The organism is Allocoprobacillus halotolerans (assembly GCF_024399475.1).
GTDB lineage: Bacteria > Bacillota_I > Bacilli_A > Erysipelotrichales > Coprobacillaceae > Allocoprobacillus > Allocoprobacillus halotolerans.
On record NZ_CP101620.1, the window covers coordinates 1,263,360 to 1,321,030 of the forward strand.

Sequence of the window (57,671 nt, forward strand, 5' to 3'; positions counted from 1 at the left end):
TGGTGGTAAAGAAAGCGATATTTTATACTAAAGTATAATAATTTGAAAGTGGTTAAATCTTAGGAGTAACCACTTTTTATGTAAGGCTTGACAGAATATATAAATGAGTTTATTATATAACTGTTTAAAATAAAACAGTTAAGGAGGAAACTATGAAAGTGCAAACAAAGCAGGGAGAAAAGAAGTATTTTTCACTAGCAATGTATCCTTATATTATAAAAAAATATAATTCATTATTTGAAGATTTGTTAAAGGAATATCAAATGACACAAGTAGAAATTGATGTTCTTGCCTTTTTAGCTAACAATCCTGAGTATAATCATGCTCAAGATATTGTCAATGTTCGTGGAATTTCTAAAGGACATGTTTCATTAGCTATCGAAAAATTAGTGAAACGAGGATTCATCACAAGAAATCCTGATCCAGCTAATAGACGTTGTAATATTTTGTATGTGGAAGACTCAGCCAATAAACTTGTCAAACAAATTCAAGATATTCAACATCAGTTTGATGAAATGTCTTTTCAAGATATTTCACAAGATGAATTAATACAGTATCATCAGACTTTACAAAAAATTTATCAGAATTTAGGAGGGGGACAATATGAATGAGAGATTGGAAAATGAGAAAATATCAAAATTACTGTTATCGCTAGCGATTCCATCTATTCTTGCTCAATTAGCAACTTTAATTTATAACATGGTTGACCGTATCTATATTGGAAGATTAGCTGATGGATCATTAGCGATTGCGGAATTGGACTATGTGCTTCAGTGATTACAATTATTACCGCCTTTACAAATTTATTTGGGCGTGGTGGAGCACCCTTAGCGTCAATCAAAATGGGTGAAAAAAGAGAAGATATTGCTGAAAAAATATTAGGAAACTGCTTTTGTAGTTTGGTTATTTCTTCCGTTATCATTATGTTAATTTTGTTGTTTTTTGGGGATAAAATATTATTGCTTTTTGGAGCAAGTGAAAATACATTACCATATGCTATGGATTATATGCGTATTTATAGTTTGGGAACAGTGTTTGTACAATTAAGTGTTGGATTAAACTATTTTATTAATACCCAAGGTTATGCGAAATATGGTATGTTGACATTATTAATTGGTGGTATCTTAAACATTATTCTTGATCCAATTTTTATCTTTGTATTGCACATGGATGTTGCTGGAGCAGCCATTGCGACTGTGATTTCACAGTTTGTATCATGTGTCTGGGTCATGAAATTTTTATTAGGAAAAAAGACAACAATAAAGATAAAAAAAGAACATCTTAAATTAGATTTAGATATTATGAAAAAAGTGCTGGGTTTAGGTTTCTCTCCTTTTTTATGACTGCGACTGAAGGGATATTACAACTTTCATTTAATCGTCAATTGTTATTCTTTGGAGGAGATTTAGCTGTCAGTTCAATGACGATTATGTTGTCTATGAATCAAATTTTACAATTACCAATGGAAGGCATTGCGCAAGGTACACAACCGATTATTAGCTATAATTTTGGTGCAAAAAAATATGATCGTGTCAAAAAAGCAATTTCACTAGCAATGAAAGTATCATTGATTTATTCAATCATTGGGGTATTATCAATGGAGTTTTTTCCAGAAATGTTTGTAAATCTATTTGCTAATGATCCGCAACTCGTAACTCTGGCAAGTACGATGTTGAAAGTTTATATTTTTGGGTTCATTATTATGGGAGCTAATTCAACCTATCAACAAACATATACTTCTTTAGGTTTTGGAAAAAGAGCGTTCTTCTTTGCTTTTTATCGTAAGATTATCTTACTCATTCCTTTGATTTATATTCTTCCTCATTTCATTTCTGATGGTGTTTTTGCAGTTATGTTAGCTGAACCTTTGTCAGATTTAATCACAACAATCACCAATACGTTTGCATTCCGTTCATTTATGCATAAACATTTAAATTATCATGATGCCACATGATAATAGCTGTTAATATCTTTAGAAATACAAAAGAATATGATAAAATAAGAAAAAAGAATGTGAGGGATAATATGAAAAAAGCAGTCATATTTGATATGGATGGTTTGATGATTGATAGTGAAAGAGTGACTTATAATGAATATGTAAAAAAATTAGAACAATTAGGTCATTTTGATTTTACTGAAGAACTTTATAAGAATTGTTTAGGTAAAAACAAGCAAGGTATCTGCCAGGTTTTTATTGATCATTATGGAGATGATTTTCCAATGGATGAAGTATGGGATGATGTGCATGTTTGGATTGATGAAAGTTTAAGAGCTTATGTACCTAAGAAAAAAGGATTGGAAGAATTATTAAAATACTTAAAGGACAATCAATATAAAACAATTGTAGCTACTTCAAGTGGCAGAACACGTGTTGATGAAATTTTGAAAAATGCCAATTTAACAGAATATTTTGATGATTCTATTTGTGGAGATGAAGTGACGCATGGAAAACCTCATCCAGAAATCTTTTTAACAGCTTGTCAAAAATTAGGTGTGACACCACAAGAAGCGTTGGTTTTAGAAGACAGTGAAGCTGGTATTGTGGCAGCTTATGATGGTCATATTGATGTCATTTGTGTACCAGATATGAAATATCCTGAACCACAGTTTGTGGAAAAAGTAACTAAAATAGTGGATTCATTAGATCAAGTGATTGATTATTTAAAAGATGATATTATTGATGATTAAAGACATTATAAAAAGAAAATCTTTCAATGAGATTTTCTTTTTTATAATTTTATGAGTGCTTCAGCAACACTTTCAACATGGTACTTCGCAAGGTCTTGTAATACTTTAGGAGCATGAGTAAAAGTAATAGGAATATCTACATTCATTAACATGGATAAATCATTATATGAATCGCCAATACCAGCTAATAAGTCAATTGCATACTTATTTTTGATTATCTTTAATGCGTTATCTTTAGAACATCCTAAGGCAACAATATCAATAGAATCAACATTTTGGAATTCTTGAACATCATGGTAAATCTGATTAATTCTTTTTGTTTCTTGATAAGCTGTTTTTTCATCTGGAAATACAAGAGATATGCCATAGGCAGGTTGCATGATATCATCGTTAGAAGAAATGATTTCACAGTCATCATCCTGAAATTCTTTGCTTGTTTTATAAACTTTATGATTAGCTGATTGAATGATAATAAGAGCCTGATTAACATATTGATGAAATAATTGTGCAAGAGTATGTTTTGAAATAATTTTTTCATAAATGATTTGTAGATTATGATCTAATATAAGGGCACCACTTGAGATAATATAAAAATCAGGATGAATATCTTTTGATAAGTGAACAACGCCTTGATAGGGACGTCCACTACATAAGCCAAAAAGATGTCCCTGTTGTTGAAAATCTTTGATAGCTTGAATGTCTTCTAAAGCAATATGTGGTATTTGATTACGGAAAAAGAGTGTGTTATCAATATCACTTGCCAAAGCTTTTAACATATAAATCCCTTCTTTCTTTCTTATATATCATAATATTGGAATAATGTTTTGTCAAAAATAGTTTTGTCTATGAGAAAAAAATGGTATGATAAACACAAGGAGGATAATGATTATGAAACCTAAAATACATTTTACAGCACCTTATCATTGGATTAATGATCCTAATGGATTGATTTATTATCAAGGCAATTATCATATTTTTTATCAACATTTTCCTTATGAGAATTTTTGGGGAACAATGCATTGGGGACATGCGACAAGCAAAGATTTATTACATTTCAAACATCATCCCATTGCCTTATATCCTTCATGTTATGATGATCGTAATGGCTGTTTTTCCGGATCAGCTATTGAAAAAGATGGAAAAATGTATCTTTATTATACAGCTATTCGTTATGCGAAAGAGAATCCTGAATATGTTCATGTTCAATATAGTGATGATGATTTAATTGCTTCACAATATTTGATGGTCAGTGATGATGGTTTCCATTTTGACCATAAAAGTGGAAAACAGAAAATTATAGATGTGATGACTGATCCACAGTTAGGCGATATACGTCATACAAGAGATCCTAAAGTTTGGAAAATGAAAAATGGAAAATATGGATTAATTATTGGCAGCAAGATACCAAGTGATACAGATTATTGTGGTGAAGTTTTATTATATGAAAGTGAAGATGCCATTCATTTTACATATAAGAATCGCTATAAAGATGACAGTATTGGTAATATGTGGGAGTGTCCAGATTTAATTGAAATCAAAGGACAGTATTTTATGATTTTCTCACCTGAACATTTTCATCAACCAAAACCAGATAGTGTTGCAATTATTATGCCTGTTAGTTTTGATGAAGAAACAATGACAATCACCAAACAAGGAGATTATATGTATTTGGATTATGGTTTAGATTTATATGCACCCCAGACATTTTTTGATGAAAATCATCAACGTACAATGTTAGCATGGATGCGTATGCGAGAACCAATACCAAATGAATCATGGATAGGATTATATATATTACCAAGACAATTTGATTATCGTGATGGTCATGTTTATCAAATGGTTCATCCTCATATCAATCAATATTTTAATCAAAAGGCGAATGAAGTGACGCTATCACAGCCATTTTATATGCATGTTAAAATGCATAAAGATAGTCAAATTGATTTTGGTGGTATGAAACTTTATATTCAAGATGATTGCTTGTGTTGTGATCGTCAAGCAGTATCCATCCAACATGAAAAGGTTTGTAATATTAATAAGACACCAGTTTTAAACGGGCAATATGATTTAGAAATCTATTATGATTATCATATTTTTGAAATCTTTATCAATGGTGGATATTATGTTTTAAGTCAAGTTGTTTATGATTTAAAACCATCAATTCATTATCATCGTGTTGAAATGATAGAAATGAAATTACATTCAAGACAAGATGAATAGAAATATGGAAAACCTGTAAAAACAAGAGAAGTTTAAAAGCAGGTTTTTTTGTATAAACAAAAAATCAGCCATCGCTGATTTATTCTGTTTCCACTAAAATACAAGCAAGAATAGGTGTGATACCTTGATCTTTCATATATTGTAATAATTGATCGTCATAAGTTCCTGGTTGCATCCATGCATAACGTACACCAATACCAGACATTTCATCAACATAATCATATGCATATTTAGGACTCACAACAAAAACCACAACATCAATAGGATGATCAATGGCTTCTAATGTTGGATAAGTTACATAATCTTCTATATTTTGATAAATAGGAGAAACACCATAAGTCTGATAACCTTTGTCTAATAAACGTTTAAATATTTTATAACCATATTTTTCTTGATTAGGAGTTACTCCCACAACTGCAAAATGATAATACTTTTCTAATATTTCTTTAGGATTCATAAGTTTATTCACCTCAAACGTATTATAACATATGCTTTATTTTATGTGCAATAAAAGGCAAAAATACCTCAATGGATATTGACAAATAATTCAATTTGATAATATCACTATTTTGTGCTAAGATGGAACAGATTAAAGGAGTGTGAGGAAAAATGTATGATGTGATTGTGGTAGGAGGAGGACATGCCGGGATTGAAGCGTGTCTAGCAACTTCCAGAATTGGTAAAAAAACATTGTTAGTAACATCACATTTTGAAAATGTAGGATCTATGCCTTGTAATACATCTATTGGTGGTCCAGCCAAAGGAATTATTGTCAGAGAAATTGATGCATTGGGTGGACAGATGGGAAAAACAGCTGATGCGACTTATTTACAAATGAAGATGTTAAATACAGCAAAAGGGCCAGGTGTTCAATCATTACGTGCGCAAGCTGATAAAAAGGCTTATCCTCGTTATATGCAAAATGTCTTAAAAAATCAAGAAAACTTAGATATTATAGAGGCTATGGTTGAAGGTTTAACAATTGAAAATCAAACAGTTAAAGGTGTTGTTTTAGAAGATGGACAGGTCTATGAAGGCAAGACTGTCATTTTAACAACAGGAACTTATCTTAAAGCAGAGATCATGGTTGGAGATCAAAAGACTCCAAGTGGACCTGATCAAGAAAAAGAATCACTTTATCTATCAGATCAATTAAGAGATTTAGGTTTCCGTATTCAAAGATTAAAAACAGGAACACCACCAAGAGTAGAAATTCATAGTGTTGATTATTCCAAAACACAAGTTCAACCAGGAACAGATGAATCTCTTGCATTTAGTTATGAAACCACAACATTTATCCCTATTGAACAACAAACGCCTTGTTATTTAACATATACAAATGAAATCACACATCAAATTATTAAAGATAATTTATCAAAATGCAGTATGTATTCAGGAATTGTCAAAGGGATAGGACCTAGATATTGTCCGTCTATTGAAGATAAAATTGTCAAATTCTCAGATAAACCACAACACCAGATCTTCTTAGAACCTGAATCAAAAGAAATGAATACAATTTATGTACAAGGTTTTTCAACATCCATGCCTCATGATATACAAGAACAAATGATTCGTACGATTCCGGGATTAGAAAATTGTGAAATCTTAAAATATGCTTATGCAATAGAATATGACGCTATTGATCCATTACAATTATGGCCTTCATTAGAAACCAAAGTTATTGAAAATCTTTTACCGCAGGACAAATTAATGGAACAAGTGGTTATGAAGAAGCTATTACTCAAGGATTGATTGCTGGAATTAACGCAACAAAGAAACTTGACAACAAATATCCATTGATTTTAAAACGTAATGAGGCTTATATTGGTGTTATGATTGATGATTTAGTCACAAAAGGAACAGAAGAACCATATCGTATGTTGACATCACGTGCTGAATATCGCTTATTGTTAAGACATGATAATGCTGATGAAAGATTAAGACAATATGGATATGAAGCCAATCTTGTCAAAGAAGAAGTGTATCAGGCTTATTTAGAAAAGATGCAACGTATTCATCAAGAAATAGAAAGATTAGATACGATTCGTTTTACACCAAAACATGAAATTAATGATTTACTTGTAGAGTTAGGTTCAACACCTTTAAAAGAAGGTATTAGTGCCAAAGGACTTTTACAAAGACCTGAAATGGATTATCATAAGTTAAAACCTTATATTGAAGATGTTCATTTATCTTTAGAAGAAGAAAAAGAGTAACTATCTTGATTAAATATAAAGGATATATTGATAAAACATTAAGACAAGTTGAAAAACAAAAGAAAATGGAAGAAAAACAAATTCCACATGATATAAATTATGATAATGTTTTAAATCTTTCATTAGAAGCAAAACAAAAACTTTCTCAAATTAGACCTGTTACAATTGCACAGGCATCACGTATTTCTGGTATTAATCCAGCAGATATTTCAGTTTTACTAATTTATTTAAAACAACATTATTAAGAGGTATATATGAATCAGGAACAATTTATCAATATACTTGAAAGTAAAGGTATATCTTTATCATCAAAACAAAAAGAACAATTTGAAATCTATTATCAAACATTAGTTGAATGGAATGAAAAAATGAATTTAACAGCAATTACTCAAAAAGAAGATGTTTATTTAAAGCATTTTTATGATTCATTAACGATTTCATTTGATTATGATTTAAACAATCAATCATTATGTGATGTTGGAGCAGGAGCAGGTTTTCCATCTATTCCTTTAAAGATTGTTTATCCCGATTTAAAAATAACAATTGTTGATTCGCTTTCTAAACGTATTACATTTTTAAAACATTTATTTCAAGTTTTAGATTTAAAAGATGTAGAAGCTGTGTCTGCCAGAGCCGAAGAATATGCTTTAAAACATCGTGAGTCATTTGATATTGTTACAGCAAGAGCTGTTGCGAGATTAAATATCTTAGATGAACTATGTTTACCACTTGTTAAAGTGGGAGGAGATTTTATTACTTTAAAAGGACTAAAAGCTAAGGAAGAATTAAATGAAGCTAAACAAGGTATTGAAAAACTTGGTGGAAAAGTTGTGAAAGAAGAAAGTTTTACATTAACAGATGAAAACGATCATCGTTGTAATATTTATATACATAAAGTAAAAAATACACCATCAAAATATCCAAGAGATTTTAGTAGGATTAAAAAGAAGCCATTATAACACATCTTTAGGGTGTGTTATTTTTATTATAAAACAAATGATATTATCGTAATTTGTAAACTTTTCTTCTATTTTAGATGTAAAAGAATTATAATAAGAATAGAGGAAGAGTGTGAAGAATAGGGAGGAAATAATATGCGATGTGATGTATGTGATACAAAAATTCCACCAGGATCGAATATTTGTCCAAATTGTGGCTATCGTGTTAGAGAAAGTTCAACAGCTACTCATAAACAAACAATATCTACTGAATATCCTGAATCAGAGGTTTTTAAGGATAAACGTAAAAGAAAGTTTAAAGTGAATCAAGAAACTTTGTTTAAAACGACACGACAAACAACAAAGTATATATATGTGATAATTTTTATTATTGTTTTAAGTTTTGCGATGCCATTGATAGGAGCTTTTCTTTTTGATTCACAAACGAGTTCGAATAATGCGTTTTCCACAGAAGATGTAAGTGGTGAGTCATTACAAGAAGGGATGGACAGTGGCTATGATGATGGCACGATGCAAATAGCATTAGATTATAAAGATGAATTAATGTCGTTCTTTAATGATGAATTGTTGTTTGAAGATATAGATTCAAGAGAAAACTATTATATATTTGATGATGATTTAATAACTCATATTAATGTCTATGGCTATGAGAGTACATTAAGTTTAACGGTTTCTCTTCAATTTCAACAACAACAACCTCAACATCAGGTTGTGGTACTGTCATGGAATAATCAAGGAAGTATTCAAAACAATCCAATAAGTATTGATTCAAAGAAACTAGAAAAAATTAATGATAAGTTTGATGTTGATATTGTTGGAGTGATTGATGAGTACAAATCCAAATTAGAAGTTGATGAAGAAGATCAAACACGTTATGTGGTAAGTGAATATAATGATGATAGGGATATTTATTTTAGTGAAACTGTAGAAGAAGATGAAAGTTTTGTTTATTTATCTATAGGGAAAGACATTGAACATTGATTTGATGTCTTTTTTTATTGATTTTTATAGAAATAATAAAAATCAATAGAAAATAGATTGATAATAATACAAAATAGTATATAATAAGATTAAACAATAAATAATAAAAAGGAGGGAGAAGATGTTTGCAAAAGAAAGACAGGATGCGATTATTGAACAGTTAAATCAAAAGGGTAGTGTTAAAGTCAAGGATTTGAGCTTAAAATATCAGGTTACAGAAGATTGTATTCGTAAAGATTTGGCTTTATTAGAAAAAAGGGCTTGTTGAAAAAGACATATGGAGGAGCAATGAGTTTACGTACCAATCCTCATTTGTATAGCAGTGTTCAACGTAAAGATATGAATGATGAAGAAAGACAGATGCTTGCTAAAAAAGCCGTTTCTTTATTGAAAGATGAAGATACGATTTACTTGGATATTTCGAGAACAAATGTTGAAATTGCAAAAATATTAACGACTTCCAATCTTTCAGTACATGTAATCACAAATATGATTGAAATATTAGATGTTTTAAGAAATCATCCACATATATCAGTTGTTCTTATTGGTGGTGAATTGAATAAGGAACGAGATGGATTCTGGGGTGGATTGTCTATGAAAATTGTTCAAAGTTTTAAGTTTGATGTTGCATTTTTAGGGGTTGTAGGTGTGGATCTTCAGCAGGGTAAGATGTCTACTTATTATGTTGATGATGGTTTGATGAAACAGCAGATTATAACACAAAGTCAAAGAAGTTATCTTTTGTGTGAACAAAGAAAATTAAGAGAAGATGGTCAGTTTATTTATGGTGATTTATCTGAGGTAGATGGAATCGTTTTAGCAAGTTCGTTACATGAAGATGAACAAAATCTCTTGAATGAGTATGGTGTAGAAATTGTCTAGGAGGCCGATATGAAAAAATTAATGAGTCAAAGAGTACAGATTTTAAAAGATAAGATGTTGGAGGCACCGCGTTTTGCTTCTATTGAACAAGCACGTATTATTACGCGTGTTTATCAGGAAAATGAAGATTTATCAATTCCTCGTAAACGAGCATTATCTTTAAAGACAGCTATGGAAGAATTGGAAATTGGTTTTGAACCAGAAGAACTCATTGTAGGCAATCGTACCAAAGGTGTGCGTTATGGTGTGGTTTTTCCTGAAAGTGGATGTTCATGGGTGAATCAGGAATTTGAAACTTTACCAACCAGACCACAAGATCAATTTCATGTGAGAGAGGAAGATATTCAAGAATTTAGGGAAAAGATTTATCCTTATTGGCAAGGAAAATCAATGGAAGATGTGATTAAAAAACGTGGTGGTCAAGAGATTGAAGAGATTGCGAAAGTTGTGAAAATTAATCAAAAAGATCATGCACAAGGGCATATTTGTCCAGATACAGCTTTATGGCTTAAAAAAGGGCCACAAGGTTTTATTCAAGATGTTAAATTACATTTAGAAACTTGCGATGAATCACAAAAAGAGTTTTATGAATGCGTCATTACAGTCATGGAAGGTGCCTGTACATTTATGAAAAGGTATCATGATGAAATCATGGAACATCTTTTAGAAGTTGATCCAAAATATCAGTCATCATTACAAAACGTTGCAAAAATATGTTTAAATCTTACGCAAAGACCTCCTGAACACTATCAAGAAGCAGTTCAATCATTATGGTTTTTATTTGTTTTATTGCATATGGAATCTAATGCATCTTCCTTTTCACCAGGAAGAATGGATCAATATTTATATCCTTACTATCAACGAGATATAGAATCAGGTTATATCACACAAAGCGAAGCTTTAGATATTTTAGAGTGTTTATGGTTAAAGTTTAATCAAATTGTATATTTACGTAATCAACATAGTGCGAAATATTTTGCTGGTTTTCCAATTGGTTTTAATATTGCGATTGGTGGAGTCGATGAAAATGGTGAAGATACTTATAATAATTTATCTTTGCTTTGTTTACAATGTCAGTATGATATTGGTTTACCACAGCCCAATTTATCTGTTCGTTTAAATAAAAATAGTTCTCATGAATTGATGCATCAAGCTATTGAAGTTGTTTCAAAAGGAAGTGGTATGCCACAATTTTTCAATGATGAAGCCATTATTCACGCTTTAATTGATTTGGGAATTGATAAAAAAGATGCTTTGAATTATGCGATTGTAGGTTGTGTAGAATTGACAACACATGGCAATAATTTAGGTTGGTCTGATGCGGCAATGTTTAATTTTAATAAAGTGCTTGAACTCACATTGAATCATGGAAAATGTTTATTAACTGGAAAACAATTAGGCTTAGATTTAGGTGGTTTAGAATCTTATGTTTCATTTGAAGAATTAGAAACAGCTTTTCAACAACAAATAGATTATTTTATTGAACGTATGATGAAAGCTGAAGTTGTTGTTGAAAAAGCCCATCAAGATTGTTTACCAACAGCCTTTTTATCAGCAGTCATTGATGATTGTATGGAAAAAGGTTTGGATGTCACAAAAGGTGGGGCACGTTATAATTTATCAGGAATTCAAATGATTCAAATTGCCAATTTGGCTGATTCATTAGCTGCCTTAAAACAACTTGTTTATGAAGAAAAGTTAATTGATGCCAGTGAATTATTAAAAGCCATGCAAGCTGATTTTCAAGGTTATGAAATCATTCAGACAATGTTATTGAATAAAGTACCAAAGTATGGTAATGACATCGCATGGGTTGATCGTTTAGGCGCAAAATGGGCAGAATATTTTAGAGAACGTATGAAAGATTATACAAATTATCGAGGGGGACCTTATCATACAGGTATGTACACAGTTTCAGCTCATGTACCAATGGGCGAAAATGTAGGAGCTTCACCAGATGGACGCAATGCTTTCACGCCTTTGGCTGATGGAGGCATGTCACCAGTTTATGGTAGAGATTTATCTGGACCAACAGCTGTCTTAAAATCAGTTTCTCGTTTAAATAATCAGTTGACAACGAATGGTGGTTTATTAAATATGAAGTTTTTACCTGAATTTTTTGAAACAGAAGCAGGAATGCGTAAGTTTGAAACATTTTTAAGAGCCTTTGTTGATTTAAAGATACCACATATTCAATTCAATGTTGTAAGACGTGAAGATTTATTAGATGCGAAAGTTCATCCACAACAACATCGCTCACTCACAATTCGTGTGGCAGGATATACCGCTTATTTTGTTGAACTAGCCAATAAACTCCAAAATGAAATCATAGAGAGAACATCATATGACAACATCTAAAGGATTAATTTTTGATATTAAAAGATTTGCGGTTCATGATGGCGATGGAATTCGTACAACGATATTTTTAAAAGGGTGTCCACTCCATTGTTTATGGTGTCAAAACCCTGAAGGCATTTCTTTTCAAAGACAACCCATCTTCATGGAAAATTTATGTATTCATTGTCAAAGCTGTGATCAATTTTCTAAAGAAGGGCAAATGGAATATCGCCTACGTCCTTATTTTCATAAAGATTATCAAGGAGATTTTGATAATTTAGTACGCATTTGTCCTAGTGGGGCGATTCGTTATGATAGTGAATATTATGATATAGAAACATTAATGCAAAAAATTAGAGATGATCGTGTTTTCTATCGTGATAATGGTGGTGTGACTTTTTCAGGTGGAGAACCTTTTTCTCAAGCAGAGTTTCTTATTGAAATGTTGAAACGTTGTCATCAAGAAAAAATTCATACAGCTATTGAAACGACCTTATATACATCTTTAGAAAATATAAAAAAAGCTTTGCCTTATCTGAATCAAATTTATATTGATTTAAAAATTAATGATAACAAGAATCATCAACACTATGTCGGAGGATCACTCAAGATTATTCAAGATAATATCAGATATGTATTAGAAAGTGAACATAAAGATAAAGTGATTGTACGTACACCATTAATTCCTGAAATAACAGCTTTAGATGAAAATATTGCTTCAATTTCAAGATTCCTATCACATATTTATCCAGATGTAACTTATGAATTGTTGAACTATAATCCATTAGCTTCAGCAAAGTATGAATATGTTGATTTTGACTATGGTGTGGATAAGGATGTTCAAAAACTAACATCAAAACAAATGGAAGAATTTTATCAGATTGTTTATCAAAATGGAATTAAAAATTTAATAAAAGAAGGAGAACATAACTAATGGAATTTATTATAGATACAGTTAATTTAGATGAAATTAAAGAAGCAGTGGAATATATGCCAATTGTTGGAGTGACAAGCAATCCATCAATTGTTAAGAAAACAAGTCCTCAAAACTTCTTTGAACATATGCGTGAAATCAGAGAGATTATTGGCAAAGAAAGAAGTTTGCATGTTCAGGTTATTTCTAAAGACTGTGATACAATCGTAAAAGAAGCACATAGAATACTCGAAGAAATTGATGATCAAGTCTATATCAAAGTGCCAGTATCTTATGAAGGAATCAAAGCCATTAAAATCTTGAAAGCTGAAGGTGTCAATGTCACAGCCACAGCTGTCTATGATTTAATGCAGGGATATATGGCACTAGCTGCTAGAGCAGACTATATTGCCCCATATGTCAATCGTATTGGAAACTTGGGAGCCGATCCAATGGAACTCATCAATGAACTATCAAATCGTATTGTGATGGATGGATATGATACAAAGATAGTGGCAGCCTCATTCAAAGGAGTGCAACAGGTAAGAGATGCTTTCAACTATGGTGTACAGTCCATCACAGCACCGGTAGAAGTGTTGAAACAAATTTTTAAGAATCCAAACATAGAAAAAGCAGTGGATGATTTCAATGCTGACTGGTATGCAATGTATGGAGAAGGAACAGGAATATGTGATTTGTAAGAGGTACATATGTATCTCTTTTTATTAAAATTTTTTAATTCATTGACATAAAAATTTATCAGTTTTATCATAAAGTTAAGTAAAGCTTTACTTGTTCAAAATTGAATAAGGAAGTGAAAAAGATGTATCATATCAGATTAAAAAATACTCATTATGATGCTGGGTTTCATTATGGACAAATGTTGAAAAAACATGGACAAATGATTTGTGAAAAACCGACTTTTCAAATCACAAAAGAAAAACAGCTATTTGTAGAAAAATGTATACCCATCTATCAAAAATATTATCCTGAAATATTAGATGAAATTAAAGGAATTGCAGATGGTCAACAAAGTTCTTATGAAGATTTATTGATTTTTTTACTGAGCATGTATTGCTTTGAAGTGAATCTCCATTGTACATGTCTGGCTTGTGTTGATCAACAAAATATACTACTAGGACGTAATAGTGATTTTCTTGTATCATTAGAAAAGTTATGTATGAATTGTTTGTATGCTTTAGATGATTGTTTATCTTTTTGTGGCAATACGACTGCTTTTGTAGAAATAGAAGATGGTATGAATGAAAAAGGTTTAGCAATGGGAATGACATTTGTTTATCCAAGTATCAAAAAGCCAGGGTTCAATGCAGGCTTTTTAGTGAGATATTGTTTAGAAAAGTGCCAGAGTGTCAAAGAATGTCTAAAATTTATCAAAACAGTACCAATTGCTTCTTATCAAACTTTAACTTTCGTCGATGCTTCAGGACATATTGCGGTGGTGGAATGTTGTCCACACCATGTAGAAATCACGGAGGCATTTGATTCTTCTTTTTTAGTCGCAACGAATCATTTTGAAAAGATACCCCATCATCCTCATATCGATGATTGGTATTCTCATCAAAGGTACCAAAATGCTTATCACGCATTGAATCAAAATAAAAACATCTCTCTTTCATTAATTCAAGATATTTTATCAGGAAAATATGGGTTTATGTGTCAATATGATCGAAAAATAGGCGCTGATACGATTTGGTCAGTTGTTTATGATGTGAAAAATCAAAATATATATCGTGTGGAGGGAAATCCATCACGTAAGAAATTTAAAAAAGATTTAAGATGGAGATGATGAAAATGATTGTATTAGGATTAATCTTTATTTGTATTTTGTTTTGTTTGATACGTTTTATAGTGGGAAGGAGTTTTTATCACAAAATTGTCATCAAAAATGGAAACCTTCATTTTTTCAAGTAATGGGTAATATAAGTCATTATGTTAATCATTGTCATGTCAAATGTCCTTATTGTCATCAAGTTCAAAATATCAGACTTTCAAAAGGAAATAGATTGTGTTACAATAAAAGCAGGAAAAGAGGTTAGGAGTATGAAGGAAATTATTTTAGGGAGTACAGGGATTCAAGTTGTGCAAAATGCTTTTGGAGCTTTACCAGTGCAAAGAGTTTCAAAAGAAGAAGGCGTTAAAATTTTAAGAAAAGCTTATGATGGAGGTATGCGTTTTTTGATACTGCTAGAGCTTATAGTGACAGTGAGGAAAAAGTGGGTGAAGCTTTGCATATTTATCCAAGAGAGAGCTATTATATTGCAACCAAAACAATGGCAACAACACCAGAAGAATTTTGGAAACAATTGGATCAATCATTAACATTATTGCAAACTGATTATATTGATATTTATCAGTTTCATTGTGCTTCACAAGTTTATGCACCTGATGATGGTACAGGAATGTATGAATGTATGTTAGAAGCAAAAAAACAAGGAAAGATTAGACATATTGGGATTACTGCTCATCAGCTTCAAGTCGCTTTAGATGCAGTTGATTCAAAGTTATATGAAACACTTCAGTTTCCATTTAGTTATTTATCATCAAAAAAGAATTGGAACTTGTAGAAAAATGTCAAGCAGCTAATATCGGATTTATTGCGATGAAAGGTTTAGCTGGAGGGTTAATTAATCAATCTCGATTAGCTATGGCATATATGAGTCAATTTGATCATGTTTTACCTATTTGGGGAATTCAAAAAGAAAGTGAATTAGATGAATGGTTATCTTATATGCAAAATACACCAGTTCTTGATGATGAAATGAAAGCTTTTATTGAAAAAGAAAAAACAGAGTTATCAGGAGATTTTTGCCGAGGATGTGGATATTGTATGCCTTGTCCTGCAGGTATTATGATTAATCAATGTGCGCGTATGTCATTAATGTTAAGACGTGCTCCATCAAAGAGCTGGTTAACACCTGAAATGCAAGCTGAAATGAAGAAAATTGAGAATTGTTTACATTGTGGATTATGTTCAAGCAAATGTCCATATGAATTAGATACTCCAACATTATTACAAAAGAACTATGAAGATTATCAAAAAGTTTTATCAGGAGAAGTGAAAGTTCAATAACAGCATGTTATAATGAAAACAATAGAAATAAAGGAGAGAAATTATGAGTAAGATTGTATTTTTAGATGTTGATGGAACATTGATTGATTATGAGGCAAAGTTGCCAGCTTCAGCGGCTAAAGCTGTCGATCAGGCACGTGCGAATGGGCATAAGGTTTATATTTGTACAGGATGTTCAAAAGCTGAAATTGAACAAAGAAATTTGTGTGAATTAGATGGTATGATTGGTGGTAATGGTGCTTATGTCGAAGACCATGGACATGTGGTTATGCATCAGGGATTATCTAAAGAAGATGTTAAACATATTGTGGATTGGTGTAATGAAAGACATTTAGGTTTTTATTTAGAGGCTAATAGCGGTATGTATTGTAATGATTATATGTATGAACAAGGTCCTGAAGTCATGGTTAAATATGCTCAAGGTAAAGGTGCAGATTTAACAAAAGCGAAAGAATCATCAAAACGTTTTATAGATGGATTTATTCATTTACAAGGTGAAGATTTATATCGTGATGATGTCAATAAAATTAGTTTTATTTTAAGCAGCTATCAAGATCACTTAGATTCTCAAAAGAATTCCCACACTTGATTGCTAATACTTGGGGAGGTAAAGGAGAAGTGGCATTATATGGTGATTTAGGACCTGCTGGTATTACTAAAAGACATGCGATTGAAGTGTTATTAGACTATTTAGGTGCTGATCAAAAAGATACGATTTCATTTGGTGATGCTAAAATTGATTTATCAATGTTTGAATGTTGTGATTATAATGTTGCAATGGGTAATGGTGGCGAAGAAATTAAAGCTGCTGCTGATTATATTACAACCGATGTCAATGATGATGGATTATATAATGCTTTCCGTTATTTAAATTTAATTGATTAAAAATAAACAGTTATCAATAAGTGATGAGAAAAACTTGTTGATAATTGTTTTTTGTATGATTGATTTCTTTTGTTTTTTGGATAAAGATGTTATAATAAGGAACGGATTATAAGGAGTGGATTTTGTGAAAGAACCAAAATATAAATTTATAGATATTCATAAAATTGAAGCAAACGGACATCAGCCAAGAACACATTTTGAAAAAGAAAAGATTCAGGAATTAGCCGTATCCATTCAACAAAATGGTTTATTACAACCGATTGTTGTAAGACCCTATCAAGGAAAATATCAGATTGTTGTGGGGGAAAGACGTTATCGTGCTTGCCTTTTAGCGGGAATTGAGGAAGTGCCATGTCTTATACAAAATTATGACGAACACCAGACTGCCACAGCCGCTATTGTAGAAAATATTCAAAGAGAAAATTTATCAGCGATTGAAGAAGCTTTAGCTTATCAACAAATCTTAGATACACAAAATATAACTCAAGAAGAATTGGCACAAAAAGTGGGGAAGAAACAATCAACAATTGCCAATAAATTAAGATTATTACAATTACCAATGACTGTTCAAGAAGCGGTCAGAAGAAAAGATATTACAGAACGTCATGCCAGAGCTTTATTGAAATTAGATACAACTGCAAAACAAAATAATATGTTAAGAGAAATCATGGATAAAGGATTAAATGTTGAGCAGACAGAAGAAAAAATCAAGAAGAAAACAGAACCAAAAAAACCAAAGCCTAAGACTAAAAGTATCTCACAGAATCTTAAGATTGCGATGAATACATTGGATCAGGCAGCATTAATGGTACAACAGGCTGGAGTAGAAACGACTGTTGATATTTCAGAAACAGAGGATGAAGTTGTTTATGTGATAAAGATGAAAAAATAGGACTGTTAGTTTTATATGACTAATGGTCTTTTTTTGTGTTAAAAATGTAGAAAATAGTTTCATTTGAGTGTTTAAAGCATAAAAAAAGTGATGATTGTTTAAACACAACATTTCTTTTCATTTTGTATTTTATAAAATATGGCTGAAAGGGGTGATGTGTGAATGCTAATGAAATTAAAAAAGTATATTGGACCACAAATATTTTATAGACGTGTTTTTTCTATGGCTATACCATTAGGTTTTCAACAACTCATATCTAGTTGTATGGGAATTATTGATTCTTTAATGGTTTCATGGATTGGACAGGTGACAGCGGTTGGAACAGCAGTTCAAATTGAAACACTATGTACTTCAGTATCGTGGGCATGTGCCACAGGAGTTGGTATTTTCTCAGTTCAGTTTTTTGGTGCAAGAGATTATAAAAACTTAAAGAAATCGTTTGGATTGAGTGTTGTTTTAGCTGTTATTTCTGGAGCAATATGGTTTTTTATTGCAACCTTTTTTGGTGAAAATATTTTAAGATTTTATATTAATGATTCAAAAGTAATAGCAAATGGACTTTTATATCTTAATATTGCGAAATATTCTTATTTTCCTTTAGCATTAAGTTTTGTTTTTAATCTAACATATCGTAATATTAATAAACCTAAAGTTCCATTAATAGTTGGTATAGTCGCTATGCTTATAAATATTGTCGCAAATTATGTCTTTATTTTTGGACTTTATGGTTTTCCTGCTTTAGGTATTCAAGGAGCAGCCCTTGGAACATGTCTAGCACAGATGATAGCATTATGTATTCATATTGTATTTGCGTGTAGTACTCACCAACCCTTTATTGGAACAATGAAAGAAATGTTTACTCTTAAGATGAGATTTGTTAGACCAATCTTACAAAAAACACTATCTATTGTGGTTAATGAATTGTTCTTTGGATTTGGATCAACATTATTTATTAAGGCTTTTGGTGCTTTGGGAACACAGTCAATGGATGCATATTATGTTGGTGAAAAAATATCAAACTTATTCTACGCTTTTGCGAATGGTTTTTCCAATGCTGTGGCAGCGATTATTGGTGTTTCACTAGGTAGTGGAAATGGACATAAGGCAAAAGAAGAAGGCGATTATTTGATGAGTTTATCAGCTATTATGTCAGTATTTTTTTAATATTTATTTATTGTTCTTCACAAATGTTAGTCAATATATTTGATTTGACAAATGAACAAGTAATCAAAGAAGCGGTTCTTATTGTTAAGGTTTTTGCTTTGCGTATTGCCTTGCGTTTCTTTATTGTGATTGTTTTTTCATCTTTACGTGCTGGTGGAGATTCAAAGGTTTTAACATTGCTTGATAGTGGATTGATGTGGAGTGTAGGTATTCCTTTGGCATTTATAAGTGTTCATGTTTTTCATATTCAAAGCATTGCATTGGTTTTTCTGATTTGTCAATTAGAACAAATTATACGTGTGTATTTAGGTATGAAACGTTATCAAAAAGGAAAGTGGATAGTTAATTTAACAACTTATGTTATGGAATAATGAGAAGGTGAAAAGATATGTTACCAAAATTAGTTATATTTGATGTAGATGGATTAATGTTAGATACAGAAGCCAGATGGCAGGAAGCTTGGCAAATAAAAGGTGAACAATATGGAATTCCTGATCTTGGGAAAAAGACATTTTTAAAATGTGTAGGGAGAAATGGTGCAGAAGTTGAAGCGATTATTTATGAAGATTTAAAGGATTATGAAAATCCATTAGAGATATTAAAAGAAGTTAGAGCATATGGTAGTCAACTTTTAGATGAGAGGATTGATATAAAAAAAGGATTGGTTGAGTTATTGGAATTTTTAAAGAGTCAATCTATATCAATTGCTGTTGCGACAGCGACTATAAAAACAACAACATATGAACGCTTATCAAGACTTCATCTATTAGATTATTTTGATTATATATTGTGTGGTGATGAAGTTCAATTAAGAAAACCACATCCTGAAATCTATCAAAAAGTCATTGAACATTTTCATGTTTTACCTCAAGAAGCAATGGTTTTAGAAGATTCATATGTAGGTGTAGAAGCTGCTTATCGTGCGCATATTCCTTGTGTTATGATACCTGATTTGGCTATGCCTCAAGATAAACAAAAACAAGAAACGATGGCTATTGTTTCCTCGTTATTGGATGTTATTGATTTATTAAAAGATGAAATGATTAATAACCAAGAACCAACAATGCTTACTTATATTAAAGAAACACCTTATCAATTAGAATGGAATGTTTACCATATTCAAGAGATAACTCAAGAACTGGTTCAATTATATTTACAAAATGATTATAACAGCATTTGGTTGATTGCCTGTGGTTCAAGTTTTAATGGGGCACAATGTGCCAAACCATTTTTAATGAAGTATCTTCATTGTGATGTTAAAGTCATTTCACCAATGACATTTGTATATAGTGAACATCAAATGACAGATAAAGATTTTGTTGTTGTTATATCACAAAGTGGACGTTCAACAAATTGTATACAAGCATTAAAATTATTAAAAGATATGAAAAAACAAGCTGTTGGATTAACAGGATGTATTGATTCTCCTTTAAAAGAATATGGAGATAGAGTTATAGATTATTCAATGGGAATTGAAAAAGTTGGTTATGTCACAAAAGGAATCACTGTTTTATCACAATATTTGATGTTGTTTGCTTTAGAAGTAAGCTTAAAGAAAGGATTGACGAATCAAAAAGATTATCAAGCAATCATTGAAGAACTCAAAGCTATTCCTTCTCGTCATCAAATCATGCAAAAACAAACGAAAGATTTTTATCAAAAGCATCAATGTGAAATGACATCTATGGATATATCATTTTTGATTGGATTTATGCAAAGTTATGGTATTGCTTTAGAAGGTGCATTAAAAATGGCAGAAACAATCAAAATGCCATGCATGGCTTATGAAGCCGAAGAATTTGTGCATGGATTTAATCTTCAATTAACTCCTCGTTATACAGTTTGGTGTATAGATGGTTGTTTAAAGGGAAGTCAACGTCTTATTCAAATTTATCAGGCTATAAATAGTGTAACACCTCATGTTTATGCTATTACAAACAGTCCTGATATTGATGATGATCATGCAATCAGAATACCATTTGAAATGACTGAACCGCTTTTGATGCCACTTTATATATTACCTGTTTTTCAAATCATTGCTTATCAAGTGAGTGAAGAATTACAAACATGGAATACTCATCCAAGATTCTCACAATTTAAAAACTATATACAAACAAAAAAATGAAAAGAAATAAGTAAAATGCTTATTTCTTTTCATTTAATGATGGATGATAATACCCCATAAGCAATTAAAGCTGTTTCTTTTTTAAAGGAAGTCCACTTGTATAATAGAAAACTATACCATCTTCTTTCGCAACAAATTCTTGAATGATATGCCCATAAAAATCTTCAATATATCCTATTTTTTGTCCTTTGAGAATTATTTGATGCGTTTCTACTAATGGATACCATAATCCAACACATGGAGAAGTGAGGTAAATGGTTTTTGTGAAAATCTTTTGGTCTTGAATTTTTGTTTGAGATAAATGTGGATAAGAATAAATGTGAAGATACTCAAGGAGTGAAAATATATCATTTTCATCTTCTTGAATCCATTGAGGATAACACTGTTGACCATATCCTCTTTCTAAGAGAATCCCTGGTATATGAAGATAATTGGCAGCATAACTATATTCTCCCGTTGTCGCAAAGGACTCAATAAAGTATGGAACATTGAAATGTTTAGCGGTACCGCTAAAGATTGTTCTCTCACTTGTTTGCAATGTGGAAAAAATAAACAGGGCGTTAGATTTTCACGACCACCACCACTATGTATATCTAATATAAAGTCAACATGTGGAAAGACCTCTCGAACAAAGAAATCAGCAATACGCATACTTTCACTTCCATGAGGATCACCGGGATATACTTGATTGAGATTGCCTTGATCTTCAGGTAAAACAGCACTGGTTTTTGCCCAAAAGCCATTGACGTTTACACAATGAAAGATAATGATTTTTCCATGTACATCTTTAGGATCAATCTTTTTGGCGACATTGATGGTAGCGGGAATGCCAGGATATTCACCACTGTGGATACCTGCAGTTATAAGTAGACAAGGACCATCGTGTGCACCATGAATAATTGTTGTGGGAATATGATAATTGTCAACATGGGGTTGAATTGATAATTGTTGTTTTGTTCCTTTTTTTATATTTAACATATTAAAATAGCCTCCTTTTTTATGATTATAATCTATTAAAATACAAAGATGTTGTTGTGTTGTTCATTCGACATTATTTTTATTTTTTAAACACTCTTTATTTGTTTTTCAACACAAAATAGCTTATATAAAAAATAACTGTGTGATAATTAATAAAAAATATAAAGAAAAAGTGTCGAAGTATGTCAAAAAGTACAAATTCAATAACAAAAGTAACTTATCATAGTCAAATATATCAACACTCAATATGTCTTTTTGATGATTTTGTTATAGTGGACATGTAAAGAACAAGAACATCAAAAAGGAGGATATAGAAATGTTTGATGTCAAAAAAACAATTGAAGAAATTATTTCACAAAAAGAAATTAAAAATTTAAGTTTTGCCGGTGTTGGAGGATCTTTAGCATGTTTCTATGCTGCATATTATTATGTACAAAGAGAAGCTAAAGGAATAACAACAAGCTATACTTCAGCAAATGAATTTGTTCATGATACACCAGCATGTATTGGTGAAAATTCTATTGTTGTGATTGCTTCTAGAGGAGGAAATACTGCTGAAACAGTAGAAGCAGGACGTGTCGCAAAAGCAAAAGGAGCAACTGTTATTGGGTTAACTCATGAAGAAGGAGATAATGGTATTCATGAAGTTTCAGATTATACAATCGTTTTTGAAGATGGTGAAGGTGTTCCATTTGAAGTTGGAAAATCTGCTTATATCTTAAAAATTGCTTATGAAACTTTACATCAAGTAGAAAATAGTGGGCCATATGAAGCTATGGTAGATGCAATGAATAAGATGAATGATATTGTACCAGCTGCTCAAAAAGCTATTGTTCCAGAAGCTATCAAATTCTCAGTAAATTATAAAGATAATTCAATTATTTATACAATGGGAAGTGGGACTGCATGGTCAGCTGCACAACAAGAAACAATTTGTATTTTAATGGAAATGCAATGGATTAATTCAGCTGTTATTCATACTGGAGAATACTTCCATGGTCCATTTGAAATCACTGATCCAGATACAGCATTCTTACTTTTAAAATCAACTGGAAAAACACAACCACTTGATGATAGAGCTATTCAATTCTTGGATCAATACAATCATCATCATACAGTTGTAGATTTGGAAAAATATGGATCTAAAGAATTAGGTGAAGTCAGTGAATACTATGATTATGATTTCCACACTGCATTATTAAGCGTATTTAATCAGTTATTAGCTGATATGAGAGATCATCCATTAAGCAAGAGAAAATATATGTGGAAATATAAATATTAAAATGAATTTTTAGTAGAAAGTGAGGATTTATTTGAACCTCACTTTCTATAAAATGATGTGTAAACACAGAAAAGATAATGTTTAATTTTTCGACACTAAATCATCTAAAAAGCAAATTAGTGTATATTTAAATGTATAAAAAAAGTTATTTTGCAAGAGAGGGTGAGTAAATATGACAGGGAGTACGAAAAGTATCATTTTAAATTATATGAGTGATTTAACACAGAATTTTGATTTTACTCAAGTCAATCATTTTACAGCTTCATCTATTGCAAAAGAAATGCATATTAGTCGTAGTTTAGCAAGCCAATATCTTAATGAACTTGTGAAAGAAAAACAAGTCATGAAAATTAATTCTCGACCAGTTTATTTTCTACATCGACAAAAAATGGAAGAATTATTTCATTTAGTCTTTCAAGATGATGACTTTTATGATTTAGAGGAAGTTAAGCAATATATTAATGAACATTCAGTAGGAGATGGAGATTATTCTCAAATTATTGGATATGATAAATCTCTAGCTGAACCTATTAAACAATTAAGAGAAGCATTTGAGTATCCACCAAGTGGTTTGCCGGTTGTTTTATATGGGGATAAAGGAACTGGAAAAAGAACGCTTAGTCAAATCATTTACGAAAACGCTGCAAGAAGAGGTAAAATCAGTGAAAAAGCAAAAGTTTTCAAAATTGAATTTACACCTACGAATAGTGATCAAGTTTCAGTAAAAATCTTTGGTGATAATACAAAGAAAGGGATTATAGATCATTATGATGATATCGTTTTGATATTAGCTGGTGCACAGTATATGTCAGAAAGCTTTCAAGAAAAGCTATGTCATCTTATTGAAATGGATAAAGATAGAAGTGCTAAAAAGTTAAAATATATTCATAAGAATATAAGATATATCATTCTATCTGATATTCATCCTCATCATTTTATGATTGATCGTCTTGTGAAAAACATTCCTGTGATTATTTCATTACCTTTATTAAAAGAAAAAAGTAAAGAAGAAGTGGAAGAGCTTATTATTCATTTGATGGTTAATGAAGGAAAAAAGATGAATAAAGTCATCAAGGTAAGCAGTAGTGTTTTAAGAGCATTGGTAAATGGTGATTATCCACAAAACTTAATTGGTTTACAATCAGCGATACAAATTATGTGTGCTTCAGCTTTAAAAGAAAACAGGGGTGTCCAAGAAGTTGTTATTCATACATATCATTTACCTGAATACTTACTTAGAACACTTCCTATTGTGACAGATGAAGATATTATTTATATTGATACAACGTCATATAAGAAAAGTGAACAAATTGATTTTATTCTTGATTACTTTAGTACGATTTTAAAAACATTTTTAAAGAACAAGATTTTGAAGAATCTTTAAAAGATGCGAAACATCATTTTGATTTATTAAGTGATTTCTTGTCTTATAAACAAAGAATTGCTCCTGATCGCATTAAAGGTATTGAAATTTCATTGTCCCATATTTTTGATACAGTTCTCAAAAAGCGTTATATGAATTTACCAAGTGGATTTAGTTATACATTTGCGAAACTTATGTATATTAATGAGCTTTATCATTCTTCAATATATAAATGGCAACAGAAAAATCATTTGAATATCGATAATGTTTTAATGCGACTGAAAGAAAACTGTATTAATGAGTCTTTGATTGTAGAAGAAATGATTAGATTGATTAATTCTAATTTAGAAACTGATATTGATGATTTCTTTAAATTAATTATGATTATGAATTTGAATCATTATAATACAGTCAGAAAAAATCAAAAGATATTTGGTATTATTGTTTGTCATGGATATTCAGCAGCAACTTCAATTGCTGAAGCAGTAAATAGTTTATTAGAAAGTTATATATTTGATGCTGTAGACATGCCTTTAGATATAACAATTGATGAGATTAAAGAAATGTTAGTAGAACGTTTGAATCGTATGCATAGTAATGCTGATGTTATTGTGATGGTAGATATGGGTTCATTAGAATTATTAGGAAAAAGCTTAAGTACAGCTATCAATTGCAATGTTGGTGTGATTAATAACGTATCAACAAGATTAGCTTTAAATACAGGGAATGCTATTCTAAATGAAAACAACATGAAAACGATTTTAGAAAAAGTCAGTGCTGATTCTAAAGCAAAGTATACAATTGTTAAAAGACAGAAGATGGATGCCATTATCTTTACAAGTGAAAGTGGAATTCAAACAGCACAGCGAATGCGAGAATTATTTGAAAATAGTTTATCAGTTAAACAAATTCCTGTTGATTTAGTTGTATGTGATTACAATCAATTGATTTCTAATGGAAACAGTCATGAAGTTTTTAATAATAATAATGTTCTCTTTATTACTGGAACTGCCAATCCACATGTAAGTGGTCAACAATTTGTAGCCTTAGAAGATATTATTTCAGGACATTATATTGAAATTATTATGGAACGTTTATCAAAATATATGGATGTTGCAGAATTAGATAACTTGATTAGTAATTTAAGAAAGAATTTTACTTTACTCAATGTCGTAGGATATTTAACAATTTTAAATCCAAAAGTTTTATTAGATAACGTCAGTATGGCAATAGATGTTTTACAAGATTATATGCATAGAAAATTTGATGGGAAAACACTTATAGGTTTATATATACATGTTTGTTGTCTGATTGAAAGATTAGTTACAAAAACAGCAATTACTGATTTTGATGGTTTAGAAGACTTTGAAACAAATAATTCAAAATTTATTCAATATGTACATGATGCTTTTCTTGTTATTTCAAAAAGATATAACATTACAATTCCAACAAGTGAAATAGCTTATCTTCATGAATTTATAGAAGCAGATGAGCGTAAAGAAAAGATTGAATAAAGTTAATGAATAACTCCTTTCCATTATGAAGAAGGAGAAAATACCAACGATGAAACTGAGGAGTTGTTGTCATATACACTTATTAATAATGTTGTTGTATGAACCTTCTTCAGCAAAATAAGAATATTTTGGCACGAAAGGAATGAATAGAAGAAATGGAAAAAAGTAAAAAGATAATTATAGCCACACATGGCTATCTTGCCGATGGATTTGTAAGCGCTTTAAATATTATTGTGGGAGAGCATGAAGATATTCAAGCAGTATGTTGTTATACAACACCAGATTTTGATTTGGATCAAGTAATCATAAAGATCATGGAAAATCATGATTTTGAAAAGAAAGATTTAATTATTTGTACAGATATATTAGGTGGAAGTGTAAATAATGGATTTGTGAAATATTTAGGAACATATCCATTTCATTTGATGACAAACGTTAACTTAGCTTTTTTGATAGATTTATTATTAACAACACCATCAATTACTCCTGATGTATTAAAAATGAAGGAAAAAGAAGAATTGTTTGGTGTGAAATATATTAATAGTTCAGTTGGAAATATTGATGAAGATGATGATTTATAATTAGGAGGTGACATGGAATGATAAAAGCAGTAAGAGTTGATCATAGATTAGTACATGGACAAGTTGCATTTACATGGACACATTATTTAGCAGTATCAAGAATTATTGTTATTGATGATAAGGCAGCTAATGATGAATTTCAAAAAATGGCATTAAATATGTCTAAACCAGCGGGTGTTAAATTGAATATTTTTACTGTGGAAAAAGCTTTGTCTAAGATGCCTAAAGTTGAAGAACTTAAAGATACTATTTTTATTGTTTTTGGTTGTACAAAAGATGCCGCTAGATTTATAGAAAAATATCCAAAAATTAAAGAAATCAATTATGGTGGTATCGCTAAAAAAGAAGGATCAAAATTATATTCAGATGTTGTTTATTTAAATGATGAGGAAGTTGAAGATTCAAAGAAAATCATGGATTGTGGAACAAAAATATTTATGCAACAGCTTCCTTCAACAAAAAGAGAAGAATTAAAAATTTGATAAATGAGGAGGAAAAATAAATGTTATTAAATGCAATTGTGATTGGTTTAATCGCTGTATTTGGTAGATTAGATTCACGAATGTTAGGGCGATTAAATTTTGAAAGACCATTAATTACCTGTACACTTGTAGGTTTGTTTTTAGGAGATCTAAAAACAGGTTTAGCAGTCGGAGCTTCTATGGAAATGGTAAGCTTAGGATTTATGAGTATTGGAGCATCAGGTTTTGATATGAACATGGGTGCGATTGTTGGGTGTGCTATTGTTATTATGACTGGTTCAGATATTTCAGCAGCATTAGCTATCGCAACACCTATGACATTATTAAGTACTTTAATTGAAACTGGGGCTTCAGTTGTTCGTATTAGTATGACACATATGATTGATAATTGTGTGGCTCAAGGTAATTTTAAAAGAGCAAAAACAATTAATATTTTTTGGGGACCAGCTTTATATGCTATTTGTTATTTTATTCCTGTATTTATTGCAGTTTACTTTGGTGCAGATTTAATTAACGCTATTAATAATGTTATTCCTGAATTTGTATTAAATGGAATTACTTTAGGTGCGAACTTAGTAGCATTCTTTGGATTTGCGATGTTGCTTTCAGTTATGATTAATAAGAAAAATGCGATTTTCTTCTTCCTTGGATTTGCGATAGCTGCTTATTCAGGAATAAGTTTAACTGGTATTGCTATTTTTGCTGTTATTTTCGCTGTAGTTTTATATCAATTAAAATATGATAATGATTCAAAATTACAAACTGCTAATGGTTCAGTAGATGAATTAGATGAGTTAGATGATTAATAAGGTTAGGAGGATTATAAAATGTCAAAACAAGGTCTAGAAGTACAAAAAAATTATCCGTTAAAAAAGAAATGTAAAGAATTCTTTTGGGGTGGGTGGTGTATGCAGACCAACTGGAATTATGAACGACAAATGAATACGGCTTTTATGTGGGGTATTTCTAAAACATTAGATCGTTTATATCCAAACCCAGAAGATCTTGAAAAGAAAAAAGAAAGATATAATGCAGCTTTGGAATTCTTCAATATTACACCTCAATGTGGAGCTTTCGTATTAGGATTAACAGCTGCTATGGAAGAAGAATATGCTGAACATCCAGATACATTTAATCCTGAAATGATTACAAATGTTAAAACTGCATTAATGGGTCCATTATCAGGAATTGGAGATTCATTATTTCAAGGAACTGTTAGAATTATCGCTATGAGTATTGGTATTTCTTTAGCACAGAAAGGTTCCATTTTAGGACCAATCATTGCTATCTTAATTTCGTTTGCTGTAAGTTTTCCAATTACATGGTATGGTGGTAAACTTGGTTATGTTAAAGGACAAGAAGTTATTCATCAGATGTCAGAAAGTAATTTGATGGATAAAGTGATGTATGCTTGTTCAATTGCTGGGCTTATAGTTGTTGGTGGTATGTGTGCAACTTTAGTCAACATTACAACACCAATCGTTTATAATGAAACATTAGTATTACAAGAAGTGTTAGATGGAATTATGCCTGCATTACTTCCATTATGTTTAACTGGTATTATGTATTATTTTGTTAAAAAAGGTGTTCACCCAATTGTGATTGTTATTGCTTGTTTTGTTGTTGGAGTTGTATTAAATTACTTCGGTATACTTGCTGTATAAAACATTCTTTGAAGATAGAGAACTGAAACGCTTCAGTTCTTTTTCTATTTTAAAAATAATTTCATCTTTTTTTGACGTATAAAAATAACCATGTTATGATTATAAAAGAAATGGGAGCTTATAGATAGGCTGAGAGGAAGTTGTGAACTTCGACCATACCTGATTTGGATAATGCCAACGTAGGGATAGAAGATTGATGGTAAGAGTATATCCCTATGATATATTCTTTTTGTTAGGAGAAAAATATGTTTGAAGATATGATGAAACAAGTTAGACAAGTTAAACCATTGATTCATTGTATAACCAATAAGGTAACAATGAATGATTGTGCCAATGCATTATTGGCAGTTGGCGGAAGTCCAATTATGGCAGATGATGAAGCTGAAGTAGAAGATATTACATCTATTTGTCAGGGATTAGTGATTAATATTGGTACATTAAATCAAGCCACGATTCCTTCCATGATAAAAGCAGGAAAAAAGCCAATGAACTTCACCATCCCGTCTTATTGGATCCAGTAGGAATAGGGGCAAGTCAGTTACGTCACCAAACCGTTAAACAGCTAATTAATCAAGTTCATTTTGATGTGATAAGAGGAAATATTTCTGAAATGAAAGCCTTGATGAATATGCAGTCTTTATCAAGGGGTGTTGATGCCAATGAGGCAGATACTATCACTGATGATAATTTAGATAAAAATATTGCTTGGTTACAACAGTTAAGTTTGAAAACAGGTGCCATTATTGCTGTAAGTGGAGCTATTGATGTCATTGTGAATGATCAGCGTGCATTTGTTGTGAAAAATGGATGCGCAGATATGTCTTTAATTACAGGAACAGGATGCATGTTGAGTGCTATCATGTCCGCCTTTTTAACAACACACCATGATTATTCATTAGAAGCATGTGCATATGTGACAGCTTTGATGGGATATTGTGGAGAACTGGCTAAACAAAAAGTGATGGATAAGAATTTAGGTATAGGCAGTTTAAGAGTTTATTTAATGGATTATTTATCAATGGTTAATGATAGTATGTTGAAAGAAGGAATGAAGATTGAAGAAAGATGAAATTAAACAAGCAATGCCTCTTTATTTAGTGACTGATCGTCGCTGGTTAAAAGAGCCATTAAGTGAAGCAGTGGAAAAAGCGATTCAAGGTGGGGTAACATGCATCCAATTAAGAGAAAAGCATTTGAGTCAAGAAGAATTTATCAACGAAGGTAAAACACTTTTGAATATTTGTCATCAATATCACATACCTTTAATTATTAATGATGATATAGATGTGATGTTAGAAGTAGATGCTGATGGCATTCATGTAGGACAAAATGATATGGACGCTAAAACTGTTAGAAAAATGATTGGATCTGATAAAATATTAGGTGTGTCAGTACGCACAGTTGATCAGGCTTTAAAAGCTCAAGATAATGGAGCAGATTATTTGGGTGTGGGTTCTGTTTTTGTGACACATACCAAAGATGATGCTAAACATGTGGATATACAAACATTAAAAGTTATTTGTCAATCGGTTGATATTCCCGTTATTGCGATAGGTGGGATTGGACAAGATAATATTTTAGAATTGCAACAAAGTGGGATTGATGGAGTTGCTGTTGTGAGTGCTATTATGGCCCAGGATGATATTGTTAAAGCATCGCAAGATTTAAAAAGATTAGTCAAACAGTTATGAAAACATATATTATTGATTTAGATGGTACATTGGTTGATTCTATGCATATTTGGGAAGTTTTGGCTATCCATTATTTACAAAGTCTAAACAAAGATATCAAGCCAAATCTTATAGAAGATTTAAAAACCATGTCGTTAACACAAGCCGCTATCTATCTACAAAAAGAATATGGAATAGAGAAAACTATCAAAGATATTCAAAAAGATTTTATCAAACAACTATGGAAAGAATATGAAGATGTTTCCTTGAAAGCAGGTGTTATTGAATTTTTAGAAAAATGTTATCAAGAACATCAAGATGTTATTATTTTTACTGCTAATGATTCTTTATTAACACAACATTTATGTCAAAGATTACATATTGATCAATTTATTAAACACATTATTTCATGTCAGGATATAGGTTATGATAAAACAGATAGTCAAAGCTATCAAAAAGTAATAGAAAAATATCATTTGGAAGATTGTATTGTGATTGAAGATGCTTATCATGCCCTAAAAAGTGCAAAAACCGCTAAGTTAAAAACATGGGCTATTTATGATAAAGCCAATCAAAAAGAATGGAAACAGATATGTCAAATTGCCAATCAGTATTTTATGACGTTTTATGAAATGGAGGTTATTAAATGAAAACAGTTTTAACAATTGCTGGAACAGATCCTACAGGAGGAGCAGGAGCACAAGCAGATTTAAAAACATTTATGGCACATAAGGTGTATGGGATGAGTATTATAACTGCATTGGTTGCGCAAAACACATTAGGTGTAAAGGATATTATGGATGTGACACCACATTTTTAGAAGAACAGTTTCAATGTGTATTTGAAGATATTTATCCCGATGCTGTGAAGATTGGTATGGTTTCTCAGCCAGAATTGATTCATAAGATTGTTGAACAATTAAAAAAATATCAGGCAAAAAATATTGTTGTAGATCCAGTTATGGTGTCTACAAGTGGTTCACGTCTTTTGGCAGACAGTGCTTTAGAAGCTTTGAAAAATGAATTGATTCCTATATCATGTATTATTACTCCAAATATTCCTGAGGCTGAAGTTTTGGTTAATCACCCTATTCAAAGCAAGGAAGATATGATTCAGGCTACTAAAGAAATTCAACAATGGTATCAAGGTGCTATTTTGATTAAAGGTGGACATTTTGAACAAAGAGCTGATGATTTGCTAGTGATTGATGGACAAGTTTATTGGTTAGAATGTGAACATATAGATAATCCTAATACGCATGGAACAGGATGTACTTTATCAAGTTCTATTGCATCGCATTTGGCATTAGGTTATGATTTAAAAACAAGTGTGGAAAAAGCCAAAGCATATATTACTGGTGCTTTAAAAGCAAATCTTGATTTAGGACATGGTAGTGGACCGCTCAATCATTGCTGGAATTTATAAGAGTTTGTTGTGAAGATTACAGGATTTATAGGGTAAGTATGATATAATGGCATCAAGACATGTCATTAAGGTTTGCTGTCGAGTAAACCAGAGAGCATTGGTTTCGTATCGTTAGGCCATTGAAGATACGAAAATCAATGCTTTTATTTTATGGAGGAGAGATAAAAATGAAAGAAATGCGTAGAAAAAGACAGGCTTTATCAAAAGAAGAATGTATAGAAGCTTTAAAAAGAGGAACGTCAGGCAATAGAAACATTAGCGTTAAAATATTCTCCTAGTGAAAGTGAAGAAAGTCGTACACAGGAAATTGAACGTTTTTGGAAAACTTTATGTATGTTAGAATGAGATATTAAAGATATGACAGGAAAACAGGCTATTGAATTGGTACAAAAGGGGTAAAAATATGGTTAAGAAAAGTTTGTTTGAATTTTTTCGTTATACTTCTTTAAATGTATTAGGGATGATTGGTTTATCATGTTATATTTTAGCGGATACTTTCTTTGTGTCTCAAGGAATAGGAACGGATGGTTTAACAGCTTTAAATTTGGCTATTCCGATTTATAGTTTTATTCATGGTAGTGGCTTAATGATTGGCATGGGTGGTGCAACAAAATATTCCATTTTAAAAAGTCAGGAACATCATCAAGGTGCGAATAAAATTTTTACACATGTCCTTTGTTTAGCGGGATGTTTTGCTTTGATTTTTGTATTGATTGGTATCTTTTTATCAGGAACTATTATTTCTTTATTTGTTGATCAGGGACATGTGTTTGATATGTCTAAGACTTATTTACAAGTCATTTTATTGTTTGCTCCAGCATTTTTACTTAATAATGTTTTACTTTGTTTTGTTAGAAATGATGGTGCACCACAATTATCAATGGCAGCTATGCTAGGTGGAAGTTTTTCTAATATTATTTTAGATTATATCTTTATATTTCCATGTCAAATGGGTATTTTTGGAGCCGTTTTTGCGACAGGATTAGCACCTATTATCAGTATGATAATTCTTTCATCGCATTTTTTATGTAAGCATAATCAATTTTATATCCAAAAATGTCAAATACAATTAGGAAGAATTGTAGGTATTTTATCAACAGGTATTCCTTCGCTGGTAACAGAAGTTTCTTCTGGTGTTGTGATGATTGTTTTTAATGCAATTATCCTTCGATTAACAGGAAATGTGGGAGTCTCTGCTTATGGCGTTGTTGCTAATCTTTCATTAGTTATCATGGCAATTTATACAGGTATTACGCAAGGAATCCAACCATTAATGAGCAGAGACTACGGTTTAAATGATTGGGGTAATATTCAACGTATATTAAAATATGCTCTTATCACTATGTTGGTTTTATCAGCCGTGATTTATGCTTGTATATTTTTGGAAGCAGATGTCATCACTCAAATCTTTAATAGTGAAAACAATGCCGAGTTACAAACAATTGCCTCACAAGGCTTAAAACTTTATTTCATAGCTTGTCCATTTGCTGGATTTAATATTATTGTAGCCATGTATTTAACATCTATTGAACATCCTTATCCTGCTCAAATGATTTCCATATTAAGAGGTTTTATTATCATTATTCCAATGGCATTTCTTTTATCACAAATTGCCCAAATGAACGGTGTCTGGTGTTCTTTTCCAATTAGTGAATTGATTGTCACAACATTAGGCTGTGTTATGATGATGAAGATAAGAAAATAGAGAGTAAAAAACTGTGTTGTTTTGAAACACAGTTTTATAATACAAATTTATAGATTTTGACTTGTCTTTTACCTTCTTGATACATATCATGAGTGGGTGGTATATCAGCAAGCTCAACAAACTCTCCACCTGCGATTTCACAAGTACGAGAAGATGCAATGTTTTCTGGAACACATGTAATGATGACATATTGAAGTTGATGCTTTTTGGCTAATTGAAATAAAAGTTGACACGCCTTAGCAGCATATCGATGTCCACGATAAGATTCATCTATATCATAACCAATATTTCCACCAATATAAGTAAGTTCATTATGACCGATTCTTAAATCACAGTGTCCTATGACAGTTCCATTGTGTAGACATATTTCAAAACGATAAGCTGGAAACCATCTCTTTTCAGGAATAGCCTCACATGTTTCAACAAGCTTTAAATAGATTTCATCATTTTTTAAATCACTTACATCATAAAACATAAACTTCTCCTTATGTGATTCAAAAGCAATACATACAGGAGCAGGTATTTCAATCGTTGAATCTGTTAAAATAAGCTCTTCTGTTTCTTCGTTAAAAGTCATTACTTGGAGAAGGTTGCTACCTTGGCAGGCGATAATTAAATACTTGTCATCAAGAATCTGGAAATCTCTTGGTTCTTTACCAGTATGCACCATATATAATAAAGATATTTTTCCACTTTCTTGATTAACACGATACATCGCAATGCTGTCATGTCCACGATTAGAAACAAAGAGATGATGACCACTTTTTGTCAGACGAATAGCGGCAGCACTTGAAAAGCCGTTAAAATGTTTAGGAATACAATGAATCGCTTGGATCAATTGGAAATGCCCTTGATAATATTTAAAGACCATAATATTATTGGCAATTTCATTGACAAGATATGCAAAACGTCCATCTTTAGAGAATATCATATGACGAGGACCAGAACCAGGTACAATATTTAAAGTATAATCAGGATCTTCTAATAAAACACCTTGAGAGTAACGATACATGACTACTTTATCGGCTCCTAAGTCCACAGAATAAACAAACTCTTGATCTGGGGTAATGCCCACATAATGAGCATGTGGACCTGTTTGACGTTTTAATAAGTCAGGACCTAAACCAACATGATGAACAGCACATATCTTTTGTGTAATAATACTATTTTCTAATTGATAAGAAGCTGTTGCTCCTACATGATAGTTTGCTGCAAAAAGATAACGATTGTTTTGATCAACACAAAGATGAGTATAAGAACGACCACTGGAATGATAGTTATTATTTAAAAGTAATTCATCTTTATAAATAGAAAAACTTCCTAATCCTCCACCATTACTATGAGAACTAGCATTTTTATAAGCAACATATAAGGTATGGTTATTGCATATCATATAAGAAGGAAAATCCTGTGTTTCAATTTGTTGAACACGTTTCATTTCTAATGTTTCTTCATTGAGTTTCATGATATAAATTCCTTTATCATGGTGTTTGCCATAACTTGACACATAAAAAACTTTCATGGGCATAGCTCCTTTCGTTATATAAAATCATTTTAACATAATTATTTATGAAATAAATAAAAAAATGTATAAAAATATGGAAATAGTAAAAAAATCATAAAATTCTTTCATAATACACAAAAGTGTAATACAATAGATACTATATTGAAGGAGGAAGCGAATATGGATGAAAAATTATTATTAAGTTTATTACAAAAAAATGCGAGGATGAAGATTACTGATTTAGCGTACCACCTTAGATGAATCAAAAGATGATGTGATTGATAAATTAACAGAATTAGAGAAACAAAAAGTGATTTGTGGTTATCATACAATTGTGAATTGGGATTTAACGAATACTGAAATTGTGACGGCTTTAATACAAGTCAATGCAAGTCCTGAAAGAGAATATGGTTATGATCGTATTGCCAGTCATATTTATAAATTTGATGAAGTGGATACAATGTATTTATTAAGTGGAAGTTTTGAATTTGTAGCTATTGTCAAAGGAAAAACAATGCAGGAAGTGGCTCATTTTGTGGCTAGTAAATTAGCATGTGTGGATGGTGTTACGGGAACATCAACTTATTTTGTTTTAAAACAATATAAGAATAATGGTGTTGTATTGATTGAAGATGAAGATGGTAAGAACGATAGATTGGTGGTGACTCCATAATGGATTATAATGATATTTTAAGTGATAGAGTAAAGACAATTAAACCGAGTGGTATTAGAAAATTTTTTGATTTGGCTTCACAAATGGAAGATGTAATCTCTTTAGGTGTTGGGGAACCTGATTTTACAACACCTTGGGCTATTCGTGAAGCTGCTATTTATTCTATTGAAAAAGGAAGAACTTTTTATACTGCCAATCAAGGATTACAAGAATTAAGAGAAGAAATTTGTCGTTATTATCAAAGACGTTTTCATGTGGATTATAATCCTAAAGAAAACTGTATTGTGACTGTTGGAGGATCAGAGGGTATTGATATTGCAATTCGTACAATTTTAAATCCTGGAGAAGAATTGATTGTCTTAGACCCAGGATATGTTGCTTATTCACCGGGTGTTGAATTGGCAGGTGGGATTCCAGTGACTATTAATCTTCGTCAAGAAGATGAATTCAAATTAACACCAGAATTATTAAAAGCTGCGATTACTCCAAATACAAAGGCAATCTTAATTAACTATCCATCTAATCCAACTGGTGGATTTATGACAAAAAATGATTATGAAAAGATTGTTCCAATTATCAAAGAATCTGGTATTATCGTTATTTCTGATGAAATTTATGCAGAACTGAGCTATGAGGAAGAATTTTGTTCGATTGCATCTTTTGATGAAATCAAAGATCAAGTTATTGTCGTAAGTGGTTTTTCTAAAGCTTTTGCGATGACTGGATGGCGTTTAGGTTATGTTCTCGCAAATCCCATCTTAACAAAAGCCATGAATAAAATTCATCAATATATTATTATGTCAGCACCATCTTCTGCACAATATGGAGCGATTGAAGGATTAAGACATTGTTATGATGAAGTGTTGAAAATGCGAGATTCCTATAAAGCCAGACGTAATTTCTTAGTCAAAACTTTTAATGATATGGGTCTAGAAACATTTAAACCTCAAGGTGCCTTTTATGTCTTCCCATGTATTCGTTCAACAGGTTTAACTTCTGATGAATTTTGTGAAAAACTTTTAGAAAATCAAAAGGTTGCATGTGTTCCAGGAACTGCATTTGGTCCTGCGGAGAAGGCTTTATTCGTGTTTCTTATGCTTACAGTTTAGAAGAATTAAAAGTCGCAACACAAAAAATAAAAATATTTGTAGATAAATGCAAAGGCAATCATGATTAGAGTACTGTTATGCTGTGGTGGTGGATTTTCATCTAGCTATGTGGCAGAAAGAATGAAAAAAGAAATTGTTGAAAAGCATTTGGATCAAGAATTGTATATGGAATTTTCTCCATTTTCGATTGCTTATGAAAGATTGGAAGATTTTGATATCATTGTTTGTTGTCCGCATTTAAATATGTATGTTAAACAATTTATAAAAGAATATGATGTAAAAATTCCTATTTATGTTTTACCACCAAGAATGTATGGAAATATGGAAATTGATGAAATTTATCAGGATGTTCAAGATTTGTTGGTCATATATGAAGATACACATATGAATCCTGTTCATTTTCCAGGCGAAGATCATGTATTAAAAATTAAACGACATAAAGCATATAAACATGTTTGCAGAACATCTTAGTTGATGTTCTGTATTTTTTGTAAAAAGTTAGAAATAAAAAAAGAAAAATAGAAAAAAATTGCGTATATAAATAATAGGAGGGTTCTTATTAAAATGATGTATATTTACAATAAGCAAATATTGTTGTATAATGTCTATGAACCCTCCTGAAATATATTGAAAGGAGGTCATTATGAAAGATTTGAAAGTTGATGATGTCATTAGAGATTTCTTCAGAAATCCTGAACACTTTGCTGATATGATGAACGCTATTCTCTATGGCGGTCAGAATGTCATTAAGCCTGATGAACTTCAAAGAATGGATACAAGTGAAATCTTTGTAGGCAATTATATTTCTAGGGAAAGAAGACGTGATGTCATCATGTTGTGGAAAGGAAAGGATTCACAGGCTATCTTGGCATTGGAAGCACAGGACCAGGTTGATTTCACAATGGTGTCAAGAACACTTCTCTATGATGCATTGACCTACAACATGCAGGATAAGGAGTACAAGAGCTACAAGATCATGCCAGTTGTCAGCCTCGTATTGTTTCATGGCGAAGGAAGATGGACAGCAGCCACGTCACTGGTAGAAAGAATGGATATTCCTGAAAGCTTGAAGGGGATGTCAAATGACTGGAAGATGAAGATTGTAGACATCAAGGATTTGGACTATCACCTACTCAAAAATGAGGACAATCGCAATATCGTCAAAACAGTTAATCAGATATGGAGAAAAGAGAAAGAAGATTTCAAAGGGATGGAAGTCTCAAAGACAGCCGCAAGGGTGATAGCGATACTTACGGAAAGATATGATATTTTAAAACAAGTGAGAGGAGAAGAAGGGACTATGGCAATGTGGTCATTTTGGAAAGACATTGAAGATTCAGGTATACGAATAGGAGAAGAACGTGGAATGAAACGTGGTATGGAACTTGGCATGAAAAAAGGTATGTTGGAATTAGTTATTTTACAACTCAAAAAAGTACTAGGAACACTCACACCTGAATTGACATTGAAAATTGAATTAAGTAATGAAGAAGAGTTAAACAATCTTGCATTACATATTACAGATATACATAGTGAAAAAGATGTTTATCAAATACTTCAATAATAGAACATAAAGAATTTCGTCTTAATTGGCGAAGTTCTTTTTTTATAGGTAATATGATAAGAAGTGACTTTTTTATGATGTATAGTATAATTAAAGTATACAGACTTGCCCCTTGCAAAAATGCTGGGGGGGTATATAATAAAAATAGAAGGAGGGATGTTATGATTGAGATACAACATCTAACAAAAAGATATGGAAGTTTTAAGGCTGTTGACGATATTGAGTTGATTGCTGAAAGTGGAAAGATTACGATTTTATTAGGTCCAAATGGAGCAGGAAAGTCAACAACTATTAAAAGCATTGCTAATCTTTTAAAATTTGAAGGAATTATTGAGATTTGTGGTTATGATAATTCGTCTATTGAAGCCAAACGTTGTTTTGGCTATGTCCCTGAAACACCTGTTTTATATGAGTTATTAACTATTGATGAACATATTGATTTTATTGGTCATGCTTATCAGATAGAAAATTATAAAGAGAAAGCAGAAAAATATTTGGAATTATTCAAACTAACAGAAAAAAGACGAAAAATGGCAAAAGAATTAAGTAAAGGAATGACACAGAAATTAAGCATGTTGTTGGCGTTTATGATTGAGCCTAAAGCCTTGTTAGTTGATGAACCAATGGTTGGATTAGATCCAGCAAGTATTGAAGAAACATTGAAAATTTTAAGAGGAATTGCAGACTCGGGATGTGCTGTATTAATTAGTACGCATATTATTGATATAGTGAGTGATATTTTTGACGAGGCATATATCATGAAAGAAGGACGTATTATCAAGAAAATTCAAAAAGAAGAACTCCAAGAAGAAAGTTTAAAAGATTATTTCTTTGAATTAACTGAGGGTGAGTAATATGAAATCATTGTGTTTATTATGGTTTCTAAAAACCAGAGCCTCAGTGAGAAATCTTTTGAGCAAGCCATCAAGTGCTATTTTTACAGTGTTTATGTTTATCGTTTATGGATTCGTTTTTTATAGTTTTCTTTTTATGCCAAAAGACAATGCATATATGATTGTGAATTTTGAATTGCATTCATCTATTTTAATCTTTATAGGTTTTTTAGCTTTATTATTGTTTTCTACAATGTTATCTTCACGAAAAGCTTTATTTTATGGTGAAGATGCCTACTTCTTATTTAGTGGACCTTTTCATAAAAGACAAATTATGATTTTCTTAACTTTTCAAACTGTTTTACAATCTATTTTACTTTCATTCTTTGCGTTGGTTTTCTTTATAGGAATAAACATGGGAGTGAATGTAGATGCGGGTTTTATAGGATTAGCACTACTAGGAAGTATGTTATCCATTATGATTTTTTTGGTTTTTGTGGATTATAGCTATATTCTTTCTATTGGTGATCAAAAATATAAAAAGATGAATTATGTGATTACTGGAATCTTTGTATTGATACTTGTTGTTGTTTTGGGATTGACGTATTTACAAACAGGAAGGATTCAAACAATTGTTGTGGATTTTATAGAATCACCATTATTCTACTATGTTCCTATTTTTGGCTGGTTAAAGCTTGTTTTGATTTCTTATGTAGAGTCCCAAATCGCAATGGTTTGTTTAGGTTTATTTCTTTTAATAGCTTGTTTAGGTATGATTTATACTTTATTTATTAGCTATAAAGGTGATTTCTATGAACAAGCTTTAGAGGATTCAATGGAGTTGTCTAAAAAGTTAAAAGAGTTTAAAGCTGGTAATCAAGATGCTTTAAGAAAAGTAAAAGTTAAAAATATTCATGTCAAAAGGTTTTATAATGGAGCATATGCTGTACTATCAAAGAATTTGCTTTTAATGAAAAAGAAAGGTAATCTTGTATCATGGAATGATTTGATATCTATCGGTATTTATCTGGTTATTACTATTTTTTCTGATTTAGGGTTTGGGTTCTTTGTTTATATGATGATTCTTTGGTTATTTATGATGATGGGAACAAGTGATCTTGTAGGTGAACTTAAAAATTATCAGATTTATTTAATCCCTGATAAACCTTATAAAAAGTTAATTGCCGTAATGATTCCTACATTTATGAAAACAGCTATTATTGGGACATTGTCTTTTGTTGTTGTAGGACTATATTATCAAGAAAGTGTTCTTACAATTCTTATGTATTTGATTAATATGCTTGGCTATATCTTTATTTTTATGAGTGCCAATGTTCTTACAATTCGTATTTTAAAAAGTCGAACGACACAAATATTTGAAAATCTGATGCGTATGTTAATTATGATAGCTAGTGCTTTACCAAGTGTTATTTTAACGGTTGTTTTTATCATGATGAATACTTTAACACCAACCACTTTAACAATTATTTCTATGTCATCATTAGTAACAAATTTTATTCTAGCAATCATTATACTATGGTCATGTCAAGGAATGATGAATGGTAGAGAATTAAAGAGTGATTAAAAAGGATGGAGCTTAGTTTCCATCCTTTAATTAACATATAATGAGAGTTTGAATTTTTTAAGTATTTATTATTTAATAATAGAAAGGGATGTGATACATATGGCACAACAGGAAACAGCGATTATAGTGTTATTAACTCTTGGAGGAACAGGTTTGCTTTTATTGGTGGTAGGGATATTTTTGATAATCAGACAAAATATGAAAGTAAAAAAATGTCAGGAAAAGACATATGGTGTTGTGGTAGGATATAAACGTCGTAGTCGAGAATTAATTGTGCCAGTGGTGGAATATCATGTTTTTGGTAATATGTATCAAAAAACAAGAAATTTTAGAGCTGTGATTTCAAAAAGCTGGAGACGACAAGATGAAGAACCTGTTACTATTAGCGAAAATGATTATGTCTTTTTACGAGGAAGAATAATGACGCAAAAGATGGCTGAAAAGATATGGCCAATCAATATGCAAATGTCTGTCTATTATGATCCAATAAAACCGCAAAGAGCGTTTGTTGAAAAAATACCAAATAAGACACCAGTTGTATCCATTGTTTTTATCAGTTTAGCTATCTTTTTGATTGTTTTAGCCTTGTTACTTTTCTATCTTTTAAAAGGATAAGTGATAAAATGGGAAGGATTTGGATTTATTTAGGGTTGTTTATCTATTTTATAACAGTATTTATTGACCGTTTCTTATATAAGATAACTGATATGATTTATATTGTTTTGGTGGTTATTGGGTTAATATGTTTAGGAATTGGATATTTAATTAATAAGAAAAATGATGAATAACTTTGTATTTTCATAAAAATATTCATAAAATTTCAAAAAAATAAAAAAATAGTTGACAAAATAAAAATGCCCATGTATCATTAACGCATATTTAAAAAATCGCTGATCAGGAAAAGTAGTTTCTTGAACGCTTCAAGCGAGGTAGCACAGAGTGGAAGGCTACTAAGTGGAAAGAAATGAAACGCACCTGTGAGAGTCCATTGGAACTAAGAGTATAATGGAACGTAACCTGCGTTAAAGGAGAGAGTGGTCAAAATATTTTTTGGCAACTAGAGTGGTACCGTGTATATGCACCTCTGGATTTTTCCAGAGGTTTTTTTATTGAGAAAGGGTGATGTCTGATGCGGCGATTAGGGAAAAATCGTTATAAATAAAATTCAATAAAAATAAAATAAAGAAAAGGAGATTATAAAAATGAAAAAGAAACAATATAAAAAAGTCGTATTAGCATATTCAGGAGGATTAGATACATCAATTATCATTGCATGGTTAAAAGAAAATTATGGTTGTGAAGTCATTGCAGTGGCAGGAGATGTTGGACAAAATGATGAACTTGAAGGATTGGAAGAAAAAGCTTTAGCAACAGGAGCTTCTAAATATTATTGTGCAGATTGCAAAGAAGAATTTGTGAATGATTTTATTTTCCCAGCAATTAAGGCAAATGCTGTTTATGAAGGAAAATATTTACTTGGAACATCACTTGCAAGACCAATTATTGCAAAAAAATTAGTGGAAATCGCTAAAAAAGAAGGAGCAGATGCAATTTGTCATGGTTGTACAGGTAAAGGAAATGACCAAGTCAGATTTGAATTAACAATCAAGGCTTTTGCGCCAGAATTAGATATTATTGCTCCTTGGAGAGTTTGGGAATTAAAGAGTAGAGAAGATGAAATCGAATATGCCCAAAAAAGAAACATCCCTCTAAAAATCAATAAAGAAACAAACTACTCTAAAGATAAAAACTTATGGCATTTATCACATGAAGGTTTAGATCTTGAAAATCCAGCGAATGAACCAATGTATGATAAAATACTTGAATTAGGTGTAACACCTGAACAAGCACCAGATCAACCAACATATATCACTTTAACTTTTGAAAAAGGAATTCCAGTTGCGTTAAATGGAGAAAAAATGAATGGTGTTGATTTAATCACTGCGTTAAATAAAATTGGTGGTGAAAATGGTATTGGTATCATTGATATGGTTGAAAATAGATTAGTTGGTATGAAATCAAGAGGTGTTTATGAAACACCAGGTGGAACTATTCTTTATAAAGCACACGCTGATTTAGAAGAAATTACAATTGATAAAGAAACACAACATTTTAAATATCAAGTTTCTCAAAAATTAGCTGATATTTTATATAATGGACAATGGTATACACCTCTTACAAAAGCATTACTTGCTTTTATTGATGAAACACAAAAGACTGTGAATGGAGAAGTTAAATTAAAATTATATAAAGGAAATATTATTGGAGCAGGTATGACTTCACCTGATACTTTATATAGTGAACAAACTGCTTCATTTGGAGAAGATGAAGATTATAATCAAATGGATTCTCAAGGATTTATTAATTTATATGGTTTACCTATTAAGGTAAAAGCATTATTAGATCAACAAAGAAAGAAATAGGGGTTGAAAATATGGCATTATGGGCTGGTAGATTTAAAAAGAAATTAATGCAGATGTGAATGCTTTTAATTCATCTATATCATTTGATGCAAGAATGTATAAACATGATATTATGGGGAGTCAGGCACATGCAAAAATGCTTGCGAAACAAGGCATTATTTCTAAACAGAATTTAGATGAAATATTACAGGGATTAAATGATATTCTTCATGAATTAGAACAAGGAGAATTGTTATTTGATCCCCTTGCTGAAGATATTCATATGTTTATTGAAGCAGAACTTACAAAACGTTATCCTGAAAGTGGAAAAAAATTGCATACAGCCAGATCTCGTAATGATCAGGTTGCCTTAGATTTAAGGTTGTATACACGTGATGAAATTCAAGAAATCAAAGGTATGTTGATGTCATTGATGAGAGTTCTTATTGAACAGGCCAAACAACATACACATACGATTATGTGTGGATATACCCATTTACAACGTGCACAACCCATTACATTTGCCCATCATTTGATGGCTTATGTAGAAATGTTTTATCGTGATTATACAAGATTAGAAGATTGTTATAAACGTATGAACGTATCACCACTAGGAAGTGGAGCACTTGCGACAACAACTTACCCCATTGATAGAATGTTTGTAGCTAAGGAATTAGGTATGGATGATATTATGTATAATTCTTTAGATGGTGTTAGTGATCGTGATTATGCGATTGAACTCGCCAATGCTTTGGCAATGATTATGATGCATTTATCACGTTTAAGTGAAGAAGTGATTTTGTGGTGTTCATGGGAATTTAAATATATTGAATTAGATGATGCTTATGCGACAGGTTCAAGCATTATGCCACAAAAGAAAAATCCTGATATTGCCGAGCTTGTGAGAGGAAAAAGTGCCAGAGTTATTAATCATGTTTCAACATTGTTGACAATGATGAAAGGTTTACCACTTGCTTATAATAAGGATATGCAGGAAGATAAGGAAACATTATTTGATGCGATTGATCAAGTGAAAATGTGTTTACCTGTTTTTGCAGATATGATGAAAACAATGAAAGTCAATAAAGAACGTATGCAAGAATGTGCAGCTAAAGGTTTTATTAATGCGACAGATTGTGCTGACTATCTCGTCAAAAAAGGAAAAGCGTTTAGAGATGCCTATAAAACAACAGGACAGTTAGTGGCTTATTGTATTGATCATGATGAAGTGCTTGAAACATTACCACTTGATGTTTATCAATCATTTGATGAAGTTTTTGAAGAAGATGTTTATCAGGCGATTTCACTTTTGACTTGTGTTGAAAACAGAGTTGTCGATGGTGGACCAGCCCCACAAACATGTCAAAAAGCAATCGCAAGAATGGAGAAACAATTGGAGGCTTTGAATCATGATTAAAGTAGGAATTATTGGAGCCAGTGGATATGCTGGTGCTGAATTATATCGTTTATTATTGAATCATAAAAATGTAGAAATTGTAGCTATCAGTTCTCAAAGTTATGCTGGAAAGATGATTTCAGATTTATATCCATCATTCTATGGACCTTATGATATGTGTTTATCTCAGGATCAGGATGTCTTGGATAAAGCAGACATGATTTTTGCTTCGTTGCCTCATGGTTTAAGTGAAAAATATGCCAAAGTTTGTGAGGAGCAAGGGAAAAAATTCATTGATTTAGGTGCTGATTTCCGTTTAGATAAAGAATCAGATTATCAACAATGGTATCAACATGACTATCAGTATCCTGGGTTACATGAAAAACAGGTTTATGGTTTAAGTGAAGTGAATCGTGATTTGATTAAAAAAGCAACAATTATTGGTAATCCAGGATGTTATCCAACATCTATAACTTTAGGACTTTATCCGTTATTAAAAAACCAAATGCAAAAAGATGAAAAGATTATTATTGATTCTAAATCAGGAACAACCGGAGCAGGAAAGTCGTTAAGTGAAGATACACATTTTCCTAAATGTAATGAATCTTTTCATCCTTATAAAATAGCAAGTCATCGTCATACACCTGAAATTGAACAGGAATTATCAAAGATGGCTAACCAAGATATTCAAGTGATGTTTACACCTCATTTATTACCAGTTAATCGTGGTATTATTTCAACAATCTATGTATCTTTAAAAGATGATGTCACATTTGATGAAGTTTATGATATATATCATAAAACTTATCAAGATGAATATTTTGTGAGAGTTTTACCAAAAGGAAAAGTTGCTGATTTGAAATTTGTACAATATTCAAATTTTTGTGATATATCTTTACACTATGACGAAAGATATCATCAATTGATTGTTGTATCAACAATAGATAATATGGTCAAAGGGGCAGCTGGACAGGCGATTCAAAATATGAATTTGATGTGTGGTTTTAATGAATTAGAAGGATTAATGATGATACCTGCATCATTTTAAGGGAGGAAAATATGTTTAAAGATATAGCTGGAGGTGTATGTGCACTCGCTTGGGTTTCAAGCTTCAGGAATACATTGTGGGATTAGAAAAAATAAAAGTAAAAAAGATTTAGCTTTAATTGTCAGTGATGTGATGAGTCATTGTGCCAGCACTTATACTCAAAATAAAGTCAAGGGAGCACCGATTTATGTCACTCAACAACACTTACAAAATCATGAGGCCAAAGCCATTATTTGTAATAGTGGTAATGCCAATACTTGTAATCCTAATGGCATCGAAATTGCTAATGAAATGTGTGAGTTATGCGGTCAAGTATTAAATGTTGCTGCTGCTGATATCGTCGTTGCTTCAACTGGCGTTATCGGACAACCTTTAAGCATTGAACCAATTGAAAAACATATGACACAATTAGTAGATGCTTTATCAACAAGTGGCAGCAGTGATGCCTGTGAAGGGATTATGACAACTGATACTGTTAAAAAAGAATATGCTGTTGCTTTTGAAATAGGAAATACAACATGTCATATTGGAGCAATCGCTAAAGGGAGTGGAATGATTCATCCTAATATGGCAACAATGCTTGCTTTTGTAACAAGCGATGTTTCGATTTCAAAAGAGATGTTAAATGAAGTGATTCATGAAGTTGTTAATGATACATTTAATATGGTTAGTGTTGATGGTGATACTTCAACAAATGATATGTTAACATTGATGTGTAATGGTCTAGCAAAAAATCCAGAAATTACACAAAAAGATGAAAATTATCAAAGTTTTAAAGAAGCTTTGATGTATGTTTGTACATGTTTATCTAGAGATATAGCTAAAGATGGCGAAGGTGCAACAAAACTTCTTACTTGTAAAGTTTTACATGGACAGAGTGTTAAAGATGCAAAAGTTGTTGCTAAATCAGTGATTACAAGTTCTTTATTTAAAGCTGCAATGTTTGGTGAAGATGCGAATTGGGGACGTATCTTATGTGCCATTGGATATAGTGATGCACAATATGACATTACAAAAATTGATGTTGATTTACAAAGTACAAAGGGGACTATTCGTGTTTGTGAAAATGGGGGTGGCTATCCTTTTAGTGAAGAAAAAGCTGCTCAAATCTTAAGTCAGGATGAAATAGAAATTATTATTGATTTACATGATGGTGAGTTTGATGCGGTTGCTTGGGGATGTGACTTAACTTATGATTATGTCAAAATTAATGGTGATTATCGCACATAAAGGGGAATAATTATGAATCAAAATGCAATTGTAAAAGCTGAAATTTTATCACAGGCTTTACCATATATTCAAAAATATCATGATAAGATTGTTGTGATTAAATATGGTGGTAATGCGATGATTAATGAAGAATTAAAAATGAATGTGATTCAAGATGTTGTCTTATTATCTGAAATTGGTATTAAAGTCATTCTTGTACATGGTGGTGGTCCTGAAATTAATCAGACTTTAAAGAGAATGCAAAAAGAACCACAATTTATTAATGGTTTAAGATATACTGATGAAGAAACAATGGATGTTGTGCAAATGGTTTTAGCAGGAAAGACAAATAAAGATCTTGTTAAACTCATTATGCAAAAAGGTGGTAATGCTGTTGGAATCAGTGGTATCGATAATCAGTTAATTGTTGCTAAAAAACATGAATGTGAAGATGATTTAGGTTATGTTGGGGATATTGTCAAAATCAATGCTCACATTATTATGGATTTATTAGATAAAGGTTATATTCCAGTTGTATCAAGTGTTGGTCTAGATGAAGAAGGGCATACTTATAATATTAATGCTGATACAGCAGCTGCTGAAATTGCTGCTCAAGTTCAAGCTGAAAACATGATTCTGGTCAGTGATATACCAGGATTGTTAATGGATAAAGATGATGAATCAACGTTAATTCCTTTGGTTCATGTTTATGAAGTCAAAGGTTTAACTGATAAAGGCATTATTAGTGGTGGAATGATTCCTAAGATTGAATGTTGTGTCAGAGCAATTCGTGAAAATGTCAAAAAAGCAGTGATTATTGATGGTCGTACTCCTCATTCTATTTTGATTGAAATGTTATCAAAAGATGGGATTGGAACAATGTTTAAAAGATAGGAGGTACGTATGGTTAACTTAAAAAATAGAAGTTTTTTAACATTAAAAGATTATTCACAAGAAGAAATTCGTTATTTATTAGATTTAGCTCACCAATTAAAGAAAGAGAAAAAAGAAGGAAAAATTGGTGAATCATTAAAAGGAAAAAATATTGTTTTATTGTTTGAAAAAACATCAACACGTACACGTTGTGCTTTTGAAGTGGCAGCTTTAGATGAAGGTGGGCATGTGACTTTCTTAAGTAATTCTCAAATGGGTAAAAAGAATCTTTAGAAGATACTGCTAAAGTTTTAGGAAGAATGTATGATGGTATTGAATTTAGAGGTTTTGAACAAAAAACAGTAGAAGATTTAGCAAAATTCTCAGGTGTACCTGTATGGAATGGTTTAACGGATGTTGATCATCCAACTCAGACATTAGCTGATTTCATGACAATTGAAGAACATCTTGGTAAACCTTTAAATGAAGTGAAATTTGTGTTCACTGGCGATATTCGTAATAATGTTTGTTATGGATTGATGTATGGGGCAGCTAAAATGGGAATGCATTTTGTATGTTTAGGTCCTCAAAGTTTGCAAATTGATTCTGAAGTCTTACAATATTGTCAACAAGAAGCCCAAAAATCAGGTGGAAAATTTGAAGTTTTAGATAATGTTGATGAAGCAGTGAAAGATGCTGATGTGATTTATACAGATATTTGGGTAAGTATGGGTGAAGATGAATCACTTTATCAACCAAGAGTAGAAATGTTATCACCTTACAAAGTGACGACTGAAATGATGAAAAAGACAGGTAAAGACTCTACACTCTTTATGCATTGTTTACCTTCTTTCCATGATTTTGAAACAGAAGTTGCAAAAGCAAAACATGAACAAGGCATAGATATTAGAGAAGTAGAAGATGAAGTCTTTAGATCAACACAATCTGTTGTTTTTGATGAAGCAGAAAATAGAATGCATACCATTAAAGCTGTTATGGTGGCAACAATTGGAAATAGATAAAAAAGCTGTTATCAACAGCTTTTTTATCATTTATACACATCTTTGTTTTATAATTAATATTATAGAAAGAGATAGGATTATGAAAAAATTATTGTTAGTATTGGTATTGATTTGTCTATGAGGTTGTACACAAAATAAGAATACTAAAACAAAGCAGGACACACCACAACAAGAAATGTCACAGCAAGAAGAAAAACAAGAAAGTGAAAGAACTTATGGCAGGTATTCAAAAGACGATGCCACAAGAAATTTATCAGGAACTTGAAAAAAATAAAGTTGTTAGTGAAACTGATGGTACGATTTTAATTGGTAATGATAAAGACGAACCAAGTTTACGTTTGGATTTTACTTATGAAAATGGAAAACTTGTTCAGTTTGTAAATAAGGAATATGGATTTTTTCATAGCTTACCTGAAATTGTCGTGAATGAAGAACAAGCCAAACAAACTGCTCAAACTTTTGCAAAGGTATTTTTAAATCAAGATGTTCATTTGAAAAAGACAACAGATTTAAGTGGGTATGATACAGGTGATTATATTACATTTGAAGACGATAACCATAATACTTATCTTGTGCAATTAAGTTTAAATCTCTTTTTGAAATATAATGATAGTCAGTTTTTGGAGTCATTGTAAACATCATAGTGGTTAAAAAATATAGAAATAAAATTCTTAATAAATAATACATAATTATAGGCACAATATTACAATTTTGTAATGTTATGCTTTTTTCTTTTCGTGGATAAAAGAAAACTATATAATGGTTTTAGAGGTGATTAGATGAATCAAATGCATATTATGATTATTGAAGATGATGAAACACTTGCAAGTGAAATTAAAGATTTTTGAAAAGATGGGGTTATCAGGCTGTTATTGCAACACATTTTGATAATGTTATACAGGATTTTGTGAATTATAAACCACATCTTATTTTAATGGATATTAACTTACCTTATTATGATGGTTATTATTGGTGTACGCAAATAAGGAATTTATCACAAGTTCCTATTATTTTTATTAGTAGTCGTAATGATGATCATGATAAAATTAGAGCTATTTTACAAGGTGGCGATGATTATGTGGATAAACCATTTCATTTAGAACTTTTAAAAGCAAAAATAGAAGCTATTTTAAGACGAACTTATCAGTATAAAGTGAAAGATCAAATGCGTATTAATGAAGATATTTATTATGATAAGATGAAAGGCAGTTTCTTTTATCATGAACAAGAAATACATCTGACAAAATCAGAAAGTCAAATTGTTTGTTTATTACTTGAGTCACAAGGAGATATTGTTTCTAGACAAGAACTGATGGAAACATTATGGAATACAGATGAATTTATTTCAGATAATTCACTGACAGTTTTAATTTCTCGTTTAAGAACAAAATTAAAAGAGGCTTACCACCAAGACATCATTCATACTAAGAAAGGATTAGGTTACTATATTCCATGAAATATATTCAAAAATATTATCGTTATTTACTTGTAATTATCTTAATGATGATTACCTATAATCTTTATTTTATTTATTTAATACCACAAAATAATATTCAATATCTTATCTATTTAGATATGATTCTTATTGTTTGTTTTACAATATTTTTAATGATAGATTTCATAAAAGAAAAACATCTTCAAGATAAGAAAAAGAGTATCTAGAATCAACTGAAATTATTGCTTCACAGTTTGAAAATTATGAAAATATAGACATTGCTTATCATGATATAAATGTTCTACAAGCACAGTTAAATCAACAATATCAAACAAATTATGATTTACAAGATTATATGGCTAAATGGTGTCATGAAATGAAGATTCCATTAGCGGCTAGCCTTTTAATGAATCAAAAAAATCATGATTTTCAACAAAAAGAAGATATGCAAGAACAATTAGAAAAAATGAATCAATATCTCAATCAAATATTGATTGCATCAAGAATTCAAAGTCAGCTTTATGATATCAATATCAGACCTGTTTCTTTAAAAGAAAATGTTTATCAGTCTTTGAAAAATAACCGTTTTTTCTTTATTAAAAACCATTTTGAAATAGATGCTCAACTAGAAGATATAGATGTTTATAGTGATCCTACATGGTTAGTCTATGTTTTTGATCAGATTATGAGCAATGCGATTAAATATGCTTCTAGTGATCCGTGTTTAAAAATAAGAGCCAAGCAATATGAAAGTCATACTGATTTATGGATTGAGGATAATGGTGAAGGTATTCAGTCACAAGATTTACCAAGAGTTTTTGATAAAGGATATACAGGTATGAATCATCATAATGGACAATATAAAGCCACAGGTATGGGATTATATATGGCGAAACAAGTGATAGAAAAATTAGGACATCATATTTCTATTGAAAGTGAATATCAAAAATACACAAGAGTAAAAATCACATTTCAAGATCAAAGAGATTACTTTTATCGCTAACCTTTCAATGAATGTAAGATAAGAAAGCTTATTGTGAGGAAAATGTAAGGATTTCATAATATTTATATTTTACAATGAAAGTGTTAGGAGGAATAATTTATGGATAAGAAAAAGATTGTTGAAATCAAAGGTTTAGTAAAAAATTATGGAACGAGAGGATTTCAGACAAGAGTTTTAAAAGGAATTGATTTAACGATTTATGAAAATGATTTTATTGCGATTATGGGACCTAGTGGCAGTGGGAAAACAACTTTATTGAATATTTTATCTACGATTGATAAACCAACACAAGGAATGGTCTTATTAGATGGTAAAGATATTACAAAGATGAAAAATAAAGAATTATCACAGTTAAGGAGAGATAAAATAGGTTTTATTTTCCAAGATTATAATTTATTAGATACAATGACTTTACAAGATAATATAGCTTTACCATTATCATTAAATGGTGTTTCATCAAAGACATGTATAGCCAAAAGTGAAACCCTAGCAACCATCTTTGGTTTAAAAGAACATTTAAAAAAATATCCTTATCAATTATCAGGAGGACAAAAACAAAGAGGTGCCACTTGTCGTGCATTAATCAGTGAACCAGAAATACTTTTTGCTGATGAACCGACAGGAGCCCTTGATTCTAAATCAAGTCGTGATCTATTAGAGCGTTTAAAAATGGTCAATGATGAGGGAAAAGCGACTATTTTAATGGTTACACATGATGCTTATAGTGCCTCTTATGCTAAAGATGTCTATATTTTAAATGATGGTATGATGAAATGTTGCCTAACAAGAGGGAATAGTCGTAAAGAACTGTATGATCGTATCATTGATATGCAAGTTGCTATGGGAAGTGATTTTGTATGAGTCTAGCAAAATTATCTTTTATTAATTTTAAAGCCAGTTTAAAAAATTATTTATCATTAATGATTTCATTGGCTTTTACAGTTTTGATTATTTTTAATTTCTTTAACCTTTTAGATTCTTCAATGATGGAATCACTAGGTCAAATGAATAGTCGCAATCTCAAGATTGTGATTCAATGTGTTCTTGTTGTTTTAACTTGTTTTATGTTTTTCTTTGTCTGGTATGCAACGAATGTCTTTTTAACAAAACGTAAAAAAGAAATTGGAATCTATGTCTTTATGGGACTAACAAATCAAAGAATTGGCAAGTTATACATGTTAGAGACATTAATGATTGGATTTGTTTCTTTAATCATGGGAATCGGTTTTGGTATGTTGATTTCACAGTTATTTACGATGATTATTATTGCCATTTCAAATATAGAAGTCACTTTAACATTTCAGATTTCCATGTCAGCTATTTTATGGAGTTGTTTGATTTATTTTCTTGTTTATATGATTTTTGTATGCAAAGGTTATATCAATTTAGTTAGAAGTAGTGTTTTAGATATGGTCAGTGCCAATCGTCAAAATGAATATGTGAAACAAAATAAATTGATACTTTTTTTAAAAGCTGTTTTAGGAACAATTATTTTAGTTCTCGGTTATTATTTTGCGATTAAAAAAGGTGGCATGGAAACAATGGGGAATGCCTTGCTGGCTGTTATCTTAGTCATTGTAGGTGTCTATTTATTATTTGGCGGTTTGATTCCATTGATTTATCAAACATTAGCAGCACGTAAAACTTTCCTTTATCATCATCAAAGAACATTATGGATCAATCAAATGATTTTCCGTATGAAGAAAAACTATCGTACTTATGCGATTGTAACAGTCTTAATGATATGTTCAGTGACTGCCCTTGCAACCGGTGTAGCAATGTATAATCGTTGTCAGGTGATAGAAGAATTTGAGAATGTCTATACTTATCAAATCTTTAGTGAAAAGGATAATTTACAATTAGAATTTGCAAGAGAAATAGAAAAACATAATGATATACAATATCAATCTCATATTGAGTTATTACAAATAGAGGCATCATATGTTGATAAAACATTTCAATCTGATACCTATGGTTTGATTCCTTATTCACAATTAAAACAATTAGCAAAGGATTCAAATCAAGAATTTGATTTTCCAGTATTAGAAAATCATCAAATGATAGATTTACAACATCAATATCTTTTATCATTAATTACCAATGAAGAATTCAATGATTTAACTATTCAAGGAAAAGATTATGAAACCATTCAACAAACAACAATTCCTTATTTAGGTTATCTACAAGAACAAGCTTCATTTTATTGTGTCAGTGATGAAGAATTTGAAACATTAAAATCAAAAGGAACACCACTTTATATCTATAACTATAAGATTGTCAATCCAAAGATGATGAATGCATCATTGAATGATATTCAAAATCATCAAGACTGTTTAGGATTAATTAAGCTTGATAGTCAAAATGCATCTAATCAATGGATTAAGATGTTTTATCCAATTTGTCTTTTTGTCTTTATGGTCTTTATCTTTGCCAGTGGAAGTATTATATTTATGAAACTTTATAATGATGCTTTTGAAGAAAAAGAACGTTATCGTGTTTTAAAGAAAATTGGAATTAGTCAAAGAACACTTCAAAAAGGAATACAAAAAGAATTGTTGTTTATCTATGTTGTACCATTTTTGATTATGAGTTTATCATCTTATTTTTCAGTTCATGCTTTAGCAAATATGATGCATACAGATTTATTAATGATTAATATCATGAGTGTTGGAGTGATAGGCTTATTCTTTATGATTTGTTATGGTTTATCAATTGTCATTTATTGTCAAAATGCAGGCATTTATGAAAAAATTTAGATGATATAAAATAACTTTGTTTTAAAAAATGAACACTCTACGTACTATTGATGCTAAGATATATATGAAAAAAGTCGGGTTACTCCGACTTTTTTGTAGCTGCTTTTTTAATTTGACTATGATAGAAATAGTTAACAATGATGGGTGGTTCATCAAAAGCACGTTGCATACTATCATCATTTGTCACATAATCTAACCCAATTTCTTTAGCGAATGTTTGAAGTTCTTGATCTAAATCTTGCCAATAATCAAGCTGTCCATGATTATAAATATCTTGATATAACAGAAGAAGATGAGGATATTTTTCTTGAATATACGACATAATTGTTGATTTGTAGTTAACACGAAGATTTAAGTTTTCAAGCCAGATTAAATGGCATTGATTTTTAGCACGTTGAATAATTGCTTTGACATCTGTGATGCCTGGAAAAATAGGGGAAATAAAACAAGTTGTCCGAATACCAGAATGGTAAAAAGTTTCCATTGCTTTGAGTATACGTTCAATGGATACAGCATGATCCATATCTGATTTGAATTGTTCATCTAAGGTATTAATAGACCATGAAACATGGGCGTCAGGAAAGGTTTTGATTAAATCACTTTTTGTCGCAATACTGATTTTGGCTCCACTGCCTTGTAATTGTAATAAGAGTTCTCTTGTACGTTTATATATTTTTTCTTGGGGAAGATAAGGATCGGTAATGGAATCAATAAATAATTCTTTTCCTTTGTATTTATAAGGATTTTTGATTTCTGGTTAATATTTCACATTTAAAAATTGTCCCCATGGTTTATCATGTCCAGTAAATCTTTTCATAAATACAGCATGACAATACTGGCATCCATGTGTACATCCCGCATAAGGATTGACGGCATATTCACAAACAGGCAAATTTGATTTTGTGATAATGCTTTTGGTTTGTATTTCGCTAATAATCATTTTACCATTTGTTCCAATGAACTCTATTTTCGATAGTTGCTTTGACTTGTGGAGGAACAAGGGCAACAGGACTTGAATAACCAAGAATGACCATTGCTGGTAAATAATAACTGTCTGGAACTATCATAAATTCTTTGATTTTTTCAGGCTCTTTTTTTACTGGAATATGCACCACAGATTCTAAACCTTCTGCTGTTGCAGCTAACAACATGTTTTCAATTAAAGTCCACACAGCCCCATAGTCCATCAAACCATAATTATTTTTAGGATTATCAAAAGCATATTTTTGTTTAAAATAAGGTAGAATGACACACGCTGATTCTTCAATCATTATACGTTGACGTGGATAAGCAATTTTAAATATTTCTTGTTGAGGTGTTTTCGGTTCTTGAATACGACAAGGATAAGGGCGTACACATTTTGCGAGTTCTTTGATAATTGCTTTATCCGTAATTGTCACAAGTTCCCATCTTCTTTGATGATTAGATGAAGGTGCTTTTAAACCAACATCTAATATTCTTTCTAATATTTCTTGAGGAATAGCTTTATCCTCAAATTGACGTTTTGTTAATGACATCATAAAATTCCATATTTAATCCTCCGTTTCTTGATGAATAAGCATTGCAAGATTTTTTGTAAAAGTTCGAGATAAGTCAATCAATTGTTTTTGTTCCTCAGGTAAAAACATGGACATAGCTTTATCTTCAGCCCATGTAATATGACGGACAACTTTTTGGCAATGTTGACGACCGTCTGGTGTCATCACAACAAGCTTATTTCGCTTGGTTTCAGGAATTTCTGTCACCGTAACATATTTTTGTGATAATAAATTTTTGATAATTAAATTGACTGTCTGTTTAGATTGGAATGTACGTTCACAGATTGCCCTTTGTGTCATCCCTTCTTTAGCATAGAAAGGAACATTCACAACCAAAAGTGTTTTCATCAACATGCCATGCTTTTTAGCATATTCATCATATAAAGCAAATTGCTCATCCCTAAATTTACAATACAAATAAGCATTTTTTCTATCTTCTTTATTCATAACTCACCTTCTTTTAGTCTATTTCTTTACAGTCAATTTCTTGACTGTGTTATAACGTAAATTTTATTAATTTCAATAACATTATGAAAAATAAAAAACTCTATAAATGATATGTTCATTTATAGAGCCTCATATTATTTAATTTCAATAAGTTCATATTCACGAGTTCCTAAACCAATCTTTTGAGCATGTTCCAAACATGATTTCCAGTTTGTTTCAGGAGAAACATCAGTGAAATGATCATGGTGATGATGTCCATGTTTATCTAATAAACTGTTTTTGATTGCTGGTTGTTGATTAACCGCATCAGCACAAGCTTGATCTAAAGCGACTGGATCAAAAGATGCAAACATACCTACATCGGGCACAATCGCAATATCATTTTCCGCATGACAATCACAATAAGGTGAAACATCAATGACAAGTGAAATATGGAAGCAAGGGCGACCATCCACAACAGCTTTTGTATATTCAGCAATCTTATAATTTAAAATATCATTGGCTTCATCCATACTTGCCTGAATGGCATCTTTAGGACAAACACCAATACATCTTCCACATCCAACACATTTATTGTGGTCAATCTTTGCTTTACGATCAGTAATCTTTGGGGCATCATGGGCACAGATTTTAATGCATTGTCCACATCCAATGCATAGTTCTTCTTCAACAACTGGTTTACCAGCACTATGCATTTCCATTTTACCTGCACGAGAACCACAACCCATACCAATATTTTTTAAAGCGCCACCAAAACCAGTGAGTTCATGTCCTTTAAAATGATTTAAAGAAATGATAATATCAGCATCCATAATGGCTTGTCCAATTTTTGCTTCTTTAACATATTCGCCATTAACTGGAACTAATGCTTCATCTGTTCCTTTTAATCCATCAGCAATAATTGTATGAACTCCTGTCTGGAAAGGATTATATCCATTTGTATAAGCACTATCCAAATGGTCTAAAGCATTTTTTCTGCCACCAACATATAAAGTATTACAATCCGTTAAGAAAGCTTTACCACCTAATTCTTTGACATAATCACAAACAACTTTTGCCCAGTTTGGTCTTAAATAAGCCAAGTTTCCTGGTTCACCAAAATGAATCTTTATTGCAGCATATTTATCTTCAAAATCAATGTTTTCAAAACCAGCTTTTTTCATTAAATACTTTAATTTTTCAGGTAAATTCATTCTTCCTGTATGCATATCACAATAATAAACTTTAGATTTTTCCATCTTTTTTACCTCCTCATAC

The 57,671-nt window shown here is 31.1% G+C and carries 58 protein-coding genes, 7 pseudogenes, 1 riboswitch and 1 other annotated feature; of the genes and pseudogenes, 56 read left to right on the top strand and 9 right to left on the bottom strand.

What is annotated here, in order from left to right:
- Positions 1 to 152: 152 nt before the first annotated feature.
- The 5 genes from NMU03_RS07580 to NMU03_RS07600 all read left to right on the top strand — a co-directional run bounded on the left by NMU03_RS07580 (position 153) and on the right by NMU03_RS07600 (position 2,688).
- Positions 153 to 611: a MarR family winged helix-turn-helix transcriptional regulator gene (locus NMU03_RS07580; protein ID WP_290142025.1), complete on the top strand. Its 459-nt coding sequence runs from the start codon at positions 153 to 155 to the stop codon at positions 609 to 611.
- Positions 604 to 777 (top strand): hypothetical protein, encoded by a 174-nt coding sequence (locus NMU03_RS07585; protein ID WP_290142026.1) that lies wholly within the window; start codon positions 604 to 606, stop codon positions 775 to 777. The genes NMU03_RS07580 and NMU03_RS07585 overlap by 8 nt, the downstream gene beginning before the upstream one ends.
- A complete protein-coding gene (locus NMU03_RS07590; RefSeq protein ID WP_290142027.1) occupies positions 774 to 1,343 on the top strand; it encodes an MATE family efflux transporter in 570 nt (189 codons plus the stop codon). Before NMU03_RS07585 ends, NMU03_RS07590 begins: the two co-directional genes overlap by 4 nt.
- Entirely contained in the window at positions 1,340 to 1,954 is a 615-nt protein-coding gene (locus NMU03_RS07595) for an MATE family efflux transporter (RefSeq protein ID WP_290142028.1), read from the top strand. The genes NMU03_RS07590 and NMU03_RS07595 overlap by 4 nt, the downstream gene beginning before the upstream one ends.
- 71 nt (positions 1,955 to 2,025) lie before the next feature.
- The gene (locus NMU03_RS07600) at positions 2,026 to 2,688 is read left to right on the top strand and encodes an HAD family hydrolase (RefSeq protein ID WP_290142029.1); all 663 of its coding nucleotides are present in this window, start codon (positions 2,026 to 2,028) and stop codon (positions 2,686 to 2,688) included.
- A gap of 41 nt (positions 2,689 to 2,729) precedes the next feature.
- On the opposite strand, the gene NMU03_RS07605 is transcribed toward NMU03_RS07600, so the two are convergent.
- Positions 2,730 to 3,464 carry an HAD family hydrolase gene (locus NMU03_RS07605; RefSeq protein ID WP_290142030.1) on the bottom strand — a complete coding sequence of 245 codons (735 nt, stop codon included), beginning with the start codon at positions 3,462 to 3,464 and terminating at the stop codon, positions 2,730 to 2,732.
- 112 nt (positions 3,465 to 3,576) lie between these two features.
- On the opposite strand from NMU03_RS07605, the gene NMU03_RS07610 reads away from it, so the two are divergent.
- A complete protein-coding gene (locus NMU03_RS07610; protein ID WP_290142031.1) occupies positions 3,577 to 4,908 on the top strand; it encodes a glycoside hydrolase family 32 protein in 1,332 nt (443 codons plus the stop codon).
- 79 nt (positions 4,909 to 4,987) lie between these two features.
- Here the strand turns inward: NMU03_RS07610 and NMU03_RS07615 are convergent, their stop codons facing one another.
- Positions 4,988 to 5,365, bottom strand: a complete 378-nt coding sequence (locus NMU03_RS07615) for a CoA-binding protein (RefSeq protein WP_290142032.1) — start codon at positions 5,363 to 5,365, stop codon at positions 4,988 to 4,990.
- A gap of 152 nt (positions 5,366 to 5,517) precedes the next feature.
- Between NMU03_RS07615 and mnmG the strand changes: the two are divergent.
- The 18 genes and pseudogenes from mnmG to NMU03_RS07700 all read left to right on the top strand — a co-directional run bounded on the left by mnmG (position 5,518) and on the right by NMU03_RS07700 (position 21,353).
- Positions 5,518 to 7,369, top strand: a pseudogene (gene mnmG / locus NMU03_RS07620) (tRNA uridine-5-carboxymethylaminomethyl(34) synthesis enzyme MnmG).
- A gap of 9 nt (positions 7,370 to 7,378) precedes the next feature.
- Complete coding sequence (gene rsmG / locus NMU03_RS07625; RefSeq protein WP_290142033.1) at positions 7,379 to 8,083, top strand: 16S rRNA (guanine(527)-N(7))-methyltransferase RsmG; 705 nt, start codon at positions 7,379 to 7,381, stop codon at positions 8,081 to 8,083.
- A gap of 135 nt (positions 8,084 to 8,218) precedes the next feature.
- On the top strand, positions 8,219 to 9,064 hold the full coding sequence (locus NMU03_RS07630) for a zinc ribbon domain-containing protein (protein ID WP_290142034.1): 846 nt from the start codon (positions 8,219 to 8,221) through the stop codon (positions 9,062 to 9,064).
- Between the two features lie 121 nt (positions 9,065 to 9,185).
- Complete coding sequence (locus tag NMU03_RS07635) at positions 9,186 to 9,332, top strand: DeoR family transcriptional regulator (RefSeq protein ID WP_290142035.1); 147 nt, start codon at positions 9,186 to 9,188, stop codon at positions 9,330 to 9,332.
- Positions 9,333 to 9,352: 20 nt separating this feature from the next.
- The gene (locus NMU03_RS07640; RefSeq protein ID WP_290142036.1) at positions 9,353 to 9,946 is read left to right on the top strand and encodes a DeoR/GlpR family DNA-binding transcription regulator; all 594 of its coding nucleotides are present in this window, start codon (positions 9,353 to 9,355) and stop codon (positions 9,944 to 9,946) included.
- Positions 9,947 to 9,955: 9 nt separating this feature from the next.
- Entirely contained in the window at positions 9,956 to 12,304 is a 2,349-nt protein-coding gene (locus NMU03_RS07645; protein WP_290142037.1) for a glycyl radical protein, read from the top strand.
- Positions 12,291 to 13,217 carry a glycyl-radical enzyme activating protein gene (locus NMU03_RS07650; RefSeq protein ID WP_290142038.1) on the top strand — a complete coding sequence of 309 codons (927 nt, stop codon included), beginning with the start codon at positions 12,291 to 12,293 and terminating at the stop codon, positions 13,215 to 13,217. Before NMU03_RS07645 ends, NMU03_RS07650 begins: the two co-directional genes overlap by 14 nt.
- Complete coding sequence (locus tag NMU03_RS07655) at positions 13,217 to 13,897, top strand: fructose-6-phosphate aldolase (protein ID WP_290142039.1); 681 nt, start codon at positions 13,217 to 13,219, stop codon at positions 13,895 to 13,897. Before NMU03_RS07650 ends, NMU03_RS07655 begins: the two co-directional genes overlap by 1 nt.
- Before the next feature lie 122 nt (positions 13,898 to 14,019).
- Positions 14,020 to 15,003: a C45 family autoproteolytic acyltransferase/hydrolase gene (locus tag NMU03_RS07660; RefSeq protein ID WP_290142040.1), complete on the top strand. Its 984-nt coding sequence runs from the start codon at positions 14,020 to 14,022 to the stop codon at positions 15,001 to 15,003.
- A gap of 254 nt (positions 15,004 to 15,257) precedes the next feature.
- The gene (locus tag NMU03_RS07665; protein ID WP_290142041.1) at positions 15,258 to 15,536 is read left to right on the top strand and encodes a hypothetical protein; all 279 of its coding nucleotides are present in this window, start codon (positions 15,258 to 15,260) and stop codon (positions 15,534 to 15,536) included.
- A complete protein-coding gene (locus NMU03_RS07670) occupies positions 15,431 to 15,781 on the top strand; it encodes an aldo/keto reductase (protein ID WP_290142042.1) in 351 nt (116 codons plus the stop codon). Before NMU03_RS07665 ends, NMU03_RS07670 begins: the two co-directional genes overlap by 106 nt.
- Entirely contained in the window at positions 15,769 to 16,287 is a 519-nt protein-coding gene (locus NMU03_RS07675) for a 4Fe-4S dicluster domain-containing protein (protein ID WP_290142043.1), read from the top strand. Before NMU03_RS07670 ends, NMU03_RS07675 begins: the two co-directional genes overlap by 13 nt.
- 43 nt (positions 16,288 to 16,330) lie before the next feature.
- Positions 16,331 to 16,876: an HAD hydrolase family protein gene (locus tag NMU03_RS17635; protein ID WP_353956667.1), complete on the top strand. Its 546-nt coding sequence runs from the start codon at positions 16,331 to 16,333 to the stop codon at positions 16,874 to 16,876.
- A gap of 29 nt (positions 16,877 to 16,905) precedes the next feature.
- The gene (locus NMU03_RS17640; protein WP_353956668.1) at positions 16,906 to 17,172 is read left to right on the top strand and encodes an HAD hydrolase family protein; all 267 of its coding nucleotides are present in this window, start codon (positions 16,906 to 16,908) and stop codon (positions 17,170 to 17,172) included.
- A gap of 124 nt (positions 17,173 to 17,296) precedes the next feature.
- On the top strand, positions 17,297 to 18,064 hold the full coding sequence (locus tag NMU03_RS07685) for a ParB/RepB/Spo0J family partition protein (protein ID WP_290142044.1): 768 nt from the start codon (positions 17,297 to 17,299) through the stop codon (positions 18,062 to 18,064).
- 162 nt (positions 18,065 to 18,226) lie between these two features.
- Entirely contained in the window at positions 18,227 to 19,228 is a 1,002-nt protein-coding gene (locus tag NMU03_RS07690) for an MATE family efflux transporter (protein WP_290142045.1), read from the top strand.
- A gap of 23 nt (positions 19,229 to 19,251) precedes the next feature.
- Complete coding sequence (locus NMU03_RS07695; protein ID WP_290142046.1) at positions 19,252 to 19,599, top strand: MATE family efflux transporter; 348 nt, start codon at positions 19,252 to 19,254, stop codon at positions 19,597 to 19,599.
- A gap of 17 nt (positions 19,600 to 19,616) precedes the next feature.
- A complete protein-coding gene (locus tag NMU03_RS07700; protein ID WP_290142047.1) occupies positions 19,617 to 21,353 on the top strand; it encodes an HAD-IA family hydrolase in 1,737 nt (578 codons plus the stop codon).
- Positions 21,354 to 21,755: 402 nt separating this feature from the next.
- Here NMU03_RS07700 and NMU03_RS07705 read toward each other — a convergent pair whose 3' ends face one another.
- Positions 21,756 to 22,331, bottom strand: coding sequence for a M14 family metallopeptidase (locus NMU03_RS07705; RefSeq protein ID WP_290142048.1), 576 nt, complete (start codon positions 22,329 to 22,331; stop codon positions 21,756 to 21,758).
- Between the two features lie 316 nt (positions 22,332 to 22,647).
- Here NMU03_RS07705 and NMU03_RS07710 point away from each other — a divergent pair, with 316 nt between their 5' ends.
- The 12 genes and pseudogenes from NMU03_RS07710 to NMU03_RS07765 all read left to right on the top strand — a co-directional run bounded on the left by NMU03_RS07710 (position 22,648) and on the right by NMU03_RS07765 (position 34,017).
- Positions 22,648 to 23,613 carry an SIS domain-containing protein gene (locus tag NMU03_RS07710; protein WP_290142049.1) on the top strand — a complete coding sequence of 322 codons (966 nt, stop codon included), beginning with the start codon at positions 22,648 to 22,650 and terminating at the stop codon, positions 23,611 to 23,613.
- Between the two features lie 172 nt (positions 23,614 to 23,785).
- A complete protein-coding gene (locus NMU03_RS07715; protein WP_290142050.1) occupies positions 23,786 to 24,997 on the top strand; it encodes a sigma 54-interacting transcriptional regulator in 1,212 nt (403 codons plus the stop codon).
- 38 nt (positions 24,998 to 25,035) lie between these two features.
- Entirely contained in the window at positions 25,036 to 26,490 is a 1,455-nt protein-coding gene (locus tag NMU03_RS07720; RefSeq protein ID WP_290142051.1) for a PRD domain-containing protein, read from the top strand.
- Between the two features lie 155 nt (positions 26,491 to 26,645).
- Complete coding sequence (locus tag NMU03_RS07725) at positions 26,646 to 27,071, top strand: PTS sugar transporter subunit IIA (protein ID WP_290142052.1); 426 nt, start codon at positions 26,646 to 26,648, stop codon at positions 27,069 to 27,071.
- 17 nt (positions 27,072 to 27,088) lie between these two features.
- Complete coding sequence (locus NMU03_RS07730; protein ID WP_290142053.1) at positions 27,089 to 27,553, top strand: PTS sugar transporter subunit IIB; 465 nt, start codon at positions 27,089 to 27,091, stop codon at positions 27,551 to 27,553.
- Positions 27,554 to 27,573: 20 nt separating this feature from the next.
- Positions 27,574 to 28,359, top strand: coding sequence for a PTS mannose/fructose/sorbose/N-acetylgalactosamine transporter subunit IIC (locus NMU03_RS07735; RefSeq protein ID WP_290142055.1), 786 nt, complete (start codon positions 27,574 to 27,576; stop codon positions 28,357 to 28,359).
- A gap of 21 nt (positions 28,360 to 28,380) precedes the next feature.
- Entirely contained in the window at positions 28,381 to 29,217 is an 837-nt protein-coding gene (locus NMU03_RS07740) for a PTS system mannose/fructose/sorbose family transporter subunit IID (RefSeq protein WP_290142057.1), read from the top strand.
- A gap of 100 nt (positions 29,218 to 29,317) precedes the next feature.
- A riboswitch (TPP riboswitch) is annotated at positions 29,318 to 29,420 on the top strand.
- 114 nt (positions 29,421 to 29,534) lie between these two features.
- A pseudogene (thiM, locus tag NMU03_RS07745) lies at positions 29,535 to 30,286 on the top strand (hydroxyethylthiazole kinase).
- On the top strand, positions 30,273 to 30,908 hold the full coding sequence (gene thiE, locus NMU03_RS07750; protein WP_290142058.1) for a thiamine phosphate synthase: 636 nt from the start codon (positions 30,273 to 30,275) through the stop codon (positions 30,906 to 30,908). The pseudogene thiM and the gene thiE overlap by 14 nt, the downstream one beginning before the upstream one ends.
- The gene (locus NMU03_RS07755) at positions 30,905 to 31,537 is read left to right on the top strand and encodes an HAD family hydrolase (protein ID WP_290142060.1); all 633 of its coding nucleotides are present in this window, start codon (positions 30,905 to 30,907) and stop codon (positions 31,535 to 31,537) included. The genes thiE and NMU03_RS07755 overlap by 4 nt, the downstream gene beginning before the upstream one ends.
- Before the next feature lie 71 nt (positions 31,538 to 31,608).
- Positions 31,609 to 32,312, top strand: a pseudogene (gene thiD / locus NMU03_RS07760) (bifunctional hydroxymethylpyrimidine kinase/phosphomethylpyrimidine kinase).
- Positions 32,313 to 32,715: 403 nt separating this feature from the next.
- The gene (locus NMU03_RS07765) at positions 32,716 to 34,017 is read left to right on the top strand and encodes an MATE family efflux transporter (RefSeq protein WP_290142062.1); all 1,302 of its coding nucleotides are present in this window, start codon (positions 32,716 to 32,718) and stop codon (positions 34,015 to 34,017) included.
- 34 nt (positions 34,018 to 34,051) lie between these two features.
- Here the strand turns inward: NMU03_RS07765 and NMU03_RS07770 are convergent, their stop codons facing one another.
- Positions 34,052 to 35,539, bottom strand: coding sequence for a GNAT family N-acetyltransferase (locus NMU03_RS07770; RefSeq protein WP_290142064.1), 1,488 nt, complete (start codon positions 35,537 to 35,539; stop codon positions 34,052 to 34,054).
- A 162-nt stretch (positions 35,540 to 35,701) separates the two neighbouring features.
- On the opposite strand from NMU03_RS07770, the pseudogene NMU03_RS07775 reads away from it, so the two are divergent.
- The 20 genes and pseudogenes from NMU03_RS07775 to NMU03_RS07870 all read left to right on the top strand — a co-directional run bounded on the left by NMU03_RS07775 (position 35,702) and on the right by NMU03_RS07870 (position 54,429).
- A pseudogene (locus tag NMU03_RS07775) lies at positions 35,702 to 36,194 on the top strand (Lrp/AsnC family transcriptional regulator).
- Positions 36,194 to 37,371: pseudogene (locus NMU03_RS07780) on the top strand (aminotransferase class I/II-fold pyridoxal phosphate-dependent enzyme). Before NMU03_RS07775 ends, NMU03_RS07780 begins: the two co-directional pseudogenes overlap by 1 nt.
- The gene (locus NMU03_RS07785; protein WP_290142066.1) at positions 37,364 to 37,774 is read left to right on the top strand and encodes a PTS sugar transporter subunit IIB; all 411 of its coding nucleotides are present in this window, start codon (positions 37,364 to 37,366) and stop codon (positions 37,772 to 37,774) included. The pseudogene NMU03_RS07780 and the gene NMU03_RS07785 overlap by 8 nt, the downstream one beginning before the upstream one ends.
- 172 nt (positions 37,775 to 37,946) lie before the next feature.
- Positions 37,947 to 38,867, top strand: coding sequence for an Rpn family recombination-promoting nuclease/putative transposase (locus NMU03_RS07790; RefSeq protein ID WP_290142068.1), 921 nt, complete (start codon positions 37,947 to 37,949; stop codon positions 38,865 to 38,867).
- Positions 38,868 to 39,028: 161 nt separating this feature from the next.
- Positions 39,029 to 39,721, top strand: coding sequence for an ABC transporter ATP-binding protein (locus NMU03_RS07795; RefSeq protein WP_290142069.1), 693 nt, complete (start codon positions 39,029 to 39,031; stop codon positions 39,719 to 39,721).
- Position 39,722: 1 nt separating this feature from the next.
- Entirely contained in the window at positions 39,723 to 41,285 is a 1,563-nt protein-coding gene (locus NMU03_RS07800) for a putative ABC exporter domain-containing protein (protein ID WP_290142070.1), read from the top strand.
- A gap of 99 nt (positions 41,286 to 41,384) precedes the next feature.
- Positions 41,385 to 41,900, top strand: a complete 516-nt coding sequence (locus tag NMU03_RS07805) for a DUF3592 domain-containing protein (RefSeq protein WP_290142071.1) — start codon at positions 41,385 to 41,387, stop codon at positions 41,898 to 41,900.
- Positions 41,901 to 41,908: 8 nt separating this feature from the next.
- Complete coding sequence (locus NMU03_RS07810; protein ID WP_290142072.1) at positions 41,909 to 42,073, top strand: hypothetical protein; 165 nt, start codon at positions 41,909 to 41,911, stop codon at positions 42,071 to 42,073.
- 93 nt (positions 42,074 to 42,166) lie between these two features.
- Positions 42,167 to 42,374: a binding site (T-box leader), on the top strand.
- Between the two features lie 113 nt (positions 42,375 to 42,487).
- Positions 42,488 to 43,708 carry an argininosuccinate synthase gene (locus NMU03_RS07815; protein WP_290142074.1) on the top strand — a complete coding sequence of 407 codons (1,221 nt, stop codon included), beginning with the start codon at positions 42,488 to 42,490 and terminating at the stop codon, positions 43,706 to 43,708.
- 11 nt (positions 43,709 to 43,719) lie between these two features.
- A pseudogene (gene argH, locus NMU03_RS07820) lies at positions 43,720 to 45,104 on the top strand (argininosuccinate lyase).
- Positions 45,097 to 46,131: an N-acetyl-gamma-glutamyl-phosphate reductase gene (argC, locus tag NMU03_RS07825; RefSeq protein ID WP_290142075.1), complete on the top strand. Its 1,035-nt coding sequence runs from the start codon at positions 45,097 to 45,099 to the stop codon at positions 46,129 to 46,131. Before argH ends, argC begins: the two are co-directional and overlap by 8 nt.
- A 39-nt stretch (positions 46,132 to 46,170) precedes the next feature.
- Entirely contained in the window at positions 46,171 to 47,361 is a 1,191-nt protein-coding gene (gene argJ / locus NMU03_RS07830; RefSeq protein ID WP_290142076.1) for a bifunctional glutamate N-acetyltransferase/amino-acid acetyltransferase ArgJ, read from the top strand.
- A 12-nt stretch (positions 47,362 to 47,373) separates the two neighbouring features.
- Positions 47,374 to 48,234 carry an acetylglutamate kinase gene (gene argB, locus NMU03_RS07835; protein WP_290142077.1) on the top strand — a complete coding sequence of 287 codons (861 nt, stop codon included), beginning with the start codon at positions 47,374 to 47,376 and terminating at the stop codon, positions 48,232 to 48,234.
- Positions 48,235 to 48,243: 9 nt separating this feature from the next.
- Positions 48,244 to 49,235: pseudogene (gene argF, locus NMU03_RS07840) on the top strand (ornithine carbamoyltransferase).
- Positions 49,236 to 49,438: 203 nt separating this feature from the next.
- Positions 49,439 to 49,870: a hypothetical protein gene (locus NMU03_RS07845; RefSeq protein ID WP_290142079.1), complete on the top strand. Its 432-nt coding sequence runs from the start codon at positions 49,439 to 49,441 to the stop codon at positions 49,868 to 49,870.
- 209 nt (positions 49,871 to 50,079) lie between these two features.
- The gene (locus NMU03_RS07850; RefSeq protein WP_290142080.1) at positions 50,080 to 50,691 is read left to right on the top strand and encodes a response regulator transcription factor; all 612 of its coding nucleotides are present in this window, start codon (positions 50,080 to 50,082) and stop codon (positions 50,689 to 50,691) included.
- Positions 50,688 to 50,897 (top strand): hypothetical protein, encoded by a 210-nt coding sequence (locus tag NMU03_RS07855; RefSeq protein WP_290142082.1) that lies wholly within the window; start codon positions 50,688 to 50,690, stop codon positions 50,895 to 50,897. The genes NMU03_RS07850 and NMU03_RS07855 overlap by 4 nt, the downstream gene beginning before the upstream one ends.
- A 149-nt stretch (positions 50,898 to 51,046) precedes the next feature.
- The gene (locus tag NMU03_RS07860; RefSeq protein WP_290142084.1) at positions 51,047 to 51,673 is read left to right on the top strand and encodes an ATP-binding protein; all 627 of its coding nucleotides are present in this window, start codon (positions 51,047 to 51,049) and stop codon (positions 51,671 to 51,673) included.
- A gap of 99 nt (positions 51,674 to 51,772) precedes the next feature.
- Complete coding sequence (locus NMU03_RS07865; RefSeq protein WP_290142085.1) at positions 51,773 to 52,534, top strand: ABC transporter ATP-binding protein; 762 nt, start codon at positions 51,773 to 51,775, stop codon at positions 52,532 to 52,534.
- Positions 52,531 to 54,429: an FtsX-like permease family protein gene (locus tag NMU03_RS07870; protein ID WP_290142086.1), complete on the top strand. Its 1,899-nt coding sequence runs from the start codon at positions 52,531 to 52,533 to the stop codon at positions 54,427 to 54,429. Before NMU03_RS07865 ends, NMU03_RS07870 begins: the two co-directional genes overlap by 4 nt.
- Before the next feature lie 79 nt (positions 54,430 to 54,508).
- Here the strand turns inward: NMU03_RS07870 and NMU03_RS07875 are convergent, their stop codons facing one another.
- The 5 genes from NMU03_RS07875 to NMU03_RS07895 form a co-directional block, all read right to left on the bottom strand.
- Positions 54,509 to 54,952: a hypothetical protein gene (locus NMU03_RS07875; protein WP_290142088.1), complete on the bottom strand. Its 444-nt coding sequence runs from the start codon at positions 54,950 to 54,952 to the stop codon at positions 54,509 to 54,511.
- A 234-nt stretch (positions 54,953 to 55,186) separates the two neighbouring features.
- Entirely contained in the window at positions 55,187 to 55,369 is a 183-nt protein-coding gene (locus NMU03_RS07880) for a radical SAM family protein (RefSeq protein ID WP_290142090.1), read from the bottom strand.
- A 1-nt stretch (position 55,370) separates the two neighbouring features.
- Positions 55,371 to 55,946, bottom strand: a complete 576-nt coding sequence (locus NMU03_RS07885; RefSeq protein WP_290142091.1) for a nitroreductase family protein — start codon at positions 55,944 to 55,946, stop codon at positions 55,371 to 55,373.
- A 15-nt stretch (positions 55,947 to 55,961) separates the two neighbouring features.
- Entirely contained in the window at positions 55,962 to 56,414 is a 453-nt protein-coding gene (locus NMU03_RS07890; RefSeq protein WP_290142093.1) for a MarR family winged helix-turn-helix transcriptional regulator, read from the bottom strand.
- Between the two features lie 134 nt (positions 56,415 to 56,548).
- Positions 56,549 to 57,652, bottom strand: coding sequence for a DUF362 domain-containing protein (locus tag NMU03_RS07895; protein WP_290142095.1), 1,104 nt, complete (start codon positions 57,650 to 57,652; stop codon positions 56,549 to 56,551).
- Positions 57,653 to 57,671 lie beyond the last annotated feature (19 nt).

Coding starts and splice junctions, on each gene's coding strand:
- NMU03_RS07705 (WP_290142048.1), bottom strand. CDS start 22,331: ATGTTAAATATAAAAAAAGGAACAAAACAACAATTATCAATTCAACCC.
- NMU03_RS07860 (WP_290142084.1), top strand. CDS start 51,047: ATGAAGATTCCATTAGCGGCTAGCCTTTTAATGAATCAAAAAAATCAT.
- NMU03_RS07610 (WP_290142031.1), top strand. CDS start 3,577: ATGAAACCTAAAATACATTTTACAGCACCTTATCATTGGATTAATGAT.
- NMU03_RS07870 (WP_290142086.1), top strand. CDS start 52,531: ATGAGTCTAGCAAAATTATCTTTTATTAATTTTAAAGCCAGTTTAAAA.
- NMU03_RS07735 (WP_290142055.1), top strand. CDS start 27,574: ATGTTATTAAATGCAATTGTGATTGGTTTAATCGCTGTATTTGGTAGA.
- NMU03_RS07695 (WP_290142046.1), top strand. CDS start 19,252: ATGTTAGTCAATATATTTGATTTGACAAATGAACAAGTAATCAAAGAA.
- NMU03_RS07690 (WP_290142045.1), top strand. CDS start 18,227: ATGCTAATGAAATTAAAAAAGTATATTGGACCACAAATATTTTATAGA.
- NMU03_RS07890 (WP_290142093.1), bottom strand. CDS start 56,414: ATGAATAAAGAAGATAGAAAAAATGCTTATTTGTATTGTAAATTTAGG.
- NMU03_RS07730 (WP_290142053.1), top strand. CDS start 27,089: ATGATAAAAGCAGTAAGAGTTGATCATAGATTAGTACATGGACAAGTT.
- NMU03_RS07580 (WP_290142025.1), top strand. CDS start 153: ATGAAAGTGCAAACAAAGCAGGGAGAAAAGAAGTATTTTTCACTAGCA.
- NMU03_RS17635 (WP_353956667.1), top strand. CDS start 16,331: ATGAGTAAGATTGTATTTTTAGATGTTGATGGAACATTGATTGATTAT.
- NMU03_RS07710 (WP_290142049.1), top strand. CDS start 22,648: ATGTTTGATGTCAAAAAAACAATTGAAGAAATTATTTCACAAAAAGAA.
- NMU03_RS07880 (WP_290142090.1), bottom strand. CDS start 55,369: ATGATTATTAGCGAAATACAAACCAAAAGCATTATCACAAAATCAAAT.
- NMU03_RS07815 (WP_290142074.1), top strand. CDS start 42,488: ATGAAAAAGAAACAATATAAAAAAGTCGTATTAGCATATTCAGGAGGA.
- NMU03_RS07770 (WP_290142064.1), bottom strand. CDS start 35,539: ATGAAAGTTTTTTATGTGTCAAGTTATGGCAAACACCATGATAAAGGA.
- NMU03_RS07595 (WP_290142028.1), top strand. CDS start 1,340: ATGACTGCGACTGAAGGGATATTACAACTTTCATTTAATCGTCAATTG.
- NMU03_RS07635 (WP_290142035.1), top strand. CDS start 9,186: ATGTTTGCAAAAGAAAGACAGGATGCGATTATTGAACAGTTAAATCAA.
- rsmG (WP_290142033.1), top strand. CDS start 7,379: ATGAATCAGGAACAATTTATCAATATACTTGAAAGTAAAGGTATATCT.
- NMU03_RS07640 (WP_290142036.1), top strand. CDS start 9,353: ATGAGTTTACGTACCAATCCTCATTTGTATAGCAGTGTTCAACGTAAA.
- NMU03_RS07700 (WP_290142047.1), top strand. CDS start 19,617: ATGTTACCAAAATTAGTTATATTTGATGTAGATGGATTAATGTTAGAT.
- NMU03_RS07865 (WP_290142085.1), top strand. CDS start 51,773: ATGGATAAGAAAAAGATTGTTGAAATCAAAGGTTTAGTAAAAAATTAT.
- NMU03_RS07645 (WP_290142037.1), top strand. CDS start 9,956: ATGAAAAAATTAATGAGTCAAAGAGTACAGATTTTAAAAGATAAGATG.
- NMU03_RS07790 (WP_290142068.1), top strand. CDS start 37,947: ATGAAAGATTTGAAAGTTGATGATGTCATTAGAGATTTCTTCAGAAAT.
- NMU03_RS07810 (WP_290142072.1), top strand. CDS start 41,909: ATGGGAAGGATTTGGATTTATTTAGGGTTGTTTATCTATTTTATAACA.
- NMU03_RS07795 (WP_290142069.1), top strand. CDS start 39,029: ATGATTGAGATACAACATCTAACAAAAAGATATGGAAGTTTTAAGGCT.
- NMU03_RS07875 (WP_290142088.1), bottom strand. CDS start 54,952: ATGGATCATGCTGTATCCATTGAACGTATACTCAAAGCAATGGAAACT.
- NMU03_RS07655 (WP_290142039.1), top strand. CDS start 13,217: ATGGAATTTATTATAGATACAGTTAATTTAGATGAAATTAAAGAAGCA.
- NMU03_RS07800 (WP_290142070.1), top strand. CDS start 39,723: ATGAAATCATTGTGTTTATTATGGTTTCTAAAAACCAGAGCCTCAGTG.
- NMU03_RS07650 (WP_290142038.1), top strand. CDS start 12,291: ATGACAACATCTAAAGGATTAATTTTTGATATTAAAAGATTTGCGGTT.
- NMU03_RS07715 (WP_290142050.1), top strand. CDS start 23,786: ATGACAGGGAGTACGAAAAGTATCATTTTAAATTATATGAGTGATTTA.
- NMU03_RS07630 (WP_290142034.1), top strand. CDS start 8,219: ATGCGATGTGATGTATGTGATACAAAAATTCCACCAGGATCGAATATT.
- argC (WP_290142075.1), top strand. CDS start 45,097: ATGATTAAAGTAGGAATTATTGGAGCCAGTGGATATGCTGGTGCTGAA.
- NMU03_RS07615 (WP_290142032.1), bottom strand. CDS start 5,365: ATGAATCCTAAAGAAATATTAGAAAAGTATTATCATTTTGCAGTTGTG.
- NMU03_RS07605 (WP_290142030.1), bottom strand. CDS start 3,464: ATGTTAAAAGCTTTGGCAAGTGATATTGATAACACACTCTTTTTCCGT.
- NMU03_RS07785 (WP_290142066.1), top strand. CDS start 37,364: ATGATTAGAGTACTGTTATGCTGTGGTGGTGGATTTTCATCTAGCTAT.
- argB (WP_290142077.1), top strand. CDS start 47,374: ATGAATCAAAATGCAATTGTAAAAGCTGAAATTTTATCACAGGCTTTA.
- NMU03_RS07600 (WP_290142029.1), top strand. CDS start 2,026: ATGAAAAAAGCAGTCATATTTGATATGGATGGTTTGATGATTGATAGT.
- NMU03_RS07740 (WP_290142057.1), top strand. CDS start 28,381: ATGTCAAAACAAGGTCTAGAAGTACAAAAAAATTATCCGTTAAAAAAG.
- NMU03_RS07895 (WP_290142095.1), bottom strand. CDS start 57,652: ATGGAAAAATCTAAAGTTTATTATTGTGATATGCATACAGGAAGAATG.
- NMU03_RS07885 (WP_290142091.1), bottom strand. CDS start 55,946: ATGTCATTAACAAAACGTCAATTTGAGGATAAAGCTATTCCTCAAGAA.
- NMU03_RS07755 (WP_290142060.1), top strand. CDS start 30,905: ATGAAAACATATATTATTGATTTAGATGGTACATTGGTTGATTCTATG.
- NMU03_RS07855 (WP_290142082.1), top strand. CDS start 50,688: ATGAAATATATTCAAAAATATTATCGTTATTTACTTGTAATTATCTTA.
- NMU03_RS07665 (WP_290142041.1), top strand. CDS start 15,258: ATGAAGGAAATTATTTTAGGGAGTACAGGGATTCAAGTTGTGCAAAAT.
- NMU03_RS07725 (WP_290142052.1), top strand. CDS start 26,646: ATGGAAAAAAGTAAAAAGATAATTATAGCCACACATGGCTATCTTGCC.
- NMU03_RS07660 (WP_290142040.1), top strand. CDS start 14,020: ATGTATCATATCAGATTAAAAAATACTCATTATGATGCTGGGTTTCAT.
- NMU03_RS07765 (WP_290142062.1), top strand. CDS start 32,716: ATGGTTAAGAAAAGTTTGTTTGAATTTTTTCGTTATACTTCTTTAAAT.
- NMU03_RS07805 (WP_290142071.1), top strand. CDS start 41,385: ATGGCACAACAGGAAACAGCGATTATAGTGTTATTAACTCTTGGAGGA.
- NMU03_RS07585 (WP_290142026.1), top strand. CDS start 604: ATGAATGAGAGATTGGAAAATGAGAAAATATCAAAATTACTGTTATCG.